60 protein-coding genes, 2 tRNA genes and 1 riboswitch (2 of these 63 running past the window's edge) are annotated in these 55,713 nt (G+C 59.8%); of the genes, 27 read left to right on the forward strand and 35 right to left on the reverse strand.

What is annotated here, in order from left to right; genetic code table 11:
* On the forward strand, positions 1-273 hold the 3' portion of the coding sequence (locus GLP52_RS11155; RefSeq protein ID WP_005851080.1) for a P-II family nitrogen regulator. It extends 66 nt beyond the left edge of the window; only the last 273 of its 339 coding nucleotides appear in the window; its start codon lies off the left edge, out of view; the stop codon is at positions 271-273.
* Between the two features lie 25 nt (positions 274-298).
* On the forward strand, positions 299-1,600 hold the full coding sequence (locus GLP52_RS11160) for an ammonium transporter (protein ID WP_237272418.1): 1,302 nt from the start codon (positions 299-301) through the stop codon (positions 1,598-1,600).
* Positions 1,601-1,763: 163 nt separating this feature from the next.
* On the opposite strand, the gene GLP52_RS11165 is transcribed toward GLP52_RS11160, so the two are convergent.
* The 4 genes from GLP52_RS11165 to GLP52_RS11180 all read right to left on the reverse strand — a co-directional run bounded on the left by GLP52_RS11165 (position 1,764) and on the right by GLP52_RS11180 (position 5,342).
* On the reverse strand, positions 1,764-2,948 hold the full coding sequence (locus GLP52_RS11165; protein WP_237273541.1) for an amino acid aminotransferase: 1,185 nt from the start codon (positions 2,946-2,948) through the stop codon (positions 1,764-1,766).
* Positions 2,948-3,802 (reverse strand): 3-mercaptopyruvate sulfurtransferase, encoded by an 855-nt coding sequence (gene sseA / locus GLP52_RS11170; protein WP_093731556.1) that lies wholly within the window; start codon positions 3,800-3,802, stop codon positions 2,948-2,950. Before sseA ends, GLP52_RS11165 begins: the two co-directional genes overlap by 1 nt.
* Before the next feature lie 146 nt (positions 3,803-3,948).
* Positions 3,949-4,437 carry an SsrA-binding protein SmpB gene (smpB, locus tag GLP52_RS11175; protein WP_093731557.1) on the reverse strand — a complete coding sequence of 163 codons (489 nt, stop codon included), beginning with the start codon at positions 4,435-4,437 and terminating at the stop codon, positions 3,949-3,951.
* An 86-nt stretch (positions 4,438-4,523) separates the two neighbouring features.
* A complete protein-coding gene (locus GLP52_RS11180; protein WP_093731558.1) occupies positions 4,524-5,342 on the reverse strand; it encodes a sulfotransferase family protein in 819 nt (272 codons plus the stop codon).
* A gap of 157 nt (positions 5,343-5,499) precedes the next feature.
* Here GLP52_RS11180 and GLP52_RS11185 point away from each other — a divergent pair, with 157 nt between their 5' ends.
* Positions 5,500-7,077 carry a DUF5928 domain-containing protein gene (locus tag GLP52_RS11185; protein WP_093731559.1) on the forward strand — a complete coding sequence of 526 codons (1,578 nt, stop codon included), beginning with the start codon at positions 5,500-5,502 and terminating at the stop codon, positions 7,075-7,077.
* Positions 7,078-7,086: 9 nt separating this feature from the next.
* A complete protein-coding gene (locus tag GLP52_RS11190; protein ID WP_237272420.1) occupies positions 7,087-7,467 on the forward strand; it encodes a histidine triad nucleotide-binding protein in 381 nt (126 codons plus the stop codon).
* A gap of 54 nt (positions 7,468-7,521) precedes the next feature.
* Here GLP52_RS11190 and GLP52_RS11195 read toward each other — a convergent pair whose 3' ends face one another.
* The 6 genes from GLP52_RS11195 to GLP52_RS11220 form a co-directional block, all read right to left on the reverse strand.
* Positions 7,522-8,148 (reverse strand): DUF1523 family protein, encoded by a 627-nt coding sequence (locus tag GLP52_RS11195; RefSeq protein ID WP_093731561.1) that lies wholly within the window; start codon positions 8,146-8,148, stop codon positions 7,522-7,524.
* A 12-nt stretch (positions 8,149-8,160) separates the two neighbouring features.
* On the reverse strand, positions 8,161-8,427 hold the full coding sequence (locus GLP52_RS11200; protein ID WP_237272421.1) for a hypothetical protein: 267 nt from the start codon (positions 8,425-8,427) through the stop codon (positions 8,161-8,163).
* 27 nt (positions 8,428-8,454) lie between these two features.
* A complete protein-coding gene (locus tag GLP52_RS11205) occupies positions 8,455-9,309 on the reverse strand; it encodes a histidine kinase dimerization/phosphoacceptor domain -containing protein (protein WP_237273542.1) in 855 nt (284 codons plus the stop codon).
* Positions 9,290-9,511: a hypothetical protein gene (locus GLP52_RS11210; protein ID WP_237273543.1), complete on the reverse strand. Its 222-nt coding sequence runs from the start codon at positions 9,509-9,511 to the stop codon at positions 9,290-9,292. Before GLP52_RS11210 ends, GLP52_RS11205 begins: the two co-directional genes overlap by 20 nt.
* Positions 9,512-9,757: 246 nt before the next feature.
* A complete protein-coding gene (locus GLP52_RS11215) occupies positions 9,758-10,981 on the reverse strand; it encodes an aminopeptidase P family protein (RefSeq protein ID WP_237272423.1) in 1,224 nt (407 codons plus the stop codon).
* A 120-nt stretch (positions 10,982-11,101) separates the two neighbouring features.
* Positions 11,102-11,893: an alpha/beta hydrolase gene (locus tag GLP52_RS11220; protein ID WP_093731565.1), complete on the reverse strand. Its 792-nt coding sequence runs from the start codon at positions 11,891-11,893 to the stop codon at positions 11,102-11,104.
* 93 nt (positions 11,894-11,986) lie between these two features.
* Here GLP52_RS11220 and GLP52_RS11225 point away from each other — a divergent pair, with 93 nt between their 5' ends.
* On the forward strand, positions 11,987-13,462 hold the full coding sequence (locus GLP52_RS11225) for an NAD-dependent succinate-semialdehyde dehydrogenase (RefSeq protein WP_093731642.1): 1,476 nt from the start codon (positions 11,987-11,989) through the stop codon (positions 13,460-13,462).
* Positions 13,463-13,527: 65 nt separating this feature from the next.
* Here GLP52_RS11225 and GLP52_RS11230 read toward each other — a convergent pair whose 3' ends face one another.
* The 7 genes from GLP52_RS11230 to GLP52_RS11260 form a co-directional block, all read right to left on the reverse strand.
* Positions 13,528-14,748 carry an aminotransferase-like domain-containing protein gene (locus GLP52_RS11230; protein WP_237272424.1) on the reverse strand — a complete coding sequence of 407 codons (1,221 nt, stop codon included), beginning with the start codon at positions 14,746-14,748 and terminating at the stop codon, positions 13,528-13,530.
* Positions 14,749-14,887: 139 nt separating this feature from the next.
* A complete protein-coding gene (locus GLP52_RS11235) occupies positions 14,888-15,358 on the reverse strand; it encodes an Hsp20 family protein (protein WP_093731567.1) in 471 nt (156 codons plus the stop codon).
* A 161-nt stretch (positions 15,359-15,519) separates the two neighbouring features.
* Positions 15,520-16,308 (reverse strand): trypsin-like serine peptidase, encoded by a 789-nt coding sequence (locus GLP52_RS11240; protein WP_093731568.1) that lies wholly within the window; start codon positions 16,306-16,308, stop codon positions 15,520-15,522.
* 109 nt (positions 16,309-16,417) lie between these two features.
* Complete coding sequence (gene glcF / locus GLP52_RS11245) at positions 16,418-17,809, reverse strand: glycolate oxidase subunit GlcF (protein ID WP_237272425.1); 1,392 nt, start codon at positions 17,807-17,809, stop codon at positions 16,418-16,420.
* A gap of 44 nt (positions 17,810-17,853) precedes the next feature.
* A complete protein-coding gene (locus GLP52_RS11250; protein ID WP_237272426.1) occupies positions 17,854-18,219 on the reverse strand; it encodes a hypothetical protein in 366 nt (121 codons plus the stop codon).
* A complete protein-coding gene (locus GLP52_RS11255) occupies positions 18,216-19,334 on the reverse strand; it encodes an FAD-binding protein (protein ID WP_237272427.1) in 1,119 nt (372 codons plus the stop codon). Before GLP52_RS11255 ends, GLP52_RS11250 begins: the two co-directional genes overlap by 4 nt.
* Positions 19,335-19,398: 64 nt before the next feature.
* Positions 19,399-20,847, reverse strand: a complete 1,449-nt coding sequence (locus tag GLP52_RS11260; RefSeq protein ID WP_237272428.1) for an FAD-linked oxidase C-terminal domain-containing protein — start codon at positions 20,845-20,847, stop codon at positions 19,399-19,401.
* An 81-nt stretch (positions 20,848-20,928) separates the two neighbouring features.
* Here GLP52_RS11260 and GLP52_RS11265 point away from each other — a divergent pair, with 81 nt between their 5' ends.
* Together GLP52_RS11265 and GLP52_RS11270 are read left to right on the forward strand one after the other, a co-directional pair.
* On the forward strand, positions 20,929-21,630 hold the full coding sequence (locus GLP52_RS11265; protein WP_093731643.1) for a DUF599 domain-containing protein: 702 nt from the start codon (positions 20,929-20,931) through the stop codon (positions 21,628-21,630).
* Positions 21,631-21,663: 33 nt separating this feature from the next.
* The gene (locus tag GLP52_RS11270) at positions 21,664-22,020 is read left to right on the forward strand and encodes a hypothetical protein (protein WP_237272429.1); all 357 of its coding nucleotides are present in this window, start codon (positions 21,664-21,666) and stop codon (positions 22,018-22,020) included.
* 13 nt (positions 22,021-22,033) lie between these two features.
* Here GLP52_RS11270 and rlmH read toward each other — a convergent pair whose 3' ends face one another.
* The 3 genes from rlmH to GLP52_RS11285 all read right to left on the reverse strand — a co-directional run bounded on the left by rlmH (position 22,034) and on the right by GLP52_RS11285 (position 24,783).
* The gene (rlmH, locus tag GLP52_RS11275; protein WP_237273544.1) at positions 22,034-22,504 is read right to left on the reverse strand and encodes a 23S rRNA (pseudouridine(1915)-N(3))-methyltransferase RlmH; all 471 of its coding nucleotides are present in this window, start codon (positions 22,502-22,504) and stop codon (positions 22,034-22,036) included.
* Positions 22,505-22,525: 21 nt separating this feature from the next.
* Positions 22,526-22,894, reverse strand: coding sequence for a ribosome silencing factor (gene rsfS / locus GLP52_RS11280; RefSeq protein ID WP_093731575.1), 369 nt, complete (start codon positions 22,892-22,894; stop codon positions 22,526-22,528).
* A gap of 536 nt (positions 22,895-23,430) precedes the next feature.
* Complete coding sequence (locus GLP52_RS11285; protein ID WP_093731576.1) at positions 23,431-24,783, reverse strand: mechanosensitive ion channel family protein; 1,353 nt, start codon at positions 24,781-24,783, stop codon at positions 23,431-23,433.
* 177 nt (positions 24,784-24,960) lie between these two features.
* Here GLP52_RS11285 and GLP52_RS11290 point away from each other — a divergent pair, with 177 nt between their 5' ends.
* The 6 genes from GLP52_RS11290 to leuB all read left to right on the forward strand — a co-directional run bounded on the left by GLP52_RS11290 (position 24,961) and on the right by leuB (position 30,498).
* Positions 24,961-25,059 carry an isopropylmalate isomerase gene (locus tag GLP52_RS11290; RefSeq protein ID WP_206338723.1) on the forward strand — a complete coding sequence of 33 codons (99 nt, stop codon included), beginning with the start codon at positions 24,961-24,963 and terminating at the stop codon, positions 25,057-25,059.
* A gap of 76 nt (positions 25,060-25,135) precedes the next feature.
* Positions 25,136-26,545: a 3-isopropylmalate dehydratase large subunit gene (gene leuC, locus GLP52_RS11295; protein WP_237272431.1), complete on the forward strand. Its 1,410-nt coding sequence runs from the start codon at positions 25,136-25,138 to the stop codon at positions 26,543-26,545.
* A gap of 30 nt (positions 26,546-26,575) precedes the next feature.
* Positions 26,576-27,181, forward strand: a complete 606-nt coding sequence (leuD, locus tag GLP52_RS11300; RefSeq protein ID WP_237272432.1) for a 3-isopropylmalate dehydratase small subunit — start codon at positions 26,576-26,578, stop codon at positions 27,179-27,181.
* A gap of 322 nt (positions 27,182-27,503) precedes the next feature.
* Positions 27,504-28,349 (forward strand): hypothetical protein, encoded by an 846-nt coding sequence (locus GLP52_RS11305; RefSeq protein WP_237272433.1) that lies wholly within the window; start codon positions 27,504-27,506, stop codon positions 28,347-28,349.
* 11 nt (positions 28,350-28,360) lie between these two features.
* On the forward strand, positions 28,361-29,326 hold the full coding sequence (locus GLP52_RS11310; RefSeq protein WP_414718547.1) for an endonuclease/exonuclease/phosphatase family protein: 966 nt from the start codon (positions 28,361-28,363) through the stop codon (positions 29,324-29,326).
* Positions 29,327-29,391: 65 nt separating this feature from the next.
* Positions 29,392-30,498 carry a 3-isopropylmalate dehydrogenase gene (leuB, locus tag GLP52_RS11315; RefSeq protein WP_237272434.1) on the forward strand — a complete coding sequence of 369 codons (1,107 nt, stop codon included), beginning with the start codon at positions 29,392-29,394 and terminating at the stop codon, positions 30,496-30,498.
* A 175-nt stretch (positions 30,499-30,673) separates the two neighbouring features.
* Here leuB and GLP52_RS11320 read toward each other — a convergent pair.
* A tRNA-Arg gene (locus GLP52_RS11320) sits at positions 30,674-30,750 on the reverse strand.
* 156 nt (positions 30,751-30,906) lie between these two features.
* Here GLP52_RS11320 and GLP52_RS11325 point away from each other — a divergent pair.
* The 9 genes from GLP52_RS11325 (at position 30,907) to GLP52_RS11365 (ending at position 40,026) form a co-directional block, all read left to right on the forward strand.
* Positions 30,907-31,944 carry a LacI family DNA-binding transcriptional regulator gene (locus tag GLP52_RS11325; RefSeq protein WP_093731581.1) on the forward strand — a complete coding sequence of 346 codons (1,038 nt, stop codon included), beginning with the start codon at positions 30,907-30,909 and terminating at the stop codon, positions 31,942-31,944.
* Positions 31,941-33,146 carry a winged helix-turn-helix domain-containing protein gene (locus GLP52_RS11330; protein WP_237272435.1) on the forward strand — a complete coding sequence of 402 codons (1,206 nt, stop codon included), beginning with the start codon at positions 31,941-31,943 and terminating at the stop codon, positions 33,144-33,146. Before GLP52_RS11325 ends, GLP52_RS11330 begins: the two co-directional genes overlap by 4 nt.
* Before the next feature lie 164 nt (positions 33,147-33,310).
* Positions 33,311-34,555, forward strand: coding sequence for an NAD(P)/FAD-dependent oxidoreductase (locus GLP52_RS11335; protein ID WP_237272436.1), 1,245 nt, complete (start codon positions 33,311-33,313; stop codon positions 34,553-34,555).
* A 39-nt stretch (positions 34,556-34,594) separates the two neighbouring features.
* Positions 34,595-35,584 carry a TRAP transporter substrate-binding protein gene (locus tag GLP52_RS11340; RefSeq protein WP_093731584.1) on the forward strand — a complete coding sequence of 330 codons (990 nt, stop codon included), beginning with the start codon at positions 34,595-34,597 and terminating at the stop codon, positions 35,582-35,584.
* Between the two features lie 72 nt (positions 35,585-35,656).
* Positions 35,657-36,181 (forward strand): TRAP transporter small permease, encoded by a 525-nt coding sequence (locus GLP52_RS11345; protein WP_237272437.1) that lies wholly within the window; start codon positions 35,657-35,659, stop codon positions 36,179-36,181.
* A gap of 4 nt (positions 36,182-36,185) precedes the next feature.
* Positions 36,186-37,496, forward strand: coding sequence for a TRAP transporter large permease (locus GLP52_RS11350; RefSeq protein WP_237272438.1), 1,311 nt, complete (start codon positions 36,186-36,188; stop codon positions 37,494-37,496).
* Positions 37,493-38,230: a 5-oxoprolinase subunit B family protein gene (locus GLP52_RS11355; protein ID WP_237272439.1), complete on the forward strand. Its 738-nt coding sequence runs from the start codon at positions 37,493-37,495 to the stop codon at positions 38,228-38,230. Before GLP52_RS11350 ends, GLP52_RS11355 begins: the two co-directional genes overlap by 4 nt.
* A complete protein-coding gene (locus tag GLP52_RS11360; RefSeq protein WP_237272440.1) occupies positions 38,227-39,255 on the forward strand; it encodes a biotin-dependent carboxyltransferase family protein in 1,029 nt (342 codons plus the stop codon). The genes GLP52_RS11355 and GLP52_RS11360 overlap by 4 nt, the downstream gene beginning before the upstream one ends.
* On the forward strand, positions 39,256-40,026 hold the full coding sequence (locus GLP52_RS11365; RefSeq protein WP_237272441.1) for a LamB/YcsF family protein: 771 nt from the start codon (positions 39,256-39,258) through the stop codon (positions 40,024-40,026).
* Between the two features lie 81 nt (positions 40,027-40,107).
* On the opposite strand, the gene GLP52_RS11370 is transcribed toward GLP52_RS11365, so the two are convergent.
* A tRNA-Lys gene (locus tag GLP52_RS11370) sits at positions 40,108-40,183 on the reverse strand.
* Positions 40,184-40,287: 104 nt separating this feature from the next.
* On the opposite strand from GLP52_RS11370, the gene dapF reads away from it, so the two are divergent.
* Genes dapF through GLP52_RS11385 form a run of 3 tightly spaced genes read left to right on the forward strand, consistent with a single transcriptional unit; the run spans position 40,288 to position 42,854 of the window.
* Positions 40,288-41,181: a diaminopimelate epimerase gene (gene dapF, locus GLP52_RS11375; protein ID WP_237272687.1), complete on the forward strand. Its 894-nt coding sequence runs from the start codon at positions 40,288-40,290 to the stop codon at positions 41,179-41,181.
* Entirely contained in the window at positions 41,178-42,434 is a 1,257-nt protein-coding gene (gene mtaB / locus GLP52_RS11380) for a tRNA (N(6)-L-threonylcarbamoyladenosine(37)-C(2))-methylthiotransferase MtaB (RefSeq protein ID WP_237272442.1), read from the forward strand. The genes dapF and mtaB overlap by 4 nt, the downstream gene beginning before the upstream one ends.
* Positions 42,435-42,494: 60 nt before the next feature.
* A complete protein-coding gene (locus tag GLP52_RS11385) occupies positions 42,495-42,854 on the forward strand; it encodes a putative quinol monooxygenase (protein ID WP_237272443.1) in 360 nt (119 codons plus the stop codon).
* A 131-nt stretch (positions 42,855-42,985) separates the two neighbouring features.
* Here GLP52_RS11385 and GLP52_RS11390 read toward each other — a convergent pair whose 3' ends face one another.
* From GLP52_RS11390 to GLP52_RS11410, 5 genes are all read right to left on the reverse strand, one after another.
* On the reverse strand, positions 42,986-43,834 hold the full coding sequence (locus GLP52_RS11390; protein ID WP_272903361.1) for a cytochrome c1: 849 nt from the start codon (positions 43,832-43,834) through the stop codon (positions 42,986-42,988).
* Positions 43,835-43,839: 5 nt separating this feature from the next.
* Complete coding sequence (gene petB, locus GLP52_RS11395; protein WP_093731593.1) at positions 43,840-45,183, reverse strand: cytochrome b; 1,344 nt, start codon at positions 45,181-45,183, stop codon at positions 43,840-43,842.
* A gap of 12 nt (positions 45,184-45,195) precedes the next feature.
* Positions 45,196-45,756: a ubiquinol-cytochrome c reductase iron-sulfur subunit gene (petA, locus tag GLP52_RS11400; RefSeq protein ID WP_093731594.1), complete on the reverse strand. Its 561-nt coding sequence runs from the start codon at positions 45,754-45,756 to the stop codon at positions 45,196-45,198.
* Positions 45,757-45,932: 176 nt separating this feature from the next.
* Positions 45,933-46,544: a glutathione S-transferase gene (locus GLP52_RS11405; RefSeq protein ID WP_208596002.1), complete on the reverse strand. Its 612-nt coding sequence runs from the start codon at positions 46,542-46,544 to the stop codon at positions 45,933-45,935.
* Between the two features lie 68 nt (positions 46,545-46,612).
* Positions 46,613-47,236, reverse strand: coding sequence for an FMN-binding negative transcriptional regulator (locus GLP52_RS11410; protein WP_237272445.1), 624 nt, complete (start codon positions 47,234-47,236; stop codon positions 46,613-46,615).
* A 66-nt stretch (positions 47,237-47,302) separates the two neighbouring features.
* A riboswitch (FMN riboswitch) is annotated at positions 47,303-47,458 on the forward strand.
* Between the two features lie 75 nt (positions 47,459-47,533).
* Here GLP52_RS11410 and GLP52_RS11415 point away from each other — a divergent pair.
* The gene (locus tag GLP52_RS11415; RefSeq protein ID WP_273098035.1) at positions 47,534-47,974 is read left to right on the forward strand and encodes a 6,7-dimethyl-8-ribityllumazine synthase; all 441 of its coding nucleotides are present in this window, start codon (positions 47,534-47,536) and stop codon (positions 47,972-47,974) included.
* A gap of 27 nt (positions 47,975-48,001) precedes the next feature.
* On the opposite strand, the gene dxs is transcribed toward GLP52_RS11415, so the two are convergent.
* The 5 genes from dxs to GLP52_RS11440 form a co-directional block, all read right to left on the reverse strand.
* Positions 48,002-49,930, reverse strand: a complete 1,929-nt coding sequence (gene dxs / locus GLP52_RS11420; RefSeq protein ID WP_237272446.1) for a 1-deoxy-D-xylulose-5-phosphate synthase — start codon at positions 49,928-49,930, stop codon at positions 48,002-48,004.
* 16 nt (positions 49,931-49,946) lie between these two features.
* Positions 49,947-50,879, reverse strand: coding sequence for a polyprenyl synthetase family protein (locus GLP52_RS11425; RefSeq protein ID WP_237272447.1), 933 nt, complete (start codon positions 50,877-50,879; stop codon positions 49,947-49,949).
* Positions 50,839-51,081 (reverse strand): exodeoxyribonuclease VII small subunit, encoded by a 243-nt coding sequence (locus tag GLP52_RS11430; protein ID WP_005850957.1) that lies wholly within the window; start codon positions 51,079-51,081, stop codon positions 50,839-50,841. Before GLP52_RS11430 ends, GLP52_RS11425 begins: the two co-directional genes overlap by 41 nt.
* A 135-nt stretch (positions 51,082-51,216) precedes the next feature.
* Positions 51,217-51,918 carry a response regulator gene (locus GLP52_RS11435; RefSeq protein ID WP_237272448.1) on the reverse strand — a complete coding sequence of 234 codons (702 nt, stop codon included), beginning with the start codon at positions 51,916-51,918 and terminating at the stop codon, positions 51,217-51,219.
* On the reverse strand, positions 51,915-52,427 hold the full coding sequence (locus tag GLP52_RS11440; protein ID WP_093731601.1) for a MarR family winged helix-turn-helix transcriptional regulator: 513 nt from the start codon (positions 52,425-52,427) through the stop codon (positions 51,915-51,917). The genes GLP52_RS11435 and GLP52_RS11440 overlap by 4 nt, the downstream gene beginning before the upstream one ends.
* A 160-nt stretch (positions 52,428-52,587) precedes the next feature.
* On the opposite strand from GLP52_RS11440, the gene GLP52_RS11445 reads away from it, so the two are divergent.
* Positions 52,588-53,457 carry a branched-chain amino acid aminotransferase gene (locus GLP52_RS11445; protein WP_237272449.1) on the forward strand — a complete coding sequence of 290 codons (870 nt, stop codon included), beginning with the start codon at positions 52,588-52,590 and terminating at the stop codon, positions 53,455-53,457.
* Between the two features lie 83 nt (positions 53,458-53,540).
* Here the strand turns inward: GLP52_RS11445 and GLP52_RS11450 are convergent, their stop codons facing one another.
* The 3 genes from GLP52_RS11450 to aroC all read right to left on the reverse strand — a co-directional run.
* A complete protein-coding gene (locus tag GLP52_RS11450) occupies positions 53,541-54,488 on the reverse strand; it encodes a cyclase family protein (protein ID WP_237272450.1) in 948 nt (315 codons plus the stop codon).
* Between the two features lie 110 nt (positions 54,489-54,598).
* On the reverse strand, positions 54,599-55,576 hold the full coding sequence (locus GLP52_RS11455; protein ID WP_093731604.1) for a DMT family transporter: 978 nt from the start codon (positions 55,574-55,576) through the stop codon (positions 54,599-54,601).
* Between the two features lie 101 nt (positions 55,577-55,677).
* A protein-coding gene (gene aroC / locus GLP52_RS11460) for a chorismate synthase (RefSeq protein WP_093731605.1) crosses the window boundary here: on the reverse strand, positions 55,678-55,713 show its 3' end. Its footprint extends 1,065 nt past the window's final position; the window shows 36 of its 1,101 coding nt (coding positions 1,066-1,101); its start codon lies beyond the right edge, outside the window; its stop codon occupies positions 55,678-55,680.

Genomic DNA, 55,713 nt, shown 5'->3' on the forward strand with positions numbered 1-55,713 from the left:
GCGGGCGTGCGCGGCCTGATGGTGACCGAGATCAAGGGCTTTGGTGCCCAGTCCGGCCACACCGAAATTTACCGCGGCGCTGAATATGTCGTGAACTTCGTGCCCAAGGTGAAGCTCGAGCTGGTGGTCGCAGACGCGTTGGCCGACCAGATGGTCGAGACAATCACCCGCACCGCGCATACCGGCAAAATCGGCGACGGCAAAATCTTTGTGCTCGACGTTGAACAGGCCGTGCGCGTGCGCACTGGCGAAACCGGCGAAGATGCCATCTGACCCCCACGTCCGAGGAATTGACGACATGACATCACGACTTCTTATCCCCCTTGCCGCCGCAGCCACGCTGCTGCCGTCCTTGGGCTTCGCGCAGGAGGCCGAATATGCAACCGCGGCTGACACTGCATTTATTTTCAACACGATCCTTTTCCTGATCGGCGGCTTTCTGGTGTTCTGGATGGCGGCGGGTTTTGCCATGCTCGAAGCGGGCTTGGTGCGGTCCAAGAACGTGACCACACAGCTGACCAAGAACATCGCGCTGTTTGCGCTGGCGGCCATTCTGTACTGGCTGGTGGGCTATAACATCATGTACCCCGGCGACGCATGGATCATTCCCGGCGTGTTCGGCACCTTTGCCACCAAGGACATCAAGACGGCGATTGACGCGGGCGGCTATTCCAACGCGTCTGACTTCTTCTTCCAGCTGATGTTCTGCGCGACCACCGCATCCATCGTTTCGGGCACCTTGGCCGAGCGTATTAAGCTGTGGCCCTTCTTGATCTTCACCGTTGTGCTGACCGGCTTTATCTATCCAATCGAAGCAAGCTGGCAGTGGGGCGCAGGCTGGTTGTCTGACGCGGGCTTCAGCGACTTTGCGGGCTCGACTTTGGTGCACGCAGCTGGCGGCTTTGCGGCTCTGGCAGGGGTGCTGGTTCTTGGCCCTCGTATCGGCAAGTACAAAGATGGCCGTGTGATCCCGATGCAGGGTTCGAACCTGCCACTCGCCACTTTGGGTACGTTCATCCTGTGGCTGGGTTGGTTCGGCTTTAACGGCGGCTCGCAGTTGGCCATGGGAACGATGATCGACGCCGACGCTGTTGCGCAAATCTTTGCCAACACCAACATGGCCGCAGCTGCGGGTGCCATTGCCGCGCTGGTCCTGACGCAGATGCTGTACAAAAAGCCCGACCTGACAATGATCTTGAACGGCGCGCTTGCCGGTCTGGTGTCCATCACGGCTGGTCCGCTTGACCCGACCCTGTTTGGTGCGCTTTGGATTGGTGCTGTCGGTGGTGCGATCGTGGTCTTCGCAGTGCCCTTCCTTGACAAGCTCAAGATCGATGACGTGGTCGGTGCGATCCCGGTTCACCTGATGGCGGGTTTCTGGGGCACTTTGGTCGTGCCGGTTTACACCGAAGGCACATCCTTTGTGACACAGATCATCGGCTTTGCCTCTATCGGTGCCTTTGTCTTCATCGTGTCGCTGATCGTCTGGATGATCCTGAAAGCCACCACCGGCATCCGCGTGAGCGAAGAAGCAGAGATCGTCGGCCTGGACGTGTCCGAACTGGGCATGGAAGCCTATCCCGAGTTCTCGAAGAGCTAAGGCCTAAACCCCTGCAGGCAGGCAGGTGCCCGGGCGTTCGCGCCCGGGTTTTTCTATGGGTCGAGGCTGCGTGTGACCCGCTGTGCGCTTGAACAAAAATCGCCGCGCTGAGGTATCAGCGCGGCGGTTTGAGTATTTTTAAAAGGGTGAAGCGGCAGGCGGTTTAGATGCCGACCTCGATGATCGCTTTGGCGAGGATCGGTACGGTTTCAGCGTTCAGGCCGGCGATATTCATGCGGCTGTCGCCCACCATATAGATGCCGTGGTCTTCGCGCAGCTTGTCGACCATTTCAGACGTGGTACCAAGGCGCGAGAACATGCCACGGTGATCGGCGAGAAAGCCAAAGCGGTCCGAGCCGGACAAGCGCTGAAGCTCGCCTGCGAGTTGGGTGCGCAGACCCAGCATGGTGTTCCGGATGTCTTCGAGCTCGGCCATCCAGTCGCTGCGCAAGGCATCGTCGTTCAGGATGGTGGTGACGATGCGGGCACCGTGATCTGGCGGGAAGCTGAAGTTCTGGCGATTGAGGAAGGCCAGCGTGCCCTGGTTCAGCTTTTGCGCCGAGGTGTCTGCCGAAAGCGCCATCAGGATGCCGGTGCGTTCGCGGTAAATCCCGAAGTTCTTGGAGCAGCTTGCCGCGATCAGACATTCAGGCACCGCTGCCGCGACCTTGCGCGTGGCCGCCGCATCAGCGTCCAGCCCGTCGCCAAAGCCCTGATAGGCGATGTCGATCATCGGGGTGGCACCGGTGTCTTGCAGAACCTTGATCACCGCATCCCATTCAGCCGCGTTCAGGTTGGCCCCTGTCGGGTTGTGGCAGCAGCCGTGCAGCAGGACCACATCGCCTTTTTGCGCGGTCTTGAGGTCGGCGATCATGCCATCGAAGTCAACGCCCCGGGTGTCGTCGTCGAAATAACGATATGGCACCATTTCCATCCCCAGATACTTGAGGATCGACAGGTGGTTCGGCCATGTCGGGTTGGACACAAAGACCCGTGCGCTCGGGCGGGCCATCTGGATCAGTTCGAATGCCTGACGGATCGCGCCGGTCCCGCCCGGCGTCGCAGCCGCAGCCACTTGTGCGCGGGGGACCGCATCGCCAAGCACCATCTGCACCATCGCATCGCCAAAGGCAGGATCGCCAGCCAGACCGGTATAGGCCTTGCTGTTCTGAGCTTCCCACAGTTGGTGTTCAGCCGCCTTGACCGCGCGCATGACGGGCGTCAGCCCCGTGGCATCCTTGTATACGCCCACACCAAGGTCGATCTTGGTCTCGCGAGGGTCGTCCTTGTACATCTGCATCAAGGCAAGGATTTTATCGGCAGGCTGCGCCTGTAGGGTTTCGAACATTATGCGTCTCCGGTCGCAACGGGCACGGTGGGGAACATCCCCCATTCTGCCCAAGATCCATCGTAAAGGGACCAATCGGTGTGGCCTATCCGTTCCAATGCCAACGCTAGTATGGCGGCAGTGATGCCCGACCCGCAGGTGGTGATCACGGGCTGCGTCAGGTCGATCCCTGCTGCCTCGAATGCAGCTTTGGTCTCGGCTACGGATTTCAGTGTTTTGTCGTCGTTCAGCAGCTCTGTGTAGGGCAGGTTGCGCGAACCGGGGATGTGACCTGCGCGCAGACCTTCGCGTGGCTCGGGGGCCTCGCCGCGGAAGCGGGCGGCTGCGCGGGCATCAACGATTTGTGGTGCCCTGAGTTTCGAAGCTTGTGCCACCTGTGTCACGTCGCGCACCAGCTGGTTCTGGAACCGCACGGTCATGTGACGGTCGCGCGGGATCGGCGGCATGTCTTCGGTCGGGCGGCCTTCGGCGACCCATTTGGGCAAGCCACCGTCCAGCACGGCCACATTTTCCTGGCCCATCAAGCGAAACAGCCACCACACGCGCGCAGCAGACAGCAGCCCGGATCCGTCATAGATCACCACCTGATGCCCGTCGCCCACACCCAAAGCACGCATCCGCGACATGAACTTTTCCGCAGGCGGTGCCATATGCGGCATGTCCGACCGCGCATCCGAGATTTCATCGATGTCAAAGAAGCGGGCACCGGGAATATGCGCTTGGTTGTAGTCGGCTTTGGGGTCACGCCCCGCATCGGGCAAATACCATGATGCGTCCAGCAAGCGCAGGTCCGGATCCTTGAGGTGCTGTGCCAGCCAATCGGTTGAAACAAGCGTTTTCGGGTTGTCAGCCATGGGTCCACCCCCTTTTAGAACAGGTTTTTCAATGCCTACCCGCGACGGCCCCCGCAAGCAAGAGCCCGTGGTAGTGCACATGCAGCATAAGCCGAAAATGAATAAGGAGTTACCAGTTCAGCAGGGTAAACGCCAATGAGCAGGCCTTAGCCGTGGTCTTTCAGCAGACGTTGCTTTTGCCGTGACCAATCCCGTTTGGCGGCAGTTTCGCGTTTGTCGTGCAGTTTCTTACCCTTGGCGATGCCTATCTTGATCTTGGCCATGCCGCGGTGATTGAAATACATCACCATTGGCACCAGCGTCATGCCCTTGCGTTGGGTTTCATTCCACAGGTGCGACAACTGTTTTTTGGACACTAGCAGCTTGCGGCGACGGCGCTCTTCGTGGGTAAATGTCTTGGCCTGCGTATAGGGCGCGACGTAGGAATTCACCAACCACAGCTCGCCATCTTCCACGGCGGCATAGCTTTCGGCGATGTTGGCGCCGCCATTGCGCAGGGATTTCACCTCGGAGCCTTCAAGGATGATGCCGCATTCAACGTCGTCGTCGATAGCGTAATCAAACCGCGCCCGGCGGTTTTCTGCGATGACCTTGTAGTTCGGGTCCGATTTGGAAGATGATTTAACCTGTGACATGCCAAGGATGTAGGGCGTCACGGCGCTGCGCGCAAGATGCAGCTGCGGGGTTTGCGCGGCGGGTGCCTGCGCGCCCCGCCGACAGTTTAGTCCCCCAGCTTGGCATGTACCTCTGCAAGGTCGATCTCGCCCGTGGGCATCTTGTTTGCCGGGTTGTCGAAGTCGTATTTGAACAGCTCGAAATCCCGTTTAAAGATTTCGCGCACAAGATGCATCGACAGATCGTCAAAGTAGTCTTCTACCGGATGGGCGCGTTTGGGGCCGTGACCTTCGGATTCGTTAAAGCGCGGGATATCACCGAGATTGACGGGATGGGGCGTGTCGATAGCGTCCAGAACGCTTTGCATGCCGTCATTGAATTTCTCGGTCCAGATGATCTTGTCGTAGGTGCCGCCGTTCACAATGAACGTACTGACATGGCCCGATTGCGCAGACCAGTGAATGTCGGGGTCCATGGGCCGACGCCAGCGGATGGTGTCGCGGGCAAACAGCAAGAACCGGCGGAAGCTGGCGATCTGGTCAAACTCTTGCTTGCCGTCATCGCCGCCGACTTCGATCCCATATTTCTGCATCAAAAGCGGCACCAGATTGCCGCGGTAACGGCGCCCATTCCGTTGAATACCGCAAATCTTGTCAAAGAAAGAGCTTAGAATCCGCGTGTAAGGGTTGCGCACGCACGTGAACGCGAAGGAATTGTGGTTTTCCACGTTGTTCGTGATCAGCGGCTGGGACGCGTCTTGCGCCCATTTGTGCATCCCCGATTTTGAATCGTGGATATCCCCATCAAAGAATTCGCCATGATCCGAATAGAACATGATTTGTCCAATGGTCGAGCAGGCGCATTTGGGCACCACCCGGTACACCACGCTCTCGCTTTCTGTCATCCATGTCCCTGGAAAACCCATATTCGGCTCGGCCTCCTAAATTTTTTTGTACTTATGCTGCCATTTATGGCGACAGAATGGCCCAAATAAAGAAAAAGCAAATATTCGTGGTTTATTCAATCGCTGTTCGCCTTTATCTAACAAACTCGTCCAGAGCAGAGGGGATGCGTGTTTCGCGATGGCCAGCATAGCCTATATCCTTTTGTGTCATAAAGACCCCCTTGCCGTCATCAAGCAAGCGGAGAGATTAACGGCGTCTGGTGACTATATGTCGATCCACTTTGACGCTTCGGCCAACCCGTCTGATTTCGCCCAGATCACCCAGACGCTTGGCAAGAACCCGAATGTGACATTTGCCAGCAAACGCATCCGCTGCGGCTGGGGGGAATGGTCGCTGGTGCAAGCGACGCTGAACGCGGTCGAAAGCGCGATCGACGCCTTCCCGCGCGCCACACACTTCTACATGCTGTCGGGCGATTGCATGCCAATCAAATCCGCCGAATACATCCACGATTACCTCGACGATAATGATTATGACTTCATCGAGAGCTTTGACTATTTTGAAAGCGACTGGATCAAGACCGGCTGGAAAGAAGAACGGCTGATCTATCGGCACTGGTTCAATGAGCGCACCCAGAAAAAGCGGTTCTATGGCATGTTCGAGCTGCAAAAGCGCCTTGGCCTGACGCGCGAGATACCTGCGGACCTGCAGATCCAGATCGGCAGTCAGTGGTGGTGTCTGCGCCGTCAGACCGTCGAAGCCGTGATCGCATTCACCCGTGCGCGCAAGGATGTGATGCGGTTCTTCAGGACAACCTGGATCCCGGACGAGACGTTTTTCCAGACCATCGTACGCCATATCGTGCCCGAAGCCGAATTACGCGTGCGCACCCTGACGTTCCTGATGTTCACCGATTACGGAATGCCGGTGACATTCTATAACGATCACTACGATCTTTTGCTGTCGCAGGATTATCTATTTGCCCGCAAGATTAGCAGCGAGGCGCTGGACCTGAAGCGTCGGCTCGGGTTGCTGTATTCGGCCCGCGATGTCGAGGTTCAGATCAGCAACGAGGGGCGCAACCTGTTCAAGTTCCTCACCGGTCGAGGTCGGATCGGGCGGCGCTTTGCCACCCGTTTTTGGGAAAAGGAAAGCACGCTGGGGCGCGAACGCGCGTTGCTGATCGTGGTGTGCAAGAAATGGCATGTGGCCAAACGCGTGCTTGAACAGATGCGTCAGGCGACCAACCTGCCTGCGCTCGAATACCTTTTCAGCGAACAGGACACCGCCCTGCCCGATCTGGGTGGTATCCAGAACTCCTTGGGCAAGCGCACCCGTCACCGTCGGTCTTTGATGCGCATGCTGTTTGATTATTACGACACCGACCAGCTGATCGTCTGCATGGACCCCGGTGATATCGATTTGCTGAACGACTTTGCCGCTGACAGATCGGTCACGCGGGTGCTGGAGATCGAATGCCAGTTCTCGGACGACTACCTTGTCGGGCATGCCAAGCGTGTCGGGCTGGCGGGCGAGCGCACCTCTGTCGACACACTAGAGCGGCTTTTGCCCACGATCCGCAATGATCTGACGCTGGAATCCGATCGTATCCGCGACGCGCAGTTCGAAAACTACGCCCGCGTGCGCGAAACAGCCTCGGCACAGGAAAACACCGAAGCGCTCGCCGCCTTTCTGCGCATATCGCCGGAGCAGGCACGCCCCATCGCCGAGACCCACCATCTTTTTACCGACTGAGGACTGCCCATGGCCTATATTTACGACGATCAGAACATCTTTGCGAAAATCCTGCGCGGCGAAATTCCGAACAACACGGTTTACGATTCCGAATACGCGCTGGCGTTTCGGGACATTGAACCGCAGGCCCCCACGCATGTGCTGGTGATCCCCAAGGGGCCGTATATCAGCTTTGACCACTTCGCGGCAGAGGCAACCGATGCCGAAATCGTCGGCTATGTCCGCGCCATTTCGGAGGTGTGCAAAGCCGAAGGCGTCACGCTGGATGCGGGCGAAGGCTTTCGCATGATCGCCAATGCAGGTGCCCATGGCGTCCAAGAGGTTCCGCATTTGCATGTGCATATCCTGGGTGGCCGACCCATGGGGCGCATGGTGGCGCGCCCCAGCTGACCGCCACCACCTCAAGACCAAGCGCGACGGGCGCGGCGTGATCTCGCGCCGCGCTTATTTGTTTTTGCGGCCCGCCCGCCAACGTGCAAAACGCCCCTGCTTTTCGGCGATATCGTCTTCCAGCCGCTCGAGCGTCGGGTCGATGCGGGCGCGTCTGAACCGACGCCAGCGTACCCAGATCGCATACACCAGCGCCGCGAACAGGATCAGGATGATGATGTTCAGGAAACGGATGCCCTTGCTTGCATCCGGCCCGTCCACTGGACGTACAGACACCGCATTGGGAAAGATCGACAGGAATTCATTCCGCCAACCATAGTGTTTCAGCGCGACATACTTCGGGGTCCCCGCGGCGGATTTCAGATCGGACGCTTCGGCCTGCAGGTTCGTCGTGTCGAACTTGAAATACGGCGGCCAGCCCCAGCCGGTGTCTTCGTTGCGATAGACCATAACGTCGCCCTTGGCCCGACGCGACTGGATAAAGAACACGTCGCGGTTGCCTACGGCGGTGCTGTTGCCCACATCAGCGTTCGACCAGAAGATCGAATTATCGCCAAAATCGATGCGCTTTTCATAGGTGTCGGTGATCCGCACGATATCGACCTGAGGCAACGTATAGTGAAAGAACCCGGCAATGATCAGCCAGATCACACCCCAAAAGGCCCATTTGATAATCGCCATCGGCGTTTCCCCTTAATTAAAGTTGGTGAGGTAGACGGTCAGGATGACCAGCCCCACCGGGACAACATAGACCCCAAGGATCAGCTTGCGGCGGATTGACCCGTCATATCGCTTGAGCCCTCGTTGCACGAATGTGTCGCGATCCACAAGGCGCGGTCCCGCCGACCACTTTTGATGCAGTTTGCCCCGCCGGACCCGACGAGAATAAATCGACAGCGCGATATAGAAGATGGTCAGAACGACAAAACCGATAACGATCAACTTTAGCAAAGCCAGCATATGCCTGAGCCTCTTTTGTGTCGCGTGCTAGTCGGTCAACGGCCAGGTGACCTTTAACTCGCCGCCGCTTTCACGTTCGGGCGTTACCAGCTCTCCGCCCAATTGTTGTGCCGCGGCAAGCAGAATGCGCATACCAAGGCCTGTGCCGGCTGTCTGATTGTTGGGAATACCGGGGCCATCGTCAATGCAGCTCAGGTGGTAAAAACCATCCTTGCGTTCACCGCGCAGCTCAAACGTCCCGCGTTTGCGGCCCTCATAGGCGTATTTCGCAGCATTGGTCATCGCCTCGTTCACGATCATCCCGACAGAGGACGCGCTACGCGACGACAGATGCGTCGGTTCCACCTCTACGGTCAGATGTACCCCATCTGGCATCTGTTGGCTGGTAGAATGCGCAACCTTTCGCAAGAAGGCCGCGATATCCACTGCTGCACCGGTGTCGGTCAGATACAAAGCTTCGTGCAGGCTGCTGATGGTCGAAAGACGCCCCTGAATGGTGTCGAGTGCAGCGCGGGCCTCGGGGGATTTTTCGCTTCTGATCTGGATGCGGATCAACGCCTCCAGCGACTGGAGCGAGTTTTTCACGCGGTGGTCGACTTCCTTGCGCAAGACTTCGGCATCGGCCAGCGCCTTGTGCAATTCGATCTGCCGCATCGCCTGCCCCGCCAGAACCTTAAGAGCACGCCGTTGAAAGTCGTTCAGCTGGTGCGGTTTTCTGTCGAGCACGCACAGGGTACCAAGCGGCAGGTTCCTGTCGTCTTCCAACAGCGCGCCGGCGTAAAACCGGATAGAGTCGTCGCCGGTGACGAAATTATTGTCAGCTGTGCGCGGGTCGATGGTGGTGTCGTTCACCTCGAGGTAATCATCCCCCCGCAATGGCATGGGCGCAAATGCTATCGGTGATGTCGCTGCCGTCAATCTCTAACCCGATTTTGGATTTAAACCACTGGCGATCATCATCCACGAGAGAGATCAGCGCAATCGGCACCTCGCAAATCTCTGCGGCGAGGCGGGTGATGTCGTCGAACCCTTCTTCGGGCGACGTGTCTAGAATGTTATACCCTCGCAGCAACGCGAGGCGCATTTCTTCTTGCTTAATTAAAGATGCTTTCATCGACAATACTCACGAAACGGCGTGCAGAAAGCACTTTTTACAACCCCACAGATCGGAGGACAGAACGCATATGGCCTGTCACCCCACCCTGCGACAGCGATGGGTCAAAATATCTACGTTATGGTATACGTCAAGCCGTATTCCCGATTTGTCCCGCCGGGGTCATCCGCCCCCCTGGGCAAACGGGTGCCCCCCGAAAAATGGGGGGCACTGCATTTATCCTACGACGTTGAAATCAGGGCCATAAGGGTAACCTGTGATGTTGTCGTTGCCGTCTTCGGTAATCACCAGAATGTCATGTTCGCGGTAGCCGCCCGCGCCTGGCTGGCCTTCGGGAAGGGTCAACATCGGCTCCATCGAGATGACCATACCGGGTTCCAGCACCGTGTCGATGTCCTCGCGCAGCTCCAGCCCCGCTTCGCGGCCATAGAAATGCGACAGCACGCCGAACGAGTGGCCATAGCCAAAGGTGCGGTATTGTAGCAGGTCACGTTCTTCGAGGAAGGCGTTGATCTTGTGGGTCACATCGGCGCAGCTGACACCGGGTTTCAGCAGGCTCATCCCGTATTCATGGGCTGCGACGTTGGCTTCCCATATCTTCAGGCTCGCGGGGTCCACATCTCCGGCGAACAGGGTGCGTTCCAGCGCCACGTAATAGGCCGAGATCATCGGGAAGGTGTTCAGCGACAGAATATCACCGCGTTGCAGCTGCCGTGCGGTGACCGGATTATGCGCGCCGTCGGTGTTGATGCCGGATTGGAACCACACCCATGTGTCGCGGTATTCGGCGTCAGGGAACCGCTTGGCGATCTCAAGCTCCATCGCGTCGCGGCCGGCCATGGCAATGTCGATCTCGCGCGCGCCAACCTTAACGGCATCGCGGATCGCATAGCCGCCCACATCGGCCACTTGAGCCGCCTGCCGGATCAACGCGATTTCTGCCGGAGATTTATGCATCCGCTGGCGCATCGTGGTCTCGAACAGGTCGATCATCACCACCGGCTCTAGGAAATCTTCCAGCTTGTCGCGCTGCATCAGGGTCAGGTGGTCGCCCTCATAGCCAATCGTCGCGCCCTTGCCCGTGACCGACGCCACTGCGCGCCAGTAATTGTCGCGCTGCCAGTCGGTGTAGGTGATGTTGTCGGCAAAGCTGCGCCGCCACGGCTGGCCTGCGTCAATGCCCGCCGAAATGGTCACACATTCTGTCTCTGTTACCACCAGCCCATAGGGGCGGCCAAAGGCGCAGTACAGAAAGCCCGAATAATAGGCGATATTGTGCATCGACGTGAAAACCGCAGCCGTCGCACCGGCCGCATCCATGCGTTCGCGCAGTTCTTCCAGACGTGCTTCGTATTCGGCGGCGTCGAACGGCAGCGGGGACTTCGTGCCGTTGTCGAAACGGTACATATCGGGACGTGCGGTTTTGGATGAATTGGTCATATCAGACCCTCCTTCTCAGAAAGGTCCCGGCGTGCAGGACGCAAGGGCCGTGAAATGCTGGACGACGCCATCGTCCAAACCCGCCCCCTGTTTCGCCGATTTACGCCGTCCGATCAAGGCTCACTTTATCCCAAGCAGCGCTTTCACCATATCGCTTTCGGGATCTTCAAGCAGATCGATTATATCAAAATGGTGCCGCCCCTCGACGACGAACTGCTTGGCCCCCCAAACACGCGAAAACTGCTCGGCTTGCTCAAGGAAAGCGGGGCGTTCATTGGCACCGACCCAAATCGTAACATTCACCCCATGCGGGGGGGTCATGTTGACTGGGCTTTCAGCGGTTGCTTCGGCTTCGTCCAGTTTCAAGATCTCGTTCATAGAGGTCTGCAGCAGCGGCATCAAATCTGCCACGGGCGAGATGGCGACGATATTATCGATGCGGTCACGCACGTCTCCGGACAGGATCAGGGGGTCGGTCATCCGTGCGACCTGCTGCCCGCCGGCGGAATGCCCTACCAAAGCCAAAGCGCCTTGCGTCCGTTTCGCGATTTCACTGATGGCGCGGGCGACCTGCCCCGTGATCTGAGCGATCCGCACATCGGGACATAGATCATAGCCGACCATCGCAACCGCATAACCGCGCGCCAATGGACCAGCGGCCAGATGTGACCAATCGGCAGGGGCAAAGGCCTTCCAATAGCCGCCGTGGATAAAGATTACGGTGCCGCGTGACACGCCTTCGGGTTCGAAAAGATCAAACACCTCGCGGTCCGTCGGCCCGTACGAGATGTTCTTTTGCGCACGAAATCCCAGCTTCTTGCGGAATGCCGCTGCAGCCTTTTGCCAGCGGGGCGGAAATGCCTCTGCGTTCTCGATATAAGCGGCGTTTGCATAGGCGTCGTCTAGCTGCATGTGGTCCTCCGTCAGCGTCCCTTAATGATGTGGAACTAGACAATCATAGCGAATGTTGCTTTGGGTACCACAGACAAAAGCGGAGAGATCAAAATGACTGACGCAAAGACTGACCTAAAATCAATGCTCAAAGATCCCAGCCTGTTGGAAACCCGCGCCTATATCGGCGGTGAATGGGTCGATGGCGATGATGGCACCTTTGATGTGGTGAACCCCGCCCGCGGCGATGTGATCGCCAAGGTGGCCAACCTCAGCCGTGCGCAGGTGGCCGGTGCCATCGCCCAGGCGGAAAAGGCGCAAAAGGAATGGGCCAGCTGGACCGGCAAGGAACGTGCCGGCGTCATGCGCAAATGGTTCGACCTGATGATGGATAATCAAGACGATCTGGGCACCATCCTGACTGCTGAACAAGGCAAGCCCTTGGGCGAAGCCAAGGGCGAGATCGCCTATGGTGCGTCGTTCATCGAATTCTTCGGCGAAGAAGCCAAACGTGTGTACGGCGAAACCATCCCGGGCCACCAGCGCGACAAGCGGATTACCGTGATCAAGCAGCCCATCGGCGTTGCCGCCTCGATCACCCCGTGGAACTTCCCCAACGCGATGATCACCCGCAAAGCCGCGCCCGCGCTGGCCGCCGGTTGCGCCTTTGTTGCGCGCCCTGCTGCGGAAACACCGCTGTCGGCGATCGTCATGGGTGTGCTCGCCGAACGTGCAGGCATCCCCGCGGGCGTGTTCAATGTGGTGCCATCCTCGTCCTCCTCCGCCGTGGGCAAGGAATTCTGCGAAAACCCCGCCGTGCGCAAACTGACCTTTACCGGATCAACCGAAGTGGGCCGCATCCTGCTGAAACAGGCTGCCGATCAGGTCATGAAATGCTCGATGGAGCTGGGGGGCAATGCGCCGTTCATCGTGTTTGACGATGCCGATCTGGACGCCGCTGTCGAAGGCGCGATCCTGTGCAAGTTCCGCAACAACGGCCAGACCTGCGTCTGTGCAAACCGCATCTATGTGCAGGCCGGTGTCTATGACGCCTTTGCCGCAAAGCTGAAGGCCCGCGTCGAAAAGATGAAGGTCGGTGACGGCTTTGAAGACGGCGTAGAACTGGGGCCGCTGATCAACGGCGATGCCTCCGAAAAAGTGAAAGAGCATGTCGAGGACGCGCTGTCGAAAGGCGCTGAAATCCTGCTGGGCAGCAAAGAAGAGAAGATGGGCGGCAATTTCTTGGCCCCGACCATCATCACGGGTGTGACGCAGGATATGAAGGTCTCGAAAGAGGAAACCTTTGGCCCGCTGGCACCGCTGTTCAAATTCGACAACGAAGACGACGTGATCGCAATGGCCAATGATACGATCTTTGGTCTTGCGTCCTACTTCTACGCCAAAGACCTGAGCCGCGTGTACAAGGTCGCCGAGGCGCTGGAGTATGGCATCGTGGGCGTGAACACCGGCATCATCTCGACCGAGGTCGCGCCGTTTGGCGGCGTCAAACAGTCCGGTCTGGGCCGCGAAGGCAGCCACCACGGGATCGAAGACTACTTAGAAATGAAATACATCTGCATGTCGGTCTGACCTGCGGATATTGGAAATGTGAAAACGGGCGGCGGGGTGATCCTGCCGCCCGTTTTTCTTGGTAGTCAGACGTTTAGCGCACGGGAGATCAACTGGCCCAAGCGCTCGATCCCTTCAGCAATCTTGTCTTCGGTCGAGGTCGAATAGCTCAGTCGTAGCGTATTGCGCCCCGACCCATCCGCGAAAAACGCGTGCCCCGGCACAAAGGCGACCCGTTCGCTTTCCAGCGACTGCTTCAGCAGTTCGGCCCCGTCCAGCGTGTCGGGCAACGTCACCCAGATGAACATGCCGCCTTCGGGCTTGGTCCAGCTCACGCCTTTGGGCATATGGGCTTCCAATGCCGCAAGCATCGCATCCCGACGGGCGCGATAGGCGCTGCGGATCGTGTCGATATGGCTCTCGAAATGCTGCTCTGCGACCGACGATATTGCGATCTGGTTCAACGTGGCACTGTGCAGATCGGCAGCTTGCTTCATCAATACCAGCTGCGAAATCACGGGCATGGCGGCACAGACCCATCCAACGCGCAGCCCCGGCGACAACGTTTTGGAAAAGCTGCCACAATAGATCGTACGGCAGGCTTCAAGATCGCCGCCTTTGCGCGCTGCCTCCAGCGCGAGAATCGGCGGGATCGGGTCCCCGTCGAAACGCAGGGATTGATAGGCCGCGTCTTCGATCACCGCGATCTCCATCTCCTCGGCCAGATCAATCACCCGTTCGCGCGCGGCACGGCTGACGGTGGCACCGGTAGGGTTGGCAAAATCGACGGAGAGATAGGCGAACTTTGCCGCCCCGCCTGCATCCTTCGCGGCAGCGGTATAATCCGCGCCGCTGCGGTTGCTCAGCGGATCAAGCTTGTCATAGCGCGGCTCGTAAGCGTTAAAGGCCCCCAAGGCCCCCAGATACGTCGGCCAGCCCACCAGCGCCGTATCACCGGGCGACAGGAACAGCTTGCCCAGATAATCCAACGCCTGCTGCGAGCCTGATGTGATCAGAATGTTGTCCGGCGCCGCGGGAATACCGATCGCCTGCATCTGCGCCGCGATCCAGACGCGCAAAGGTTTGTGCCCCTCGCTGGTGGAATACTGCAACCCCTGCGCCGCCATCGGCCCGTTCAGCGCCTCGGCAAAGGCGTCCTGAAACGCGGCCTTCGGGAACAGATCAGGATCGGGAATGCCACCAGCAAAAGAGATTATATCAGGCTGATCCAACAGCTTGAGAAGCTCGCGAATTTCCGACGCCTTCATGCGTGTGGCGCGTGTGGCAAAAATTTCCTGTAATGACATCCCGCGTTCCTCCCCCGACTGGATCGGGGCACTCTGACGGCAGCGGTATTTTAAGTCAACAACTGTGACCTAGACCCCATGCGCGCACAAAAAGCCCGGCGCAGATGCACCGGGCTTCGTCTATCGCACTGAAAGTGCCTTAGTTGACGGTATTCGCGTCAACTACATCCTTTTCGATCGCTTTGCGCGCGCGCGAGATCTGGATCTGGCGCGGCTTCAGCGCTTCGGGCACCTGACGTTCCAAATCGATATGCAGCATACCGTCGGCGTGGGCCGCACCGGTGACCTGCACGTGGTCGGCCAAATGGAAGCGACGTTCAAACGCACGGGTCGCAATGCCGCGATGCAGATAGGTTTTATCCGTATCCTTATCGACTTTGCGGGCCGACACGATCAGCGACTTTTCACGCACTTCGACGCTCAGATCACCTTCGGTGAAACCGGCGACGGCGATGCTGATACGATAGGAATCATCGTCCAGCTTTTCGATATTATAGGGGGGATAGCTCGGCTGCGGCACGTCGCTGGCCATCACGCGGTCCATCAGGTTGGCGATTTGGTCAAAGCCGACAGTCGAACGGTGCAGCGGTGCAAAATCAAAACTACGCATAGGTATTCATCCTCGTTTGAGCGATAATATGGTCAGACCTTCCATCATGGACAGGCCTTGGGTTGCTGTCCGAAACCCTTTCAAAGGCGTTCCGGTGAAGTGAATGTGGGGTTGGGTAAATCGCGTTTCAAGGGCCGAAAAACAGGCACGCGATATCTGAATCAGGGTTTGATGAATTTCGCGCCTGTGGTGCGGCGGCGATCCTCTGATGTGATGCGTTTGCTGACGGTGCCTCCACGTAGAAACACCCCTTTGCCCGCGACCAGATCGGCCTGAAGACGGGCCAACGGCGCGCCAAGTGCGGTGCCAAGCGACACTTCCTTGTTGTCGACATTTGCCTTGGCAGACACCACCGACACAATCTGCGGCACACCGTTTTCGAAGGTAAAAATCGGCGCACCGCTGGCTCCGAAATCGACGGAGCATGTGGTGACCAGCACGCCCTCTTGGCGGGCCAAAACGCTGCAGACCTCTTGCAGGGACGGAGCCTCGGAGCGGTCCTTGGCATAGCTGACGACACCCAGCTGGTCGCCTTGTCGCGGGCGGCGGGCTGTGTCGAAAGGTTTGATCGTGGTGTTACGGATCGGGCGGTCGAGCTCCAGCAGCGCCAGATCGTTGCGCACGCGGTCCGACGACACGACGCCATCATAGACATAGTCGGGATGTACCACTGCACGGCGCACGTTCCGGTACGCGCCCGCCCGTCCGTTGCGCCAACCTGCCAGAAATTCGACTTCTGAGTGGTCAATGCGTTGTTTGCTGTCTTTGTCATACAGGCAATGCGCTGCCGTCAGCACCAGCCGGGGCGCGATCAACGCACCGGTGCAAAAGCCCTTGCCGCGGATATCCAGACGGCCCACGGCCTCCCACGCGCCGGCATCCACCCCCGTATCCAGCCTGCGCAGCCGCCCATCCTGAGCAAGCCCGGCGGTTGCCACAGTCAGACACATAATAGAAATAGCTACCCAACGGCGCACGGATATCGCTCCTACTTCGGCAAAATGAGGTCTTATGAAGTCCCTCGTATTTCCGAGATAAGGCGAAAATGCGGCGAAACCGCTATCTCAACCGAGGAATCTGCAAGTTTGCGCCTTTTTCTTGCGACAGCGCCGGAGGCTTCGGCCCACCCGAGGCCCAATCCAGCAGCTCTACCGTGTGCACCACGGGCACGCCCGCCGCCGATCCAATCTGCATCATGCAGCCGATATTGCCTGCCGCGATCACGTCGGGGTTCTTGGCCTGCAGGGTTTTGACCTTGCGGTCTTTCAATTGCTTAGAGATTTCGGGCTGCATCAGGTTATACGTCCCCGCCGACCCGCAACACAGGTGTGAATCCGCAGGCTCGACCACGGTAAAGCCCGCACGTTTCAGCAAATCCTTGGGATAGCTCTTGATCTGCTGGCCGTGCTGCAACGAACAGGCGGCGTGGTAGGCGACCGTGATGCTGTGATGGGCGGGCGCGGGGGCCTTTGGCGCATCGATGCCCGCGATATCCCCCTTGGCGGGGTTGGGCATGGCGTCTGGGTCTGCGTCCCCCGCAAGATCGTGCAGCACCTCGGACACGTCCTTGGCGATCGCCGCCACCCGCGCCGCATCTGCCGCCAGCGGATCGTTGCGGAACATGTGGCCGTAGTCTTTCACCGTGGTCCCGCAGCCCGACGTGTTGATAACGATGGCATCGAGCCCCTCCCCGTCCATCTCGGCGCACCACGCCTTGATGTTGCGCGCGGCGGTCGCATGGCTTTCGCTGGTTTTGCCCATGTGATGGGTCAGCGCCCCACAGCAGCCCGCGCCTTCGGCCACGACCACCTCGCAGCCCTGCCGTGTCAGCAGGCGGATGGTGGCGTCGTTGATATCGGTGTTCAGCGCCTTTTGCGCACAGCCCGTCATCAGCGCCACCCTTGTGCGCGGTGTCCCTTGGGCGGGGAAGCTTTGCGGGTCGTCGTTGCGGCTGACTGGCGGGATCGTCTTGGGTGCCATCTCGAGCATCGCACGCAGTCGCGCATCAGGCATCAGCCGCGCAAACGGACGCCCGATCTTGGCCCCCAGAAGCGCCAGCCGAAACCGCGTCGGATACGGCAGGATACGCGCCAGAACCCACCGCAAGGCACGGTCGCTGAACCGCCGTTTGTAGCGTTTTTCAATGTAGTCGCGGGCGTGATCCACCAGATGCATATAGTGCACGCCCGAGGGGCAAGTCGTCATACAGGCCAGACAGGACAGGCAGCGGTCGATATGTTTGACCGTCTTTTCATCCGGATCGCGGTCATTCTCGAGCATGTCCTTAATCAGATAGATACGCCCGCGCGGGCTATCCAATTCGTCCCCCAGAACCTGATAGGTTGGACATGTGGCAGTGCAAAAACCGCAATGGACACAGGCGCGCAGAATTTCGTTACTGCGTGCCGTCGCGGGGTTTTTCAACTGTTCTGCGGTGAATGTGGTTTGCATGAAAGCTCCGGCATTGCGGGCACGAGACCCTGACGAGGTAAGAGTTAAGCGGCGACGGTGCTTGCCCAGATCAGGCCGAACCACGGCAGCGTGGTGGCCAAGATCCCCAGTACATTGGTCCATCGCTGCGTGACGGGGCCGGGATAGGCGCGGCGCAACACCTGCGCAACAAAGGCCAGAACGGCGATCCAGCCTAGCCAAATACAGGCAATCGCCCCCATCGACGCCAGCAGGTTTTCGCCCCAATACTGCGCCACGCCATAGCGTATCGCCATCCCCGCCACGGCACAGAGAAAGGCAAAGAGCACCAGCGCACGCAGGCTGCGCCGGTCAGGCTTGCCACGGATCAAGAGGCGAAACACCAACGGCCCGCCGATAAAGACGACAAGGAAGACCGCAAGCAAGCTCATGCCGCGCGGTCCAGCTGACTCGCGTTAAAAACGCTCTTGGGGTCGAACTGCGCTCGCAGGGCCGCTGTCAGCCGCGCCACACCGGCGGGTTCGGGGTGGAACACGCCCAAGCGGACCTTGGTCTGCGCATCAGCCCGAACAAGCGTTGCATGCCCATCCATCGGCCCGATGGCCGCGCGCAGATCATGGCCCGCGGCGCTGCGCAGCCAGATCAGCCCGCCCGCCCAGTCATAGGTCCAGCGCTCTGCCCCCGACCGCGCCGCGATCCCTGGCGCGTCAGAGGGTTTGCACGACACGCGCCATACATCGCCCTGCCCGTCGTGAAAGGCCGCTACATCGCGGATGCCGGACCAAATCGCCTGCGTCGCCGCTGCGTCGCGTTGCTCAATCTTTGCCCCCGCGCCGGCGAGCAACGATTGCAACTGCTCCAGACGGTAGGTGACCGATGCCTCGAACCCTTCAATCCGCAGCGCGGTTTCGCGCGTGGCGGGATCGTGGGCGGCCCCTGTCACCTCGAACGGACTGCCAAGGGCGCGGGCCATCGCAGCGACAGCGGCTGCGTCCTCGAGGCCGTGCAAAACCAGCGTCGCTTGCGTCTCGGGACGCGGCAGCACCTTCATCGACACTTCGCTGAGCACACCAAGGGTACCAAAAGACCCTGCCATCAGCTTGACCAGATCATAGCCGGTCACGTTCTTCATCACGCGCCCACCGTTCTTGACCACGGCACCGCGCCCGTCGACAAAGCGCACCCCCAACAGAAAATCCCGCGCGGCCCCGACCGAAATACGCCGCGGACCGCTGATGTTGCCCGCCATGACGCCGCCGATGGTGGGCGTGCCGGTGGTGCCCAACAGCCCGCGATGGTCCATCGGCTCGAACGCGAGGCGCTGGTTCTCGGCGGCCAGCGCCTCTTCGATCTCGGCCACAGGGGTGCCCGGTTTCGCGACCAGCGTCAGCGCACCGGGCTCATACAGCGTGATCCCCTGCAGCCCCGCGACGCTGACAACCTGACCTGTCGCAGGCAGTCCACGCGTACCGCCCCCCTGAACCGAGATCGAGCCAGCGGCGTCTTTGACCGCATCGACCAGCGCCTCTTCGGATGTGATGGCCATGTCTCGGCTCCTTCGTCGTAAGTGTGATCGGCTTGCGATCATCGGTTCATCGGGTATCGAGGGGTTATTCCGCCGCCAGCGCCACGGCGCGGCGTGTTTCTGACGCGTCCAGCGGAAAGACCTTGGCGGGGTTCAGCAGCCATGCGGGGTCGAACACATCCTTCACCGCCATCTGCGCCTCAAGGTCGTCGTATGCATATTGCACATGCATCAGGTCGCGCTTTTCGATGCCGACGCCATGTTCGCCGGTCAGACAGCCGCCCACCTCGACGCAGAGTTTAAGGATCTCGGCCCCGAATTCCTCACACAGCTCCAGATCGCCCGGTTTGTTGGCATCGAACAGGATCAACGGATGCATATTGCCGTCGCCTGCATGAAACACATTCCCGACCTTGAGCCCGAACTGATCGCTCATCTCTTCGATCCGCTTAAGCACGAAGGGCAAAGACGACACAGGGATGGTGCCATCCAGACACATGTAATCGTTGATCTGCCCCATCGCACCAAAGGCCGATTTGCGACCCAGCCAGATCTTGGCGCTTTCCTCTGCGGATTTGGATTGCCGCAACTCAACCGGATTATGCCGCTGTGCGATTTCAGAGATCAGGCCCAGCTGATGGTCAATCTCCGCGTCGGAGCCTTCGACCTCGATGATCAGCAATGCCTCGCACATGGGATAACCAGCCTTGGCAAAGGCTTCCGTCGCTTCGATACAGGGGCGGTCCATAAATTCGATCGCGACAGGCAACACCCCCGCCTTGATGATGTCAGAGACACACTCCCCCGCGACCTCGTTGTCGTCGAACCCGATCAACACGGGCCGCGCGCCTTCGGGTTTGTGCAAGATGCGCAGCGTGGCTTCGGTGACGACCCCCAGCTGCCCTTCAGAGCCGCAGATTAACCCCAATAGATCCAGTCCGCCCGCGTCCAGATACCCGCCACCGACTTCGATCACCTCGCCGTCCATCAACACCATGGTGACGCCCATCAGATTGTTTGTCGTCACCCCGTATTTCAAACAATGCGCCCCGCCCGAATTCATCGCGATATTACCCGCGATGGCACAGGCCAGCTGGCTAGACGGGTCCGGCGCGTAAAAGAAGCCATCCTCTTCGACCGCGCCTGTGACGCTCAGGTTGGTCCGTCCGGTTTGCACCTTGATGATGCGGTTGGCGTAATCGGTTTCGATCACGTCATTCATGCGGGCCACGCCAAGGATCACGCAGTCGGCCGTGGGCAGCGCCCCACCCGCCAGCGACGTGCCAGAGCCGCGCGGCACCACCGGCACGCCTTCCTCGTGGCAGATGCGCAACACGTCCGACACCTGCTGCGTTGTATAGGGCAACACCGCCACCATCGGGGCGCATTTATAGGCGGTCAGCGCGTCACATTCATAGGCGCGCGTCTCGCGTTCGTCGGAAATCACGGCATCATCAGGCAAAACCTGACGCAGCCGTTCAACGACACGCGCCTTGCGGGCGATCACACCCTGACTGGGAATAGGCATTTCCATGTCGCACCTCCAATTTGGTAAAATATTATGACCAATTAATAGCGTTGGCAACACAGAACCAGTCGGCGTATGCAGCTTAGCATGACTTGGATGGATCGCATCGCCCTGTTTCAACCGCTGGATTATGCCGCTTTGGCGATAATCTTTTGCGCCTGGCTCGCCATTGGTTGGCGCATCGAACACTCAAACCCCGCGAAGCCGTCAGTGTCGCTGATCATGGCGCAATACCGGCGCGAGTGGATGACCCAGATGGTCACCCGACAACCGCGCATCTTTGATTCACAGATGATCAGCACGCTGCGCCAAAGCACGGCGTTTTTTGCCTCGACCAGCATGATCGCACTGGGTGGGACGCTGGCGCTGTTGGGCAATAGTGAACGGCTGTCCACCGTGGTCGCAGACCTTGCGCTGACCGACCTGCCAACCGTGGTCTGGGAATTCAAAATGCTGTTGCCGCTGTTCTTTTTGACCAACGGCTTTTTGAAATTCGTCTGGTCAAACCGGCTATTCGGGTACTGCTCTGTTTTGATGGCCGCCGTTCCCAACGACCCGAATGACCGCCGCGCACGGCCACTGGCATCCAAAGCAGCCGAGATCAACATCACAGCCGCCCGCAGCTTCAATCGGGGGTTACGGTCGCTTTATTTCGCACTGGCTAGTCTGGGATGGATCATCGGCCCGATCCCCCTGATCATTGCCGCCATTGTCACAGTTGTTATCATCTGGCGCCGCGAATTCACGTCACTGTCAAGACGCATTCTATTGGAAAGTGAGGACGGCTAGTCTATATGTTTGTTTTGAGGCATTGGTGTAGTCATGAACAAATTGATCCTTTCCATCCCGCTGCTGATTGCAGCACAGGTCGCTTCGGCCGACCCTGCTGCGATTAATTCGGTTCGCGTCTCGAAAGAGGGCGGCCTGTATAAATTCGACGTGACCATCAGCCACGGCGATACTGGCTGGGATCACTTTTCCGACGCTTGGCGCATTTTGGATACCGACGGCAATCAGCTGGCGATCCGCGAGCTGATCCACCCTCATGTAGAGGAGCAGCCGCTGACACGGTCGCTGTCCGGCGTCGAACTGCCTGCTGGCACGACCGAAGTCCGCATACAGGTGCGCGAAACGCAATCCGGTTGGGGCAAAAAGATCAGAAAAGTTCAGATCAAGTAAGGTCCACGGCCCGCTAAATGCGGTGATATGGTCCACCCGACAGGATAGAGGCCGCGCGATACAGCTGTTCTGCCAACATGACTCTCACCATCATGTGCGGCCAGACCATCTTGCCGAATGACAAGGCGTGATCCGCATCGCGCCGCAGCTCCTTATCGATCCCATCTGCGCCCCCAATGACAAAGCAAAGATCGCCCCGCCCTTGATCGCGCCAGCCACCAAGACGGTTGGCGAAGTCGGGCGAGCTTTCGACGCGGCCACGTTCATCCATTACACAGATCAGTGACCCTGCCGGAATGGCGCGGCGCAATAAAGCCGCTTCGGCGGGCATGCCACCGTTTTTCTTATCCTCAACCTCGATCACGCGCGCGGGCCCAAGGCCCAGCGCGCGACCGGTTCGATCAAACCGGTTTAGATAATCGTCAATGAGGTCTTTTTCCGGTCCGGCGCGCAAGCGCCCGACCGCACAAATGTGAACACGCATGAAGCCTACCGCAAAGGCGGCTTAATGCGGCATCACGGCTGGGGCTTCTGTGGTCATCCACATCTTCTCCAGCTGGTAGAATTCACGGACTTCCGGGCGGAACACGTGAACGATCACATCGCCAGTATCGATCAGAACCCAATCACCGGTTTCCTTGCCTTCGACCTTGGGCGAACGGCCATAGTCATCTTTGACCATCTGTGCCAGCTTTTCCGCGATTGCAGAAACCTGACGCGAAGACCGGCCCGAGCACACGACCATATAGTCGCCGATTGCCGTTTTGCCGCGCAGATCGATCTGCACAATTTCTTCGGCTTTATCGTCGTCGAGCTGGGAAAGAATTGAAGCCAGCAAGGCGTCGCTTGTGGCAGTGTTTTGTTCAGCAGTCATCAGGGCTGCCTGCGGGGTAGCAGTCGGAACTGCATTTGAAAGCGTTGACAGGACATTGTCCTCCTTTAGACGCGCCGACAGTCCCCCGGCGCTGGGGATGTCCTAGAATAGGCGTGCCGAAGTGAAATTTCAATGACAAGCAGGCCAAACAGGCATTTACTGGCTCTTTACTGTCACGACTGGCGCTTTGTCCGCTGCACAACTCAAGCAGCACGGCGCGCAAGGTCGTGAAGGAACCGAGCATGCGCATATAGTGGCAAGGGCCGTGTTCCGCGGGAAATTTTCTTTTCTGGTAACGCTTTGCCGGATCATGCCATGACGCTCCCCGCCGCATAGCCCCCAGCGTTTGACGATCCACACCTTACGCGCCCTGTATAACCTGCTGGGCCTCACAGAAGACCTGCGGTCTCAGCTCTTTATCAAAAAAGACCAACGGCCACCTGCGCCCGCCCTATCACAGCGCAACCCTGACAACGGCCATTCACGACTGATTCCCGTTGCAGCCAAAGCCTCGCACCGCTTTGTCGCTGCTGGCCTTAGCCCCCGTCAGCAGGACCTTCAGGTGTGATGCGCGACAAGGCCAGCTTGCTGTCATCCAGCATTTTAACCTCGCGCTGCGGGAAGGGGATGGAAATGCCGTTCTCTTTGAACGTATCCCACAGCGCGAGATAGACATTCCCCCTGATGTTGGTCAGCCCGCCTGTCGGGTCCTTGATCCAGAAGCGCAAGATATAGTCGACGCTGCTGTCGCCAAAGCCAACGATGTGACAGACAGGAGCCTTGAAGCTCAGCACCCGATCTACCCCACTCGCCGCATCCACGGCCAGCTTGCGCACCACATGCGGATCATCGTCGTAGGCCGTGCCGAAATAGATATCGAGCCGCACAAAATCGTTGGAATGGGACCAGTTCACCACTTGCCCGGTGATCAGGTCTTCGTTCGGGATCAGGTATTCCTTGCCGTCTCGTGTCACAACGGAGGCATAGCGCGCACCCAGCGTCTGGATCCACCCAAAGGTATCGCCAAGGCTGATCACATCCCCCGGCTTGATGGATTTGTCGATCAGGATGATGATACCCGACACAAGGTTCGACACGACCTTTTGCAGACCGAAACCAAGGCCTACACCGATCGCCCCCGACAGCACCGCAAGGCCGGTCAGATCAATCCCGACCGCCTTGACGCCCATAAAAAATGCAACGCCGTAGAGGGTCAGCTGAACCCCCTTGACCGCCAGCACCTGCATGGAGGGGCTGATGTCTTCGTTCTTGCGGATCGTGGCCGCGCTGGTCTGACTGATAATGCGCGCCACAGAAAAGAACAGGCCGATCACCACCAGCGCGGTGATCACCGTCAGCAGCGACAGTCGGAAATCACCGACAGACAGCGCAACAGAATCCAGAAACGCCGAGACATCATCAACGACGTTCAGCGCATAGAGCGTGGCATAGATCCACAGCCCCCATGTCACCAGACGCCGCATGGGCCGGTTGCGCACCAGACGCGCTGCAAAGGCGATACAGACCCAAACCGCAACCAGCGTCGCGAAGATACCGATCAGATAGGACCGCGACGGCCAAGTGATATTCTGCATCACCAGATACACCGCCCCTGCCAACGCAGCAAACCACATCAACCCGAGCCGGCGTTTGACCTGTACCACCATGCGCAGTTGCCATTTCGACCACCCCTCGCGCGAGCGGACCCAGTTTTGCAACCAGCTGCCCGACGCGTGATGCAGCCCCCAAGATACCAGCGCCAACCCCAGCAGGATAAACATCTGATACTGCCGCCAGCCGGGTTGCATCAGACTCTCTGCCAGCCCGATGCCCCCCGTTATCAACGCCTGAATGCTTTCAAGGAAGTGGGCAAAAGGGTCTGGGGTCATCGTGAACTTTCTAAGCAGGAAACATATACCGCGCTGCAATGGTGGGACAATCCCGAGCACCGCGCAAGAACCGATCCCCGCCCCGACGTATAAGCATGCAATCCGATGCAGCCCTGCCACCGCCCTGCGCCGTCACACACCTTGATCACAGGGGCGAAAGCGGCTAGCAAAGCCGCTATGACACATGTTTCAGACGATCTGTTCAACATCTGCGACCGCGCCCGTTTGCGCGAACGCTTTTATGGGGCAACCCACACTGTGCTGGCGCGACTATAAACGCCTGCCTGCGCCTTGGCGCTCGTCTTTCGTACACCCCAATACCTTGCTTACATAACATACGGGAGAGGACCACATGTCCCCCAAAACGCTTTATGATAAAATCTGGGATGCCCATGTCGCGCACGAAGCCGACGATGGTACCTGCCTTTTGTACATCGACCGTCACCTCGTCCACGAAGTGACCAGCCCGCAAGCCTTTGAAGGGCTGCGGATGACGGGCCGCAGCGTGCGCCGCCCCGACCAGACAATCGCCGTGCCCGATCACAACGTGCCGACCACACTGGACCGCGCCAACGCTGCGACAATGACCGAAGACAGCCGCGTTCAGGTTGCGGCCCTTGATACCAACGCCAAGGAATTCGGGCTGCACTATTACCCCGTGTCCGACGTGCGTCAGGGCATCGTGCATATCGTTGGCCCGGAACAGGGCTGGACCCTGCCCGGCATGACTGTTGTCTGCGGCGACAGCCACACGGCGACACATGGCGCGTTCGGCTCGCTGGCCCACGGGATCGGCACCTCAGAGGTGGAACACGTGCTGGCGACGCAAACGCTGATCCAGAAGAAATCCAAGAACATGAAGGTCGAGATCACCGGCAAACTTTCCCCCGGTGTGACCGCCAAAGACATCACCATGACCGTGATCGGTGAAACCGGCACGGCGGGCGGCACCGGCTATGTCATCGAATATTGCGGCGAAGCGATCCGTGACCTGTCGATGGAAGGCCGCATGACCGTCTGCAATATGGCCATCGAGGGCGGCGCGCGCGCTGGCCTGATCGCGCCAGATGACAAAACCTTCGAATATTGCAAAGGCCGCCCCCACGCGCCCAAAGGCGCCCAGTGGGAAGCCGCAATGGACTGGTGGAAAACGCTGTATTCCGACGACGACGCGCATTGGGACAAGGTCATCACCATCAAGGGCGAAGACATCGCACCTGCCGTGACTTGGGGCACCTCGCCCGAAGACGTTCTGCCGATCACCGCCACCGTACCGGCAGCTTCGGATTACACCGGCGGCAAGGTCGACGCGGCGAAACGCGCGATTGAATACATGGGTCTGACCGAAGGCATGGCGTTGACGGATATCGAGATCGACACCGTGTTCATCGGGTCCTGCACCAACGGCCGCATCGAAGACCTGCGCGCTGCCGCGGCAGTATTGAAGGGCAAGAAGATCAAGGAAGGCATGCGTGCCATGATCGTTCCCGGCTCGGGGTTGGTGCGGGCGCAAGCCGAAGAAGAAGGCCTTGCCGATATCTTCAAGGACGCTGGCTTTGAATGGCGGCTTGCGGGCTGTTCGATGTGTCTGGCGATGAACCCCGACCAACTGGCACCGGGCGAACGCTGCGCATCGACATCCAACCGCAACTTCGAAGGCCGTCAGGGCTTTAAGGGGCGCACCCACTTGATGTCACCCGCGATGGCTGCCGCAGCAGCGCTCACCGGACGTTTGACCGATATCCGCCAGCTTGACGCGTAAGCGGCCAGCAGATCAAAGGACAACAAGACAATGAATAAATTCGACAAGCTTTCCGGGATCGCGGCCCCCATGCCGATGGTGAATATCGACACCGATATGATCATCCCCAAGCAGTTCCTGAAAACGATCAAACGGTCGGGCCTTGGGGTGAACCTGTTCGACGAAATGCGCTATGACCGCGACGGCAACGAAGTGCCTGATTTCATCCTGAACAAGCCGCAATACCGCGAAACACAGATTCTGGTCGCAGGCGATAACTTTGGCTGTGGCTCTTCGCGCGAACACGCGCCTTGGGCGATTGCCGATTTTGGCATCACCTGCGTGATTGCACCCAGTTTTGCGGATATCTTTTACAGCAACTGTTTCAAGAACGGCATCCTGCCCATTGCCCTGCCGCAAGAACAGGTCGATCTGCTGATGAAAGACGCGGATAAGGGATCTAACGCGCGGATCGAGGTGGACCTTGAGGCGCAGACGATCACCAGTTCCGATGGCGACGTCTTCACCTTCCAGGTCGACGCGTTCAAAAAGCACTGCTTGATGAACGGTCTGGACGATATCGGCCTGACCATGGAAAAAGCGGCTTCGATCGACAGCTTCGAATCTGCTGCCGCACAGGCGCGTCCTTGGGTGTAAAACCTTTGGCCGCGGCCCCCTGGGGCCGCTGGCTTGACCTAACCGTGGGTTGAGAGCTATAAATAGTTGTGGGCGTCGTGTGAACGCCCACAACATATCGTGGGTAGCGTCATTTGCGCCGCAGCAATGATGCAATACCGCACCATACCTGCGCCCTAATTGCCTCAGGTCCATCGCCATTGTCAGGAATCCTCTTGAGGAATGTGGCGAAAGAAGACACAATTGAGGCAATTCTGAGGCAGGCCTTCGACACCCGAGGGCATCAAGTTGGAACAAGCACGCGGCAAAGTATCGTGGCTGGCCAGTTTGGAAGGGTAGTTTTGTGATTGCACGTATATCCGGCGCGGCAGCGCGTGGCATTCTGGTGGCATTGCTGATCGCAACGCCGGCCCTCATGTTACCCGCTATGCTTAATGATGCCAGTCAGATCACCATGCTGGTGGCGCTGATTGCCTGTTTCCTCACGTTTATCGAATACAATTCCAATTTCCCCAGCATCATCGAATTTCGCGATGCCGCGCCGTTCAACCGGCTGCGCTATGTCTGCCTGCTGGTGACGGTCATCGTGTTGACGCTGATCCTGAAGCAAAAGGTCAGCCCGTCGGTTCTGGGCGGGGCGATGACCTCTATCGGGACGATCCTCGGCAACGCGATGGACTTTCCTTTCTCGCCCGTGCGTATGATCGTGCTGATGCTGCCCGAAAGCGCCAGCGACGCGCTGGTCGCGTCGGTGCGCACATCGGCGGGCATGGCCTATCTGATCTCGCTGATCTCGATGGGCGCGTTTCTGGTGCTGGTACGCATCATGAACTGGCCGGTGCGTCAGGGGGCCTTTAACGTCTGGGTGAACCTGCCGCTGTTTGACCCAACAGCGGGCGGAGACGTCATCTATCGGCTGCAACGGGATGCGCGGATCAATATCGCGCTTGGTTTCCTGCTGCCCTTCCTGATCCCCGCGGTGGTCAAAGCGGCCTCTGATCTGCTAGACCCGATTACATTGCAGAACCCGCATACCCAGATCTGGACAGTCGCCGCATGGGCCTTCCTTCCTGCCAGTATCATCATGCGCGGCATTGCCATGGGCAAGATCGCCGAGATGATCGAAGAGAAACGCCGTCGCGCCTATGCCGACGACGCGGAAAAGGACCACGGCTTGCAGCCAGCCTGATCGCGGGTGCCCTGCTAGCCGCGACAGCCGCCAACGCGGACCCGCTGCGCATCGCCACCTTTAACACCGAATTATCGCGCGCCGGACCAGGTCTGCTGCTGCGGGATCTGGCCAAAGGGTCGGACCCACAGATCAGCGCCGTGATGCGTCTGCTGGCGGATGTCTCTGCCGATATCATCGTGCTGCAAGGCATCGACTATGACCTCGACGGGACCACGCTTGGTGCTTTCGCAGATGTGCTTGGCGCAAGGGGTCCCGTCTACCCCCATCGTTTCGCGCTGCCCCCCAATGCCGGACGCCCCACGGGGCTGGATATGGATGGTGATGGCCAAACAGGCGGCGCACGCGATGGTCAGGGGTATGGGCGGTTCTTTGGCGCGGGCGCGATGGCGATCCTGTCGCGCTATCCTGTGCTGAACCCTGCCGTGCAGGATCATACCGCATTTCTGTGGCGCGACCTGCCCGATGCGCTGCTGCCCCGAACAAAGAATGGCCCCTTCCCCTCTGATGCAGTGCAACAGGTGCAGCGCCTTGCGTCGCACGGCGCGTGGGTCGTACCGATCGCCATCCCCGATCAGCCGCCCGTGACCTTGCTGACCTTCTATGCCACGCCCCCTGTGTTCGATGGACCAGAGGACCGAAACGGCAAACGCAACCATGATGAAATTCTGTTTTGGGATCACTATCTGGCAGGCACCTTTGGTCCACCGCCAAACGAACGCGTTGTCCTGTTAGGGGATGCAAACCTCGATCCGACCAAAGGCGAAGGGTTGAAAACCGCAATCCAGACCCTGCTGGATCACCCCGCCCTGCAAGACCCGCTGGCGGATCAACCCACCGTCACCTTCGACAGTTTGGGGGACATGCGCGTCGACTATCTGCTGCCCTCGACCGATTGGCGCGTTGTGGCGGCCGGCGTCGCGCGTGACCCCGCTGCCAGCCGTCACGGCCTGGTCTGGGCCGATCTTGACCGCTAGCCGTTCTTGACCCCTCCCCCTCCCCGCGCTACGCCGCTGTGAACGTATTTTTCAGGAGACATCGCATGGCCAACCCCACATTGCTAATCCTCGCCGGTGACGGCATCGGCCCCGAGGTCATGGGCCAGGTTGTCCGCATCATCGACTGGTTTGGCGACAAGCGCGATCTGGCCTTTGACGTGGATCACGATCTGGTTGGCGGTGCCGCCTATGACAAGCACGGCACGCCCCTGCATGACGACACGATGGCCAAAGCACTGGCGGCGGACGCTGTTTTGCTTGGTGCCGTCGGTGGGCCAAAGTACGACGCGCTTGATTTCAGCGTCAAACCCGAACGCGGCCTGCTGCGTCTGCGCAAGGAAATGGACCTGTTCTCGAACCTGCGTCCCGCACAATGCTTTGACGCGCTGGCAGATTTCTCATCGCTGAAGAAAGAGCTCGTCGCCGGGCTCGACATCATGATCGTGCGCGAACTGACATCCGGCGTCTACTTTGGCGAACCGCGGGGAATTTTCGAGGAAGGCAACGAGCGCGTCGGCATCAATACACAGCGCTACACCGAATCCGAGATTGACCGCGTTGCGCGGTCGGCTTTTGAACTGGCGCGTCGTCGGGGCAACAAAGTCTGCTCGATGGAGAAAGCCAACGTCATGGAAAGCGGCATCCTGTGGCGCGAAGTCGTGCAAAAAGTGCATGACGAAGACTACCCCGATGTCGAGCTGTCCCACATGTACGCCGACAACGGCGCGATGCAGCTGGTCCGCGCGCCCAAGCAGTTCGACGTAATTGTCACCGACAACCTGTTCGGCGACATCCTGTCCGACTGTGCTGCGATGCTGACAGGCTCGCTGGGGATGCTGCCCTCTGCCTCGCTGGGTGCGCCCAATGCCGATGGCCGCCCCAAGGCGCTTTACGAACCCGTCCACGGCTCTGCCCCCGATATCGCGGGCCAAGGTAAGGCGAACCCCATCGCCTGTATCCTCAGCTTTGCCATGGCGCTGCGCTATTCCTTCGACCAAGGCGATGAAGCCGCGCGTCTGGAAAAAGCCGTCGAACAGGTTCTTGCTGATGGTGCCCGCACCGCAGACCTGATGGGCCCCGAAGGCGGCTCCCCTATCTCGACCTCGGAAATGGGCGACGCTATCCTCGCAGCGCTCGACGCGAGCCTGTAAGACAAAGAACGCAGCCCTGCCGGACCACCGGCGGGGCTACTCCGATCCCCGCTGCACCGCCGCGATCGCGAAAGCGGCTTCGTTATAGCCAGACGCATCAGACGCCGCCGCACAGCACTTTCCCTAAATTTCGTGAAACCCGCACCCGCCCTGACCATTGGCACGCAGGCAGCAATGGTGACCCCGATTGGATTCGAACCAATAACCTGCCCCTTAGGAGGGGGCTGCTCTATCCAGTTGAGCCACGGGGCCACGGGTTTGACTTAGCGCAAAATGCGGTGGTGATCCAGTCACAGAACCGGACATCTCGGCAGGTCTGAGGCGGGGTGCTTGATATGGTGATTGCCTGTGATCATGGGACGCACTACGCTGTTGATAGAATACCACTTTCAAGCAGGACAAGCGCCTTTGACACAGCCTCCGAAACGCCCGTTGACCCTTCGTGATGTATCCGATGCCTGCGGGGTGTCGGAAATGACGGTCAGCCGGGTCCTGCGAAAACGCGGCGATGTCTCAGACGCGACGCGGCGGCGGGTGTTGGCGGCGGCCAAGGAACTGGGATACGTGCCCAACCAGATCGCCGGATCGCTGGCCTCCCAGCGGGTCAATCTGGTCGCTGTGATCATTCCATCGCTGTCGAACATGGTCTTCCCCGAGGTGCTGAACGGCATCAATCAGGTGCTGGAAGACACGCCGTTGCAGCCGGTTGTGGGCGTGACGGACTATATGCCCGAAAAAGAAGAGCGCGTTTTGTACGAAATGCTGTCCTGGCGGCCTTCGGGCGTGATCATCGCGGGACTGGAACATTCCGAGGCGACGCGTGCCATGCTCAAGAACGCGGGCATCCCCGTGGTCGAGATCATGGACGTGGACGGACGTCCGATTGATGCGATGGTCGGCATCTCGCACCGCCGTGCAGGGCAGGAGATGGCCAAGGCGATCCTCAAGGAAGGCTATGAACATATCGGGTTCATGGGCACCAAGATGCCATTGGACCACCGCGCACGTAAACGGTTCGAAGGGTTCACCGAAGGGCTTGCCAAAGCAGGAATAGAGATAGAGGACCGCGCGTTCTATTCCGGCGGCTCCGCACTGGCCAAGGGGCGCGAGATGACGCAAGACATGCTCGAGCGGTCGCCCGAACTGGATTTCCTGTACTATTCAAACGACATGATCGGCGCAGGCGGGCTGTTGTATCTGATCGATCAGGGCATTGATATTCCGGGCCAGATTGGCCTTGCCGGCTTTAACAACGTGGAGCTTTTGCAGGGTCTGCCCCGCCAGCTTGCTACGATGGACGCCTGCCGGCTTGAGGTCGGACAGGCCGCTGCGCGTATTATCCTGAATGATACGCTGGATGAACCGGACCCGGATCTGCAAACGCAAATCACCCTGACACCCACCTTGTCGCTGGGGGATACACTGCGCCGCAACCGCAAGGTATGACCCTCGCCACGCTTGGCAATCGTGACGCGCGTCGCATCTTTTTGCACCGTCACTTGCTCGGCGATGCGCCGCAAGGCCCCGCCGGCGGGGATGCCCTGTTGCAGCTGATCCGCGGCTTGGGGTTTGTGCAACTGGACAGCATTAACACAGTGGCGCGAGCGCATGACCTGATCCTGTTTTCGCGCCGGCAACGCTATCGTCCGCAGGCGCTGAAAACCCTGTATGAACGCGATGGCGCGCTGTTTGAACACTGGACCCACGACGCCGCTGTGATCCCGATGGGCTTTTACCCTTATTGGGAATTGCGCCGGCAGCGCGACGCGCAGATGCTGCGCAAGCGGTACGAAAACTGGCACAAACATGATTTCGAAGGGCGGTTCCAAACCGTGCTGGACCAGATCCGGTCAGATGGTCCGGTGTCGTCGTCTGACGTTGGACAGGACGAACCGCGCTCAAATGGCGGGTGGTGGGATTGGCATCCGTCAAAGACCGCGCTGGAATATCTGTGGCGTGCAGGGGCGCTGTGCGTGGTGGGGCGCGACGGTTTCCAGAAACGCTATGACCTGACAGAGCGGGTAATTGACGCCGCGCTATGCGACCCGTCACAGGCACCGGATGAGACGCAGACCATCGACTGGTGCTGCACCGGGGCGTTGGACCGTTTGGGCTTTGCCACACCGGGCGAACTGGCGGCGTTTTGGGCACATATTACCCCCGCAGAGGCGAAAGCCTGGGTCCAGCGTGAACAAGCCGCCGGTCGGATTGAGCAGGTCCAGATCGCGGGCGCCGACGGCACGCCTCATCGCAGCTATGCCCGTCCCGGTCTGGCAAGCGACCCCGCGATAGACATGGCTCCGACCGCACGGCTGCGGGTGCTGAGCCCCTTTGACCCTGCGCTGCGCGATCGCAAACGCGCCGAACGTCTGTTCGGGTTTCGCTACCGGATAGAGATGTTCGTCCCCGCACCAAAACGGGTTTATGGCTACTATGTGTTCCCGATCCTGCAAGGCGACAGCATCATCGCCCGCGTGGACATGAAGGCGCACCGCGACCGCGATACGCTGGTGGTACGCGCCCTTTGGCCAGAGCCGTGCACGCGGTGGGGCAAAGGCAAACAGGCCGCGTTAGAGGCTGAACTGGCCCGTATTGTCCGTCTGGCTGGCGTCAGTCAGATCGCCTTCGAAGACGGCTGGCTCCGTTAAACCACTCCGTTTCGATGAACGAATTGGCGGTACATGCCTACGCACGCACCAACGATGACAATTTGTAAACATTTTGTTGACGTATTGCTTTTCCCTGCCAAAGTAAGCGGAAAGGAATCAAGAACCATGCCGCACCGCCTTTATTTTCATCCGATGGGTCGCCCATGACACGCCATGTGGTCGTCGTGGGGGCGGGTATCGTCGGTGTGTCATCGGCGATCTGGCTGCAACGCGCAGGCGCGCAGGTCACGATCATTGATCGCGCGGCACCGGGCACAGGGACGTCGCATGGGAACGCGGGCGTGCTGGCCGCTTGTGCCGTCGCACCCGTCACTGCGCCCGGCCTGATTGCCAAAGCGCCCGCGATGCTGCTGAACCCCGATGTGCCGCTTTATCTGCGCCTGTCCTATCTGCCGCGCTTGTTGCCGTGGCTGGGCAAGTATCTGCGTGTGGCGAACGACCGGGACACCCGCCGGATCGCGCAGGGTCTTGCGCCTATCGTGGGTGACAGTGTCGACCAGCACAAAAGCCTGACCTCCGATCTGGGCCTGTCCGACTGGGTGACAGACAGCGACTATGCCTTTGCCTATCGCAGCCGCGCGGCCTTTGACGCCGAGGCCTATACCTGGGCGCTGCGGGCGGATGCCGGCTTCACGCCCGATCTGATCGAAGGCGGGCAGGTGCGCGAGTATGAACCGACCCTTGGGCCGGACATTCACCTGCTTGCCACCATGAAGGACCACGGCTTTATTCGCGACCCTGGCGGATATGTCACCGCTTTGGCACAGGCCTTTGAACAGGGCGGCGGCACGATACTGCAGGCCGAGGTCAAGGATTTTGACCTCTCAGCCGGCGCGATCAGCGGCATAGAGACAACCCAAGGCCGCGTGGCCTGTGATGATGTCGTGCTTGCCACCGGCGTCTGGTCAAAACCGCTGATGGCCAAGCTGGGGCTGAATGTCCCGCTGGAAACCGAACGCGGCTATCATGTGATATTCGAGGGGGCGACGGGCGTTCCCGCGCGCCCCGTGATGATCGCCAGCGGTAAATTCGTTGCCACTCCCATGGCGCAGGGCCTACGCTGCGCGGGTATCCTAGAGTTCGGCGGACTTGACGCAGCCCCTTCCAAGGCACCGCTGGCGCTGTTGCGGCGTCAGGCCAAGGCCGCCTTTCCGCAGCTGACTGCCACGCGTGAAATCGAATGGCTGGGGCACAGACCTGCCCCCAGCGACAGTCTGCCCCTGATTGGGCAGGTTGCCACAAGCCGGGTCTTTACCGCCTTCGGGCATCACCACATCGGGTTGACAGGCGGGCCCAAAACAGGCCGCCTTGTTGCGGGATTGGTCATGGGGCACCCCGTGAACACCGATCTGCAGCCCTATGCACCGCAACGGTTTAGCAGGGGCTAACCCCGCAAGCCAAAGACATACCAACAAGGAGAGAACCACATGAAACGGACCACCACATTGATGACAGGCGTCGCGACCGCCGCCCTGACGGTCACCACCGCCCTGCCCGCTTTCGCGGCTGAGAAATGGGACATGCCGATGGCCTATTCGGCATCGAACTTCCATTCCGAGAACGGCGTTGAATTTGCCAACTGCGTGACCGAAGGCACCGCAGGCGAAATCGAGATCACCGTACACTCCGGCGGGTCGCTGATCGCGGGTGCCGATATCAAACGCGCGATCCAGACAGGTCAGGTCCAGTTGGGCGAACGCATCCTGTCGGGTCACCAGAACGAAAACGCGATCTTCGGCTTTGACTCGATCCCGTTCCTTGCGCCGTCCTTCGAGGCGTCTGACAAACTGTGGCAAGCCGCCAAACCCAAGATCGAAGAGCTGCTTGCAGAGCAAAACCTGACCCTGCTGTATAACGTGCCATGGCCGCCACAGGGCCTGTACTTCAAGAAAGAGGTCAACACAGTCGAGGACATGAAAGGCGTCAAGTTCCGGTCCTACAACAACGCCACCAGCCGTCTGGCAGAGCTGACAGGCATGCTGCCCGTCACCATCGAAGCCGCCGAGCTAAGCCAAGCCTTCGCCACCGGCGTTGCGGAATCCATGATTTCGTCCGGTGCGACCGGCTATGACCAGAAAGTCTGGGAAAGCCTGACGCATTTCTACGAGGTCGACGCTTGGCTGCCGCGCAACTACATCATGGTCAACAACGACGTGTGGAACGATGTCTCGGAAGAGAATAAATCCATCATCACCACCTGTGCCAGCGATGCGGAAACGCGCGGGCTGCAAGCCTCCAAGGACTATACACAGTTCACCTATGACGGGCTGCGCGAAGGCGGCATGACCGTGGAACCCGCCAGCGAAGATCTGATGTCCGGCCTGCGCGACATTGGCGGCACCATGACCTCCGAATGGCTGGAAAATGCGGGCGAGGACGGTCAGGCGATCGTCGATAGCTACAAATCCATGCAGTAAATCCGCAGACGGCGGCACCCCTCACAGGTGCCGCCGTTTGACGTTCGATCCGCCAATCCGGAGACCTTTCCCATGAACATCCTGCGACGCCTGCTTGATTTCATCTATTTCGCATCTGGTGCCCTGGCTGCCGTCAGTCTTGTTGCGATCCTGCTGCTGATCGTGGTGCAGATGGTTGCCCGCTGGACCGGCGAGGTTTTCCCCGGTGCGGCAAGCTATGCCGGCTATGCGATGGCCGCCGCCAGCTTTCTTGCCTTTGCCAACGCGCTGAACCGTGGCGCGCATATCCGCGTGTCGGTGCTGCTGAACGCCCTGCCCGCTGGCCCGAAACGGCTGCTTGAAATCTGGTGTTTCGGCCTTGCCGCGGCGATTGCGTGGTATTTCACCTACTATGCCTATTGGTTCGTCTACTGGTCATGGAAGTTCAACGAAGTCAGTCAGGCACAAGACGCCACGTCCTTGTGGATACCGCAGTCCGTGATGGTTGTGGGCGGCGGTATCCTTGCCATCGCGCTGACCGATAACCTGCTCTATCTGATCGTTAAAGGCGAACACCGTCTCACCCGCGATCTTGTCGATCAAAGTTTTGGGGAGTGACGCTGTGACGGAACTTTACGCGATCATTCTATTTATCACCGTCCTGTTGTTCTTGCTGGGCTCCGGCGTCTGGGTCGGTCTGGCGCTGATGGGCGTCGCCTGGTTCGGGATGGAGCTGTTTACCACCCGCCCCGTCGGCGATGCCATGGTCACGACGATCTGGGCCTCGTCCAGCTCGTGGACGCTAACCGCGCTGCCGCTGTTCATCTGGATGGGGGAAATTCTGTTCAGGACGCGTCTATCCGAGGATATGTTCAAAGGGTTGTCTCCGTGGCTGGCAAAATTGCCCGGCGGGTTGGTGCATACCAATATCGTCGGCTGCACGGTCTTTGCTGCCGTTTCAGGGTCTTCTGCCGCGACGCTGTCGACCGTGGGCAAGATGTCGATCCCCGAACTGCGGGCGCGCAACTATCCCGAAAAGATGATCATCGGCACGCTGGCCGGTGCTGCCACGCTGGGGCTGATGATCCCGCCCTCGCTCGCGCTGATCGTTTACGGCGTCACCGTGAACGAAAGCATCACCGAACTGTTCTTTGCCGGCGTCCTGCCGGGGCTTATTCTGGCGCTGATGTTCATGGCATATGTCGCCTTTATCGCGCTGACCTCGAAGGACTGGAACCCCAGCGTCGAGACAGGGATGAGCTTTGCCGCCAAACTGCGCAACTCGCGCTTTCTGTTGCCGGTCTTCGGGCTGATCACGGTGGTGATCGGGTCGATGTATCTGGGCTACGCCACCGCGACAGAGGCGGCGGCCATCGGTGTGCTGGGGTCGCTGGCGCTGGCGTTGATGCAGGGGTCGCTGAACTGGACCAGCTTTCAGGAAAGCCTGATGGGGGCAATGCGCACCTCTGCCATGATCGCGCTGATCCTTGCAGGTGCGGCCTTTCTCAAGCTGTCGATGGGCTTTACCGGCCTGCCGCGTGCGCTGGCGGACGGGATTGCCGCGCTTGAACTCACGCGCTTTCAACTGCTGATGACGCTGCTGGTGTTCTATATCGTGTTGGGCATGTTCCTTGATGGAATTTCGTCGGTCGTGCTGACGATGGCTGTGGTCGAACCTATGGTGCGCGGTGCGGGAATCGACTTGATCTGGTTCGGTATCTTTGTTGTGGTCGTCGTTGAAATGGCGCAGATCACGCCGCCGATCGGGTTTAACCTTTTCGTCATCCAAGGCATGACGGATCACGAGATGGGGTATATCACCAAAGCCGCCTTGCCGATGTTCCTGATCATGGTGGTGATGGTCTTTGTCCTGATCTTCTTCCCTGACATCGCGACATGGCTGCCTGACAACCTAAGACAGGTGCCGCAATGACCGACTTCCCCCTGATCCAGACTGTTGGCTTGTCCGGCGTGCTGGTGCGCTTTGCCGACACGATGTCAGAGCCCGCGAACCGCGCTGCCCTGTCGTTTCGCGCCGCCGTAGACGCCGCCGGCTGGCCAGAGGTGGCAGAGACAAGCACATCGCTGGTCTCGACCTTCCTGCAAATCGATCTGGTAGGCGTATCGGTGGACACCATGCTGGACCGGCTGCACGACCTGCTGGCAACGCGTGACTGGTACACCTCAGACCTGCCGACGGGGCGGACGCTGTGGCATGTGCCCACGGTCTATGGCACCGACCTTGCGCCACAGCTTGAAGAGGCGGCAGAGCTTGCGGGGCTGGACCCTGACGCGGCGATTGCACAGCTCTCGCAGGCGCGCGTGCGGGTGCTGACCATCGGCTTTGCCCCCGGCCAGCCCTATATGGGCGAACTGCCGCAGAACTGGGATATTCCGCGCCAGCAGGGGCTGACAAAATCCGTCCCCGCCGGCGCGTTGATTGTGGCAATCAGACAGCTGATCATCTTTACCAACGCGTCGCCCACGGGATGGCGACACATCGGGCAAACCGCTTTCAAAACGTTCCGGCCGCGCAGCGACACGCCCTTTGCCCTGTCACCGGGGGACGAGCTGTGCTTTCCCTCCATATCGCGCGCCGAATACGACAAGATCACCGCGGCGGATGAAACCGGCCAGGGCGGTGCAGAGACAGAGGTACTGGCATGACCGTGACCCTCACCATCGCCCAGGCCGGCCCCGCCCTGACGATACAGGATATGGGCCGACCCGGCTGGCGTGCCCAAGGGCTGACCAAGGGCGGGGCCGCTGATCCTGTTGCAGTTTACGAGGGGGCCGCCTTGCTGGGCCAGTCCCCCGACCTTGCTGCAATAGAGATGACGGGCACCGGCGGGACCTTTACCGCTGACGCCGACATCCGCATCGCGCTGACAGGGGCCACAATGGCCGCCAGCATCGATGGCGATGCCATCGTCTGGAACGCCAGCCACATGCTGCCCGCTGGGGCGAAGCTGACCATTGGCGGCACCACAGGCGGCACCTATGGCTATCTGCATGTGGGTGGGGGCATCGCCTCTGACACACTGTTGGGGGCGCGGGCCAGTCACCTAAGCGCAGGTCTGGGCCAGCCGCTTGCTGCGGGCGACGCGCTGCCCCTTGGGGCGGACAAGTCGCGCGAAACGGGGCTGCAACTGCCGCGTGACGGCCGCTTTGACGGGGGCACCGTACGCGTCGTGGCCAGCATGCAGACCGATCACTTTACCCCCGAAGAACGCCAGCGATTTGAAACCACCGCCTTTACCCGTGATCCGCGTGCCAACCGCATGGGCGTGCGCATGGACCACGACGGCACCGGCTTCAGCGCCGAGGGCGGTCTGTCCATCCTGTCCGAGGTCATCGTGCCCGGCGACATCCAGATTACCGGCGACGGCGCTCCCTTCGTGCTGATGGGCGAATGTCAGACCACCGGCGGCTATCCCCGCATCGGCACCGTGATCCCCCGCGACCTGCCCCGCGTGGCGCAAGCCGCATCGGGTACCGCGATCCGGTTCGAATTCATCACGCTGGAACAGGCCATCACGCTCGAGACACAGCACCGCCAAGATATCAAGGCGCTTGGCGGGAAGGTCACGCCGCTGGTCCGCGACCCTGCCAAAATCCGCAACCTGCTGGCCTATCAGCTGGTGGGGGGCGCGATCTCTGCCACCGACAACCCCTTTGAAGAGGAGCATTAAATGCCGACCGTCGATCTGAATGCCGATATGGGCGAAAGCTTTGGCCCGTGGAAAATGGGCGATGATGCCGCGTTGTTGCAAATCATCAGCTCTGCCAACATCGCCTGTGGTGGCCATGCAGGCGACGCCGATGTGATGTCAGCGACGATGACGCTGGCCCGCGACAACGGTGTCGGCATTGGCGCGCACCCCGGCTTCATGGATCTGGCCGGCTTTGGCCGCAATCGCATGTCGGTGCCACGGGCCACGCTGCAAAATCAGGTCCGCTATCAGGTCGCCGCCAGTGTCGGTATGGCCCGCAGCCTTGGCACCTCGGTCCGTCACCTGAAACTGCACGGCGCGCTGGCCAATATGGCGTCAGAGGATGAAGTGTTGGCCCGAGACCTTTACGAGGCTGCGCTCAGCGTCGCGCCTGATCTGATCGTCATGGTACTGGCTGCCACAGCGCAACAGGACGCGGTCCAATCGCTTGGCTGCAAATGGGCCGGAGAAATCTTTGCCGACCGCGCCTATAACGACGACGCGACGCTGGTCGACCGCTCTAAACTCGGCGCGGTGATTCACGACGCAGCGCTTGCGGGCGCGCGAATGGTGAAAATGGTCAAAGCCGGCGCGATCCTGACCGAAGGTGGCAAAACGATCCCAGCGGCCATCGACACGATCTGCCTACACGGCGACACCCCCGAAGCGGTCGATATTGCCCGTGCGGTTAAATCATCGCTGCAAGAGGCAGGGATCGCGCTGAAATCCTTTGAAGGCCATCGCGATTAAGTTCTAACTCCCTACCCCGAAACGAAAAACAGCGCCCCGAGGGACGCTGTTTTTTTCGTTCCAGTCAAACTGGAAAGGTAGTGGTGAGCCCGTCCGGGTTCGAACCGGAGACCTACTGATTAAAAGTCAGTTGCTCTACCAACTGAGCTACAGGCCCACTAGGCGGCTTACTAGAAAGGTGTGGCCTTGGGGTCAAGCAGAAACGTACGAAAAACTTCACTCAAGCTGGATTAGTTTCAAATGCCGCGTTATATGCGCCGAATGTATAGTGATTTGACCAACGGTTTGCCCTTCATGAAGATGCATGGGCTGGGAAATGATTTTGTCGTGCTGGATGCGCGCCAGAAAGATGTGCCGGACGCAGGACCTGAAGGCGTGCCGGACGTGGGACCTGAAGGCGTGCCTTCTCTTCCAGAGGTAACCCCTGCCCTCGCGCAGGCCATCGGGCATCGCCAGTTCGGTGTGGGCTTTGATCAGTTGGCAGTTATCACGGATGGCGCGGCAGACGCCCACCTGACGTTCTTTAACGCCGACGGGTCCACCTCTGCTGCTTGTGGCAATGCCACCCGCTGCATCGCGCGCTTCCTGATGGACGAGACCGGCAAGACGCAGCTGCACCTGACCACGGACCGCGGTGATCTGGCGGCGCGGGACGCGGGGAACGGGCTGACAGCCGTGAACATGGGCCACCCGCAGCTTGAATGGGACGAAATTCCACTGGCCCGCCAGATGGATACGCTCGAGTTGCCGATGGATGGTGCCCCGACGGCCACCGGCATGGGCAATCCGCATTGCATCTTCTTTGTCGACGATGTGGACGCGATTGATCTGGCCGCTTTTGGCCCCGGCATAGAGCATCACGCGCTATATCCCGAACGCACCAACGTGCAGATCGCGCAAATTGTCGGCCCCGATCATATCCGCATGCGCGTGTGGGAACGCGGTGTGGGCATTACGCTGGCGTCCGGCTCCTCTAGCTGTGCGACGGCCGTGGCAGCGGCGCGCAGAGGGCTCACAGGGCGTGCTGTGCGCATCGATCTGGACGGCGGCACCCTGCACATCGACTGGCGCGAGGATGGCGTCTGGATGACCGGCCCGTCGGCGCATGTATTCAGCGGCGTGCTGACCCCTTCTTTTCTGGAAAGCCTGACATGAGCACCCCGATCTTTTCGAATCACGGTTGCCGCCTGAACGCCTATGAGACCGAGGCGATGAAGGAACTGGCCGAGCAGGCGGGCCTGAAGGATGCGGTGATCGTCAACACCTGCGCCGTCACCGCCGAGGCCGTACGCAAGGCGCGTCAGGACATCCGCAAACTGCGCAAGGCGAACCCGAACGCACGGCTGATCGTCACCGGCTGCGCCGCGCAGACCGAACCGGATACCTTTACCAAGATGGCAGAGGTCGACGTCGTGATCGGCAACACCGAAAAGATGGTTGGCGCGACGTGGCAGGGACTCGCGGCTGATTTTATCGGCGAGACAGAGGCGCTTCAGGTTGACGACATCATGTCGGTCACCGAGACGGCAGGCCACTTGATCGACGGCTTTGGCACGCGCAGCCGCGCCTATGTTCAGGTCCAGAACGGCTGCGACCACCGCTGCACCTTCTGCATCATCCCCTATGGCCGTGGCAATTCACGGTCGGTCCCTGCGGGCGTTGTCGTGGATCAGATCAAGCGGCTGGTCGACAAGGGCTTTAACGAGGTCGTGCTGACCGGCGTGGACCTGACCAGCTGGGGCGCGGACCTTCCCGCGACGCCCAGACTGGGGGATCTGGTCATGCGCATCCTGCGGCTGGTGCCCGACCTGCCGCGTCTGAGAATCAGTTCTATCGATTCCATTGAGGTGGACGAGAACCTGATGCAGGCCATCGCCACCGAACCGCGCTTGATGCCGCACCTGCATCTGAGCCTGCAGCATGGCGACGACATGATCCTGAAACGGATGAAACGTCGGCACCTGCGCGACGATGCGATAAACTTTGCCCAAGAGGCCCGCAAACTTCGCCCCGACATGACTTTTGGGGCCGATATCATCGCCGGCTTTCCGACTGAAACCGACGCTATGTTCGAAAATTCGCTTAAGCTGGTGACGGAATGCGATCTGACCTGGCTGCACGTCTTCCCCTACTCCGCCCGCGAAGGCACCCCAGCCGCACGGATGCCCGCGGTGAACGGTACGCTGATCAAGGAACGCGCCGCACAGCTGCGTGCTGCAGGCGACGCCCAGGTCAGCCGCCATCTTGCGGCCCAACAAGGGCGCGCGCATCAGGTGTTGTTGGAAAGCCCCACGATGGGCCGGACAGAGCAATTCACCGAGACCCATTTCGCCACCCCCCAAACCGAAGGCACGATTATCGCCGCCACGATTACCGGCCAGACAGAAGGCTATCTGCTGGCTGTGTGAGCCGTCGCAGTTTGTAAACCTTTCTCCACTAGGGTGATTCCCGAGTGAGAAAGGGTGAGTATGAGCGAAATTATCGAATGGGTCCTTGAGATGGACGTGCGGGATGGTCAGGGCGATCAGGTCCAGCCGCTGCTCGATGACATCACAAAAGCCGCGCTGGTTGATGAACCGCGTACGCTGCACTGTGAATTTTATATGTCCGATGACCGCCGCAGCTGTACCGTGCTAGAACGTTACGCCGATAATGCCGCCGTGATGGCGCATTTCGCGCAGTTCGGCGGGCGCTTTGCCGAAAGGTTCACGCAGATCTTTATACCCGCGCGCCTCACCGTCTACGGGCCGGCAAACGATTCCGTTATGATGGCGCTGGCAGGCTTTGGCGCTACTAGAATGGATCGGGTCGCGGGATTTCATCGCTAACGGGGCGGTTTCAATGCGGGCGGCGGCGGCAGGCCACACAGGTGCGCCCTGCGCCTTGCCGCAAAGAAAAGCCCCCCGGATCGCACAGGATCCGGGGGGCTTTTGTCAGTCGTTAGCCGTGTGAAAGACGATTAGTCTTCCTTGTGCTTTACAGGCGCCCAAAGACGCTTGTTGGTCAGGTACAGCAAGACCGACAGAAGTGTCAGGAACAGAACGCCCGCAAAACCGGCTTGCTTGCGTGCCATCAACTTGGGCTCGGCCGTCCACATCAGGAAGGCCGCGACGTCTTCGGCTTCGTGGTGCAGATCGGACTCGTGGCCGTCGTTATACGTGACGTCATCGCCGTACAGCGGCGGTGCCATTGAGATCCAGCTACCGCCAACTGTGGCGTGGCCTTCTTCGTCCTTACAGGACTCGGGGAAGCCGCCGCTCGCGAAGGCTGTGTTGTAGTGGCCGGGGAAATCCTCGGGGGCACAGGCTGGGGCTTCTTCGTAGCCAGTCAAAAGCGACGCGATATATTCGGGTCCGCCCATGCCTTTGAAGAACTGGTTGATCCCCAGACCGTAAGGCCCGTGGAAACCGGCCCGTTTTTTGGCCATCAAGCTCAGGTCTGGCGCGGTTTCCAGCGCAGACTCAGGGAAATGGTCAACCGGCGTGCCGGGGCGGATATCGTCCAGCTCGGCGTCGAAGATATCAAAATTCGCGGCATAGGCGCGGACCTGATCCTCGGGAAGGTGAGGGCCACCATCATCCGCAAGGGTACGGATCGGCACGAACTTCATACCGTGGCATGCGGAGCAGACCTCGGTATAAATTTGCAGACCGCGTTGCAGCTGGTTGGCATCGAAGGCCCCGAACGGCCCTTCGAAAGAGAAGTCGAAGTCTTCGATATGCGCTTCACCACCAGCGGCGAAAGCAGCGGAACCTGCAAAGCCCAGGGCGACAACAGCCGAAAGGAAGGTTTTCTTGATCATTGTCATGGTCCTTACTCTGCTGGCTTGACCAGCGTCTTGGTGCCGCCAGTTTTTGGCGCGTAATGCGCGTCAAAGTCGGCTTCGATGGTTTCAGGCTGCGCGCCCGGCTTTTCGATCACACCCAGAAGCGGCAGGATCACCAGGAAGTACGCGAACCAGTAGGCCGACGCGATGAGAGAGAAGCTGGCATAGGGTTCTTCCGCAGGCATGGCACCCAGCCACATCAGCGCGAAGAAATCGATCACCAGCAGCGCAAACCACCATTTGAACATGGGACGATAGCGGCCCGAACGCACCGAAGATGTGTCCAGCCAAGGCACCAGTGCCATCACTGCAATCGCACCGAACATCGCCAGAACACCAAAGAACTTGGCGTCGATGATGCCACCGGTCACGAAGGACGCAATCTGAACGACCCAGACTTCGGCGGTAAAGGCACGCAGGATCGCGTAGAACGGCAAGAAGTACCATTCAGGCACAATATGCGCAGGCGTCGAAAGCGGGTTTGCCTCGATGTAGTTATCGGGGTGGCCCAGATAGTTCGGCATAAATCCCACGATCGCAAAGAACACAACCAGGATCACGGCCAGCGCGAACAGGTCTTTCATCACGAAGTAGGGCCAGAACGGCAGCGTATCTTTTTTCGCGTCTTCCTTGCTGGTGCGACGGACTTCAACACCTGTGGGGTTGTTGTTCCCGGTGGTGTGGAACGCCCAGATGTGGACGATCACCAGACCGGCAATCACGAAGGGCAGCAGATAGTGCAAGCTGAAGAAGCGGTTCAGCGTGGCGTTATCAACCGCAGGCCCGCCCAGCAGAAGCGTTTGCAGGCTTTCCCCGATGAACGGGATCGCACCGAACAGACCGGTGATAACCGTTGCACCCCAGAAAGACATCTGACCCCAAGGCAGAACATAGCCCATAAAGCCGGTTGCCATCATCAGAAGATAGATCAGCATGCCGATGATCCAGGTGATTTCACGTGGCGCTTTATACGACCCGTAGTACAGGCCGCGGAAGATGTGCGCGTAGACCGCAACAAAGAACAACGAGGCACCATTCATGTGCATGTAGCGCAGCATATAGCCGCCGTTCACGTTACGCATAATGTGCTCGACGCTCGCAAACGCCGCATCAACGTGAGGCGTGTAATGCATCGCCAGAACGATGCCGGTCACGATTTGCAGCGCCAGACAGAACGTCAGAACAATGCCCCAGATCCACATCCAGTTCAGGTTCTTCGGTGTCGGGATCATCAAAGTGTCATACAGCAGCCCAACAACGGGAAGACGGCTATGAAGCCACTTTTGCCCGTTTGTTTTCGGCTCGTAATGGTCGTGAGGAATTCCAGCCATTCCCGTTCTCCCTTAACCTAATTTGATCGTGGTTTCATCCACGAATTCTGCGACGGGCACCAGCAGGTTGCGCGGTGCTGGCCCTTTGCGGATACGGCCCGCAGTGTCATAGTGAGACCCGTGGCAAGGGCAGAACCAGCCGCCAAAGTCACCCGCGTCGCCCAGTGGAACGCAACCCAAGTGGGTACAGACCCCAACCATGACTAGCCAGTCTTCCTTGCCAATCATCGCCCGATTTTCGTCTGTTGCGGCAGCACCGTTTGCAAGGTTGTTGTTCTCTGCACCTGCGTCCGGCAGATCAGCCAGATCAACCGATCTCGCTTCGTCGATTTCTTCTTGGGTGCGACGGCGGACAAAAACCGGCTTACCCAACCATTTGACCGTGAGCTGTGTACCCGGCTCGACCGCGGACACATCGACGCGGATGGACGACAGCGCCTTCACATCTGCGGACGGGTTCATCTGATTGACCAAAGGCCAGACGGCAGCGCCGACGGCGACCGCACCTGTACCAGCTGTGGCGTAGTAGAGGAAATCCCTCCGGGTGCCTGCGTGATCTTCTGCTTGGGACACGGGTTAACTCCAAATCGAGGGCCTGACGGCCATTAAATCAAGGGGCGGCGCTGACGCACCTCCCACAATTCTTTTGGTTACTAGCGGGCTGCGTCGCGCACGTCCAGATACCTTTGTCGCGCAAACCGTCGCAGTGTTGCATTCCTTCAAGGGTGAAGATCGAATTTTTTGCGCTTTTATCCTGCCGGAGGGGCGGTTGCCTGCATGGATGCCCGCGAATCAAAGCGGCGCGCCCAATCGGCCAGGGCGTCATTGCCCTGGCGCCAGTTGCGCGCGTCATGCCGGAAATCAAGGTATCCCAAGGCGCAACCGACCGCGATCTGCCCCATATCCAGCGGACCGGAAAGCTGGCTGATCCAGCGCGTGTTCAATGCGGAACAAGCGCGGTCAATCTTTGCCCACTGGCCTTCGACCCATTCAGGCATCTGCTTGTCCGCCGGACGCATCCGCCCTTCGTACACCATGGCCAACGCCGCATCCAAAATGCCGTCCGCCGTCGCCTCGAGCGTCAGCGTGTCCCAGCGGCGGCTGCCGGTCGGGTACAGCTTGCCCCCTGCGCGATCGTCCAGATAGGCGCAAATCACGCGGCTGTCGTACAGCGCCGGCCCCTCGTCGCGCACCAGCGCGGGCACTTTGGCGAGCGGGTTATTGGGCAGCAGCGCCGCATCAGCTGCAAGCGGCGTGGTCGTGATATTCTCAAGCGTGAGGTCTTCAAGCTGGCCGGTTTCGTGCAGCAACACCATGACTTTGCGGACATAGGGCGATGTCGGGGAATAGGATAGTTTCATGCGTGTCTCCTCCTCAGGGTTCAGGGGGACTATCACCGTCAACCGCGCCCTGTGCAATCGCTTGTTGATCAGGCGCCTTTGGCCGCGCGCATCTGGCGGGCGAGCGTGCCTGTTCCAGCGCCAAAGCCGTGCGCCTCCACGCCATCTGCAGCCGCAAGCCGCACCGCGTCCGGTTTGTTCTGGCTGAGCTTCCACGTGCCATCGACGCCGGTGATCCGCATCCGGCAGGGCACGATCATGCGCATCATTTTCTGCATGGTCAGGGGGTTCATCTTGGCGGTGGTCCACGGCGGCTTGGGCAGCAGACGGTCTTCGAACCAGGCGGATTGGCGATCCAGCAGGTCCAGCAGCTCTTCTTGCGGACGCAGTTCCAGCGTGCCGGTCAGATGCACCGCCACATAGTTCCATGTCGGCACCTGATCGTCGACGTCGTACCAGTCGGGCGAAACATAGCTGTCGCCCCCGCTGATGGCGAGCTTCACCGGCAACGCCGACGTTAGCGCCCGCGCGATCGGGTTTGACCGAACCAGATGCAGGTCGGCCTGATCCCCCGCTTCGTTCAGCAAAAACGGAACATGGCTCATCAATGGCTCATCGTCGCCAGCGGCAGCAAGCACACCAAAACTGCGGTCGCGCGCAAAGGCGATGTTCTTGGCGGTGTCGGCGTCGTGGTAAACGGGATTGGGGTGCATAACGTAGGGTCCAAACTGCAAACGCACTTTTGGTATTGCAGACCTGCCCCCGCCTTGGCAACGTACAAGCATTCTCAGGGCGGGGCGCAATTCCCCACCGGCGGTATGTGGCCCCAGTGTCACGAGCCCGCGAGCGCAACGCGCCCCTAACGGGACGCTTGGTCAGCAGATCTGGTGAGATGCCAGAGCCGACGGTCATAGTCCGGATGAAAGAGAATGCGTTTGCTGCGGCCCCACGGGGTCCGTCCGTAATCGTGATCGCCTTGGGTGACTTGTGTCGCTGACGAAAAAAAGGAGATCACTATGACACACACCCGCTACGCCTTTGTAAAAGCACGCTGGCACGCCGATATTGTGGACCGCGCTTATGACGGGTTTGCAGAATCCATCCCCGCCAGCCAAATCGACGTGGTCGATGTCCCCGGCGCGTTCGAGATGCCGCTGATGGCGCAGACCCTCGCCAAATCCGGCAAGTATGATGCAATCATCTGCGCGGCCTTTGTGGTCGATGGCGGCATCTACCGGCATGATTTCGTGGCGACAGCTGTGGTCGACGGGTTGATGCGCGTGGGGCTGGATACGGGTGTGCCCGTGCTATCCGTATCGCTGACGCCGCATCACTATCAGGAAACCGACCATCACAATGCGATCTATCGCGCGCATTTCGTCGAAAAGGGCCGCGAGGCAGCTTCGGCGGCGCTTGGCATCGTGGCAGCGCGGCAATTGCTCGACGCCTGATACCCCTTTATTGCGCGGGCCTGAGCGTCAGGCCCGCTGCGCCCCGATGCTGGCAATGCCCAGAACATCCAGCACTTTGGCCTCGATGTGTTCGGCGTTCATCCCCGCGACCGCATACATATCGGCAGGGCTTGCCTGATCGATAAAGGTATCGGGGAGCACCATCGACCGGTACTTCAGCCCCGCGTCGAACACGCCCTCATCCGCCAGAAGCTGCGCCACATGGCTGCCAAAACCGCCAACGGCGCCCTCTTCAATCGTAATCAGCGCCTCGTGATCGGCGGCCAGCGACAGGATCATCTCGCGATCCAGCGGCTTGGCAAAGCGTGCGTCGGCGATGGTCGGCGTGATCCCCTTGGCCCGCAGCGCCTCGGCGGCTTTTTCCACCTCTGACAGGCGCGTCCCAAAGGACAGCAGTGCCACGCGCTTGCCTTCGGCGATGATGCGCCCTTTGCCGATCTCCAACGGCACACCGCGTTCTGGCATCGTCACGCCCGCGCCTTCGCCCCGTGGGAAACGGAAGGCAATCGGCCCATCGTCATAGGCCGCGGCGGTGGCGACCATATGTACTAGCTCTGCCTCGTCCGCGGCGGCCATCACAACAAAATCGGGCAGGTTCGCCAAAAACGCCACATCAAAGGCACCGGCGTGGGTGGCCCCATCGGCCCCGACCAGTCCCGCGCGATCAATCGCAAACCGCACCGGCAAACGCTGGATCGCCACGTCATGCACCACCTGATCATAGCCGCGCTGCAGGAAGGTTGAATACATCGTGCAAAACGGCTTCATCCCGCCCGCCGCCAATCCGGCAGAGAATGTCACCCCGTGCTGTTCCGCAATACCCACATCGAAACACCGGCTGGGGTAGCGTTCAGCGAAAAGGTTCAGCCCCGTCCCATCCGGCATCGCGGCGGTCACGGCGCAAATCTTGTCGTCGTTCGCCGCTTCGGCAATCAAGCTGTCCGCAAACACACGGGTATAGCTTGGCGCGTTCGACGGCGCTTTCTTTTGCTCGCCTGTCAGCACATTGAACTTGGCGGTCGCGTGGCCCTTGTCGCGGGCGGCTTCGGCGGGGCCATAGCCCTTGCCCTTTTTGGTGATCACATGGATCAGCACCGGCCCCGTCGCCCGTGCCTTGACCGTGCGCAACACGGGCAGCAATTGGTTCAGGTCATGCCCGTCAATCGGCCCGAGATAGGAAAACCCAAGCTGTTCGAACAACGTCCCACCCACGGCCATGCCCTTGAGCATATCCTTGGCGCGCTTGGCCCCTTCGCGGAACGGGCCAGGCAACATGCTGACCGCACCCTTGGCTGCGGCCTTGAAGTCCTGAAACGGTTCTTCGGCGTACAAACGGCTGAGGTATGTGGACATCGCCCCCACAGGCGGCGCGATCGACATTTCGTTGTCGTTCAAGATGACGAACATCCGCTTTTTCAGATGGCCCGCGTTGTTCATCGCCTCATAGGCCATGCCTGCCGACATGGACCCATCGCCGATCACCGCAATCGCATCGCCCAGACCTTCGGGGACATTGCCCCCCAGATCACGTGCGACTGAAAACCCAAGAGCCGCGCTGATAGAGGTCGACGAATGCGCCGCACCGAAGGGATCGTAGGGCGATTCACTGCGCTTGGTAAAACCGCTCAACCCGTCCTTCATCCGCAGGGTGCGGATGCGGTCGCGGCGTTCGGTCAGGATCTTATGCGGGTAGCATTGGTGGCTAACATCCCAGATCAGCTTGTCCTTGGGTGTATCGAACACCGAATGGATCGCGACCGTCAGTTCAACCACGCCCAGACCTGCGCCCAGATGGCCGCCCGTCTCTGATACGGCAGAAATCGTCTCTGCCCGCAGTTCATGGGACAGTTTCACCAGCTCTGCGTCCGAGAAATTCTTCAGATCGGCAGGGCGGTTTACACGGTCCAAAAGGGGCGTATCGGGTCTATCGGTCATCTGGCTCTCCACCGGATCAGCTTTTGCGGGCAATAACGAAGCGGGCTGCGTCTCGCAAGGTTTCTCCGTCTGTGCCGTAAGGGGACAGGGCATCACAAGCAGCATCGACAAGATCACGGGCACGGGCGCGGGCGGGGTCCAGCCCCAGCAGCGACACAAAGGTCGCCTTGCCCGCATCGGCATCCTTGCCGACGGCTTTGCCCACCGTGGCGGCGTCGCCTTCGACGTCAAGAATGTCATCGGCAATCTGGAACGCCAGACCGAGGTTGCGGGCATAGCTGCGAAGGGCGGCGGGATCATCGCCCGCCATTACCGGCCCTGCTGTCGCAGCCCATTCGATCAACGCACCGGTCTTGCCGGCCTGAAGCGTTGTGATCTGGTCTAGCGTCAGCGGTTGGCGCGCGGTTTCGGCGGCGATGTCCATCGCCTGCCCGCCCACCATGCCGCGCACACCGGCGGCCCGCGCCAGCCCCGTGACCAGCGCAACCCGTTCAGCATCACCACAGCCCGTCGCCGCGACCAGTCCAAACGCCAGTGTTTGCAGTGCATCGCCTGCCAGAACCGCCGTCGCCTCGTCCCACTTTAGGTGCACTGTGGGCTGACCCCGACGCAGCGCGTCATCATCCATGCAAGGCATATCGTCGTGAACGAGTGAATAGGCATGCAGCGCCTCGATGGCACCGGCGGCGGGGGCGGCCTGCGCATCCATCACCCCGTGCAACCGCGCGCTTTCGATCACCAGAAAGGCCCGCAGACCCTTACCGCCTGTCACAGCATAGCGCATCGCTTCGGCCACAGTGCCGTCCAGCCCGCCAAGTCCGTGCAATATCTGACCAATCGCCAATTCCGCAGCCTTTGGCAGTGCCTCTGCAAAGGGGGGGCGTGTCAGCTCGGCCTCAATCGAGATGTCAAACCCCGCCAACAGGAGCCACTCCGACAGGGTTGCCATCGCCGTCCAGCGTGATCTGCGCGACTTTCTCTTCGGCTTCCTTGAGCTTGGTCTCGCAGCGTTTCTTGAGCTTGGCCCCGCGTTCATAGAGCGAAATGCTTTCGTCCAGCGCCACATCGCCCCGCTCTAGCTGGCCCAGAACCTTTTCCAGTTCCGCCATCGCCGCCTCAAAGCTCATCTCTTCTACCGGAGTATCTGTCATTGCTGTGAATCCCATCCATCAAACTTGGCCCAAACATAGCCCGCCCGCGCTTTGGCTTCCAGTGACCGTGCCGATTTATTGGGCGCAAATTCTCTGGCACCAATTTTGCGGATCACCCCCTGCAGCTAGGGGGCGTCAGTCGGGGGCCAGCATATAGCCCGCGCCACGTACGGTTTGCAGATAGCGGGGCTGTTTGGGGTTATCTTCGATTTTGCGGCGCAGACGCGTGATCTGCACATCGACCGCGCGTTCTTGCGCCTGCCCACGGTCGCGGCCCAGTTCCTCGACCAGTTTCGACCGGCTAAGCGCCGTCCCCGGTTGGGCGGCAAAAATGCGCATCAGCTGGATTTCGGTGGCGGTCAATCGAACCAGATCTTCGCCCTGCCACAGCTCGCCGCGTTCGATGTCATAGCGGATCGCGCCCATCGACAGCACCTTGGGCGTTGCATCTGCAACGCGGGTGTCCGGCATGCGGCGCAGGATCGCGTTGATCCGAAGCAACAGCTCCTTGGGTTCAAACGGTTTGGCAAGATAATCATCCGCCCCTGCTTCCAGCCCGTCGATGCGGTTTTCCGTCTCGCCTTTGGCGGTCAGCAGCAGGATTGGTGTTTGCATGGTTTCGCGCAGACCACGGGTCAAGCTCAGCCCGTCTTCGCCCGGCATCATCACATCCAACACGATCAGATCAAAATCCAACCCCGCCAGAATGCGCCGTGCATGGGCCGCGTCGCGGGCCGTGGTCACTAGAAAGCCATGCCGCATCAGAAACTTCTGCAACAACGACCGGATACGTTCGTCATCATCGACGATCAGCAGGTGCGCATCTGCCTCGTTCACGCGCCATTCTCCTTGAGGCGCGTGTAGCTGTGGTGCATTTCAGGGTCCATCATCGCCTCTAGTACGGTGCGGAAACCCGCGACCGCTTCTGGTCCGGCATCGCGGAACGCGCTGCGCATCCGCATCCGTTGTGCATCAGATAATGCCTGTTCGAGCGCGCGCCCTGCGTCGGTCAGATACAAATGCCGCTCCCGCTTGTCGGTTTTTCCCACTTGGCTTTTGACAAGACCATCGGCGATCAACGTGCGCAAGACACGATTAAGGGATTGTTTTGTAACACCCAAAATCCCCAGCAGATTGTTCACCGTCGTGCCCGGTGCACGGTTAATAAAGTGAATTGCACGGTGGTGTGCGCGACCATAGGCCATGTCCACCAGTATCTTGTCGGGGTCGGCCGTGAAACCGCGGTAGGCAAAGAACATCGCCTCGATCCCCTGACGCAGCTGTTCATCCGTCAGGAATAGCAGGTTCTCGCCCGTGTGTGATGATGGGCCGCGTCCGTCCGCCATTGTAGTCTCCCGTTGCTGCGCCAAGAGCTTACGTCAGCGTTATTGACTTTCCAAGTGTCAAAGGCTATCGAATCCCATGTTTTGCGTAATTATATGTCTGCACGCAGCGGGTTTGACGCAATTTTCATAAACCCCAAGGTGCTTTTAGGAAGGATACATCATGGACGGCGCATATGACGATCGCGACGGCAAAATCTGGTTGGACGGCAAAATGGTCGATTGGCGCGAGGCCAATGTCCATATTCTGACCCATGCCATGCACTATGCGTCATCGGTGTTCGAAGGCGAACGCTGCTACAACGGCAAGATTTTCAAAAGCCGCGAACACTCTGAGCGGCTGCGGAAATCGGCACAGTACCTCGACTTTGAGATCCCCTATTCCGTCGATGAAATCGAGACCGCGAAATACGAAATGCTCAAGGCGAACGGCTGGACCGACGCCTATGTCCGCGCAGTCGCATGGCGCGGTGCCGGCCCTGATATGGGTGTCTCGGCGGCGCGCAACCCTGTGCGGCTGGCCATCGCCGGCTGGGAATGGGGCAACTATTATGGCGACGCCAAGATGCAGGGTGCCAAGCTCGACATCTCAAAGTGGAAACGCCCCTCGCCCGAGACGATCCCCGTGCACGCCAAAGCGGCGGGCCTGTATATGATCTGCACCACTTCCAAACACGCGGCAGAAGCCAAGGGTTGTTCTGACGCGCTGTTCATGGACTACCGCGGCTATGTGGCCGAAGCGACCGGCGCGAACATCTTTTTCGTCAAAGACGGCGAAGTGCACACGCCGCTGGCCGATTGCTTTCTTAACGGGCTGACACGTCAGACCGTGATCGGGATGCTCAAAGACAAGGGCCTGACCGTGCACGAGCGCCACATCATGCCCGAAGAGCTGGAAGGCTTTGAACAGTGCTGGCTGACCGGCACCGCAGCCGAGGTCACGCCCGTCGGCCAGATCGGCGACTACACTTTCGAGGTCGGCGCGCTGACCCGCGAGATTTCGGAAGACTACGAAAAGCTCGTCCGGGCCTGAACCGACCCACTAAGACAAAACGGCGCGAGGGTTCACACCCCCGCGCCGTTTTCGTTTCCACACCTGCGATACAGCAAGCCGCCTTAGTAAAGCGCGACCGGATTGATCATCGCCTGCACCGTGCCTTTGATCAGCGGCTGTCCCAGCACGAACATAAACTCTTGCACGCCTTCAGCGACCAGCGGGCCTGTGTTCATGGTTTCCAGAATGTAGATGCCATTGTCCTTGAGCAGCGTGACGTGGCCATAGAATACCTTGTCACCTTCTTTCGGCGGAATGGCCTCGAGGCCCCATGTGTCAGCGCCCACAGCCAGCGGGTTCATCGACGCGACAAACACCGCGCCTTCGTTGTTCAGCCCCGGTTCGGTCGACCCCCACGCGCTTGGGTCGCTTTCCATCATGCCATCGGTCCAACCGGTGTGAAACAGCACGATATCGCCTTCCTTCACGGTGACCTGCTGCGCTTCCATCGCGGCGGTGATCTCTGCCTCGCCGAAATGCTCTCCGGCGGCCAGCACGTCCTTGCCCATATGTTTGGCCATATCGATGATCACAGCGCGCCCGACCAAGGGCGGCACAGCGTGGGTCCCTAGTTTTGTCAGGCCGCTGATTGCCGAGATCTCTTTCTCATCCAGACAGTTATAGTACATCCCGTTTTCCCCGAGATGCCCCAGCCCGTCCAGCTGCGACCCGATTCCGATCCAGGTTTGCAGCAGGTCGTCGTTATAGTTGCCTTCATAGCCAAAGGACGACAGTTTTTGCCCACCGTGCTGGTTGGGCTGAACGATTTGCAGGTTCAAAGACCGAGGCGGAAAGGCAGGGGTGTCCGGCCCGATCACGATCCCCAGCGGCATCGATTTGCCCTGTTTGATCAATTTAGCCGCCTCTAGCGTGCGTTCAGTCGAGATCAGGTTAGCCGATCCCAATTGATCCTCCGCCCCCCATTGCGATGGGGCGCAGTCTTGCGCCCATGCGGCAGTTGCCCCGAAACCAATGGATACGGCAGTAGCAATAATCTTGGTTAATTTCATGTTTCCCTCCCAGAAAGCAGGGTGCGGAACACTCAGGAGACCTGCGATTCCACACCCTAGAGGGTCAGGCTAGCACAAAATGCAATCCTGACACGCATTTTCGCGTGCTGTCAGCTTGGGGTTCCTTGGGGGGTGCTGCTCGCCTTGGATTTGGACCGGTCCAGCCCCAATTGCCGTTCCCGCCAGATGATCGCCGCACCGCCGGCGATGACCAGACCCGCCCCGATCAGGATCGCAGGTGTCGGGATTTCGCTGAACAAGACCCAGCCGATCAGCACCGCAAAGATCATTGATGCATAGTCGAATGGGGCCAGCATCGACACCGGCCCATAGCGATATGACGCGGTGATCATGATCTGCGACACCCCGCCGATCATGCCCGACAGGATCAACAACGCCGAGACCTGCCAACCGGGGTTCACCCACCAAAGCGGCTCCCAGTTGATCACCATCCCTGCGGGCAGGGTAAAGAACGACAGGCAGGTCGCGGTGAGTGAAAAGTAGAACACGATGGCCGCCGTGCTGTCGGTTTGCACCAGACGGCGCACGTGGATCTGGACCAGCGCACGCATGATCGACGCAGCAACCACCATAATCGCGCCCATCATCGCCAGTTGCGACACGCTATCCCCGTCCACGGTGAAGCGGGGGTACAAAACGATCAACACCCCGATCAACCCGATCGCCACAGCGGACAGGCGGAACACACGCACCTGTTCGCCCAAGAATATCGCGGCAAAGATCACGGTGAACAGCGGCGTGGCATAGCCGATAGCCGTCACCTCTGGCAGGGGCAGCAGGCTTAGCCCCGCAAAGGTCAGCGCCATCGCCGTGGTTCCAAAGACGCCGCGCCAGACGTGGCCCATCAGGTTGCTTGGCTTTAGCCCGTCGCGCAGATCGCCGCTTTGCCACAGCCACAGGATGATCATCGGGAAGGCAAAGAACGACCGGTAGAACACGGCTTGGGCGGCGGGCACGGTGGCCGTCGCGATCTTGATGAGGGCCGCCATGACCGAGAACAGAAAGACCGCCCCCAGTTTAAGGGCGATGGCCCGGCCGGGGCGGTGCTCTGTCGTGGTGCTTTGCATGGCGCATGCTTGCGCCTGTGCGTTTCAAGTTGCAAGATCCCGCGTCAACCTGCGCGTGCTATTCCCGCCCATGTGCGAAAAATACGAGCGCCCTGCGCAGCTTAGCCGATGACGCCCTGATTTTCGCCGACCTGACC

It is taken from the genome of Sulfitobacter sp. M22, from assembly GCF_021736025.1.
GTDB lineage: Bacteria > Pseudomonadota > Alphaproteobacteria > Rhodobacterales > Rhodobacteraceae > Sulfitobacter > Sulfitobacter litoralis.

Coding starts and splice junctions, on each gene's coding strand:
- GLP52_RS11160 (WP_237272418.1), top strand. CDS start 299: ATGACATCACGACTTCTTATCCCCCTTGCCGCCGCAGCCACGCTGCTG.
- GLP52_RS11165 (WP_237273541.1), bottom strand. CDS start 2,948: ATGTTCGAAACCCTACAGGCGCAGCCTGCCGATAAAATCCTTGCCTTG.
- sseA (WP_093731556.1), bottom strand. CDS start 3,802: ATGGCTGACAACCCGAAAACGCTTGTTTCAACCGATTGGCTGGCACAG.
- smpB (WP_093731557.1), bottom strand. CDS start 4,437: ATGTCACAGGTTAAATCATCTTCCAAATCGGACCCGAACTACAAGGTC.
- GLP52_RS11180 (WP_093731558.1), bottom strand. CDS start 5,342: ATGGGTTTTCCAGGGACATGGATGACAGAAAGCGAGAGCGTGGTGTAC.
- GLP52_RS11185 (WP_093731559.1), top strand. CDS start 5,500: ATGGCCAGCATAGCCTATATCCTTTTGTGTCATAAAGACCCCCTTGCC.
- GLP52_RS11190 (WP_237272420.1), top strand. CDS start 7,087: ATGGCCTATATTTACGACGATCAGAACATCTTTGCGAAAATCCTGCGC.
- GLP52_RS11195 (WP_093731561.1), bottom strand. CDS start 8,148: ATGGCGATTATCAAATGGGCCTTTTGGGGTGTGATCTGGCTGATCATT.
- GLP52_RS11200 (WP_237272421.1), bottom strand. CDS start 8,427: ATGCTGGCTTTGCTAAAGTTGATCGTTATCGGTTTTGTCGTTCTGACC.
- GLP52_RS11205 (WP_237273542.1), bottom strand. CDS start 9,309: ATGCCATTGCGGGGGGATGATTACCTCGAGGTGAACGACACCACCATC.
- GLP52_RS11210 (WP_237273543.1), bottom strand. CDS start 9,511: ATGCGCCTCGCGTTGCTGCGAGGGTATAACATTCTAGACACGTCGCCC.
- GLP52_RS11215 (WP_237272423.1), bottom strand. CDS start 10,981: ATGACCAATTCATCCAAAACCGCACGTCCCGATATGTACCGTTTCGAC.
- GLP52_RS11220 (WP_093731565.1), bottom strand. CDS start 11,893: ATGCAGCTAGACGACGCCTATGCAAACGCCGCTTATATCGAGAACGCA.
- GLP52_RS11225 (WP_093731642.1), top strand. CDS start 11,987: ATGACTGACGCAAAGACTGACCTAAAATCAATGCTCAAAGATCCCAGC.
- GLP52_RS11230 (WP_237272424.1), bottom strand. CDS start 14,748: ATGTCATTACAGGAAATTTTTGCCACACGCGCCACACGCATGAAGGCG.
- GLP52_RS11235 (WP_093731567.1), bottom strand. CDS start 15,358: ATGCGTAGTTTTGATTTTGCACCGCTGCACCGTTCGACTGTCGGCTTT.
- GLP52_RS11240 (WP_093731568.1), bottom strand. CDS start 16,308: ATGTGTCTGACTGTGGCAACCGCCGGGCTTGCTCAGGATGGGCGGCTG.
- glcF (WP_237272425.1), bottom strand. CDS start 17,809: ATGCAAACCACATTCACCGCAGAACAGTTGAAAAACCCCGCGACGGCA.
- GLP52_RS11250 (WP_237272426.1), bottom strand. CDS start 18,219: ATGAGCTTGCTTGCGGTCTTCCTTGTCGTCTTTATCGGCGGGCCGTTG.
- GLP52_RS11255 (WP_237272427.1), bottom strand. CDS start 19,334: ATGGCCATCACATCCGAAGAGGCGCTGGTCGATGCGGTCAAAGACGCC.
- GLP52_RS11260 (WP_237272428.1), bottom strand. CDS start 20,847: ATGGAAATGCCTATTCCCAGTCAGGGTGTGATCGCCCGCAAGGCGCGT.
- GLP52_RS11265 (WP_093731643.1), top strand. CDS start 20,929: ATGACTTGGATGGATCGCATCGCCCTGTTTCAACCGCTGGATTATGCC.
- GLP52_RS11270 (WP_237272429.1), top strand. CDS start 21,664: ATGAACAAATTGATCCTTTCCATCCCGCTGCTGATTGCAGCACAGGTC.
- rlmH (WP_237273544.1), bottom strand. CDS start 22,504: ATGCGTGTTCACATTTGTGCGGTCGGGCGCTTGCGCGCCGGACCGGAA.
- rsfS (WP_093731575.1), bottom strand. CDS start 22,894: ATGACTGCTGAACAAAACACTGCCACAAGCGACGCCTTGCTGGCTTCA.
- GLP52_RS11285 (WP_093731576.1), bottom strand. CDS start 24,783: ATGACCCCAGACCCTTTTGCCCACTTCCTTGAAAGCATTCAGGCGTTG.
- GLP52_RS11290 (WP_206338723.1), top strand. CDS start 24,961: ATGACACATGTTTCAGACGATCTGTTCAACATCTGCGACCGCGCCCGT.
- leuC (WP_237272431.1), top strand. CDS start 25,136: ATGTCCCCCAAAACGCTTTATGATAAAATCTGGGATGCCCATGTCGCG.
- leuD (WP_237272432.1), top strand. CDS start 26,576: ATGAATAAATTCGACAAGCTTTCCGGGATCGCGGCCCCCATGCCGATG.
- leuB (WP_237272434.1), top strand. CDS start 29,392: ATGGCCAACCCCACATTGCTAATCCTCGCCGGTGACGGCATCGGCCCC.
- GLP52_RS11330 (WP_237272435.1), top strand. CDS start 31,941: ATGACCCTCGCCACGCTTGGCAATCGTGACGCGCGTCGCATCTTTTTG.
- GLP52_RS11335 (WP_237272436.1), top strand. CDS start 33,311: ATGACACGCCATGTGGTCGTCGTGGGGGCGGGTATCGTCGGTGTGTCA.
- GLP52_RS11340 (WP_093731584.1), top strand. CDS start 34,595: ATGAAACGGACCACCACATTGATGACAGGCGTCGCGACCGCCGCCCTG.
- GLP52_RS11345 (WP_237272437.1), top strand. CDS start 35,657: ATGAACATCCTGCGACGCCTGCTTGATTTCATCTATTTCGCATCTGGT.
- GLP52_RS11355 (WP_237272439.1), top strand. CDS start 37,493: ATGACCGACTTCCCCCTGATCCAGACTGTTGGCTTGTCCGGCGTGCTG.
- GLP52_RS11360 (WP_237272440.1), top strand. CDS start 38,227: ATGACCGTGACCCTCACCATCGCCCAGGCCGGCCCCGCCCTGACGATA.
- GLP52_RS11365 (WP_237272441.1), top strand. CDS start 39,256: ATGCCGACCGTCGATCTGAATGCCGATATGGGCGAAAGCTTTGGCCCG.
- dapF (WP_237272687.1), top strand. CDS start 40,288: ATGTATAGTGATTTGACCAACGGTTTGCCCTTCATGAAGATGCATGGG.
- mtaB (WP_237272442.1), top strand. CDS start 41,178: ATGAGCACCCCGATCTTTTCGAATCACGGTTGCCGCCTGAACGCCTAT.
- GLP52_RS11385 (WP_237272443.1), top strand. CDS start 42,495: ATGAGCGAAATTATCGAATGGGTCCTTGAGATGGACGTGCGGGATGGT.
- GLP52_RS11390 (WP_272903361.1), bottom strand. CDS start 43,834: ATGACAATGATCAAGAAAACCTTCCTTTCGGCTGTTGTCGCCCTGGGC.
- petB (WP_093731593.1), bottom strand. CDS start 45,183: ATGGCTGGAATTCCTCACGACCATTACGAGCCGAAAACAAACGGGCAA.
- GLP52_RS11405 (WP_208596002.1), bottom strand. CDS start 46,544: ATGAAACTATCCTATTCCCCGACATCGCCCTATGTCCGCAAAGTCATG.
- GLP52_RS11410 (WP_237272445.1), bottom strand. CDS start 47,236: ATGCACCCCAATCCCGTTTACCACGACGCCGACACCGCCAAGAACATC.
- dxs (WP_237272446.1), bottom strand. CDS start 49,930: ATGACCGATAGACCCGATACGCCCCTTTTGGACCGTGTAAACCGCCCT.
- GLP52_RS11425 (WP_237272447.1), bottom strand. CDS start 50,879: ATGGCAACCCTGTCGGAGTGGCTCCTGTTGGCGGGGTTTGACATCTCG.
- GLP52_RS11430 (WP_005850957.1), bottom strand. CDS start 51,081: ATGACAGATACTCCGGTAGAAGAGATGAGCTTTGAGGCGGCGATGGCG.
- GLP52_RS11440 (WP_093731601.1), bottom strand. CDS start 52,427: ATGGCGGACGGACGCGGCCCATCATCACACACGGGCGAGAACCTGCTA.
- GLP52_RS11445 (WP_237272449.1), top strand. CDS start 52,588: ATGGACGGCGCATATGACGATCGCGACGGCAAAATCTGGTTGGACGGC.
- GLP52_RS11450 (WP_237272450.1), bottom strand. CDS start 54,488: ATGAAATTAACCAAGATTATTGCTACTGCCGTATCCATTGGTTTCGGG.
- GLP52_RS11455 (WP_093731604.1), bottom strand. CDS start 55,576: ATGCAAAGCACCACGACAGAGCACCGCCCCGGCCGGGCCATCGCCCTT.